General features: G+C 66.7%; 54 protein-coding genes, 1 tRNA gene and 1 pseudogene (1 of these 56 only partly in view). 30 read left to right on the forward strand and 26 right to left on the reverse strand.

The genetic code is table 11. The annotated features are described in order from the left end of the window. The first annotated feature begins 25 nt into the window (after positions 1 to 25). The 4 genes from ACAM49_RS06065 (at position 26) to ACAM49_RS06080 (ending at position 3375) form a co-directional block, all read left to right on the forward strand. Positions 26 to 110: transfer RNA gene (locus ACAM49_RS06065), tRNA-Leu, on the forward strand. 459 nt (positions 111 to 569) lie between these two features. Next, on the forward strand, positions 570 to 1244 hold the full coding sequence (locus ACAM49_RS06070; RefSeq protein WP_369634515.1) for a response regulator: 675 nt from the start codon (positions 570 to 572) through the stop codon (positions 1242 to 1244). Positions 1245 to 1424: 180 nt separating this feature from the next. After that, the gene (locus ACAM49_RS06075; protein ID WP_369634451.1) at positions 1425 to 1991 is read left to right on the forward strand and encodes a hypothetical protein; all 567 of its coding nucleotides are present in this window, start codon (positions 1425 to 1427) and stop codon (positions 1989 to 1991) included. Between the two features lie 193 nt (positions 1992 to 2184). Next, positions 2185 to 3375 carry a sensor histidine kinase gene (locus ACAM49_RS06080; protein ID WP_369634452.1) on the forward strand — a complete coding sequence of 397 codons (1191 nt, stop codon included), beginning with the start codon at positions 2185 to 2187 and terminating at the stop codon, positions 3373 to 3375. 238 nt (positions 3376 to 3613) lie between these two features. Here the strand turns inward: ACAM49_RS06080 and ACAM49_RS06085 are convergent, their stop codons facing one another. Continuing rightward, positions 3614 to 3877 carry a hypothetical protein gene (locus ACAM49_RS06085; protein WP_369634520.1) on the reverse strand — a complete coding sequence of 88 codons (264 nt, stop codon included), beginning with the start codon at positions 3875 to 3877 and terminating at the stop codon, positions 3614 to 3616. Between ACAM49_RS06085 and ACAM49_RS06090 the strand changes: the two genes are divergently transcribed. Further along, the gene (locus ACAM49_RS06090; protein WP_369634453.1) at positions 3834 to 4622 is read left to right on the forward strand and encodes a helix-turn-helix domain-containing protein; all 789 of its coding nucleotides are present in this window, start codon (positions 3834 to 3836) and stop codon (positions 4620 to 4622) included. The genes ACAM49_RS06085 and ACAM49_RS06090 overlap by 44 nt on opposite strands. 91 nt (positions 4623 to 4713) lie before the next feature. Here ACAM49_RS06090 and ACAM49_RS06095 read toward each other — a convergent pair whose 3' ends face one another. Next, on the reverse strand, positions 4714 to 5601 hold the full coding sequence (locus ACAM49_RS06095) for a winged helix-turn-helix transcriptional regulator (protein WP_369634454.1): 888 nt from the start codon (positions 5599 to 5601) through the stop codon (positions 4714 to 4716). Positions 5602 to 5692: 91 nt separating this feature from the next. On the opposite strand from ACAM49_RS06095, the gene ACAM49_RS06100 reads away from it, so the two are divergent. Together ACAM49_RS06100 and ACAM49_RS06105 are read left to right on the forward strand one after the other, a co-directional pair. Then, positions 5693 to 6493 (forward strand): enoyl-CoA hydratase/isomerase family protein, encoded by an 801-nt coding sequence (locus ACAM49_RS06100; protein WP_369634455.1) that lies wholly within the window; start codon positions 5693 to 5695, stop codon positions 6491 to 6493. A gap of 404 nt (positions 6494 to 6897) precedes the next feature. Next, positions 6898 to 7788 (forward strand): fatty acid desaturase, encoded by an 891-nt coding sequence (locus ACAM49_RS06105; protein ID WP_369634456.1) that lies wholly within the window; start codon positions 6898 to 6900, stop codon positions 7786 to 7788. Between the two features lie 41 nt (positions 7789 to 7829). Here the strand turns inward: ACAM49_RS06105 and ACAM49_RS06110 are convergent, their stop codons facing one another. The 6 genes from ACAM49_RS06110 to ACAM49_RS06135 all read right to left on the reverse strand — a co-directional run bounded on the left by ACAM49_RS06110 (position 7830) and on the right by ACAM49_RS06135 (position 13849). After that, on the reverse strand, positions 7830 to 8594 hold the full coding sequence (locus ACAM49_RS06110) for an SDR family NAD(P)-dependent oxidoreductase (RefSeq protein WP_369634457.1): 765 nt from the start codon (positions 8592 to 8594) through the stop codon (positions 7830 to 7832). After that, positions 8591 to 9334: a hypothetical protein gene (locus ACAM49_RS06115; protein ID WP_369634458.1), complete on the reverse strand. Its 744-nt coding sequence runs from the start codon at positions 9332 to 9334 to the stop codon at positions 8591 to 8593. The genes ACAM49_RS06110 and ACAM49_RS06115 overlap by 4 nt, the downstream gene beginning before the upstream one ends. 398 nt (positions 9335 to 9732) lie before the next feature. Then, positions 9733 to 10545 carry an alpha/beta fold hydrolase gene (locus ACAM49_RS06120; RefSeq protein WP_369634459.1) on the reverse strand — a complete coding sequence of 271 codons (813 nt, stop codon included), beginning with the start codon at positions 10543 to 10545 and terminating at the stop codon, positions 9733 to 9735. A gap of 65 nt (positions 10546 to 10610) precedes the next feature. After that, the gene (locus tag ACAM49_RS06125) at positions 10611 to 11738 is read right to left on the reverse strand and encodes a cytochrome P450 (RefSeq protein ID WP_369634460.1); all 1128 of its coding nucleotides are present in this window, start codon (positions 11736 to 11738) and stop codon (positions 10611 to 10613) included. Positions 11739 to 11783: 45 nt separating this feature from the next. Then, positions 11784 to 12686, reverse strand: coding sequence for an SMP-30/gluconolactonase/LRE family protein (locus tag ACAM49_RS06130; protein WP_369634461.1), 903 nt, complete (start codon positions 12684 to 12686; stop codon positions 11784 to 11786). Further along, positions 12680 to 13849, reverse strand: a complete 1170-nt coding sequence (locus ACAM49_RS06135) for a cytochrome P450 (RefSeq protein WP_369634462.1) — start codon at positions 13847 to 13849, stop codon at positions 12680 to 12682. The genes ACAM49_RS06130 and ACAM49_RS06135 overlap by 7 nt, the downstream gene beginning before the upstream one ends. A gap of 86 nt (positions 13850 to 13935) precedes the next feature. Between ACAM49_RS06135 and ACAM49_RS06140 the strand changes: the two genes are divergently transcribed. After that, positions 13936 to 14547, forward strand: a complete 612-nt coding sequence (locus ACAM49_RS06140) for a TetR/AcrR family transcriptional regulator (protein ID WP_369634463.1) — start codon at positions 13936 to 13938, stop codon at positions 14545 to 14547. A 5-nt stretch (positions 14548 to 14552) separates the two neighbouring features. Beyond that, on the forward strand, positions 14553 to 15308 hold the full coding sequence (locus tag ACAM49_RS06145) for a helix-turn-helix transcriptional regulator (protein ID WP_369634464.1): 756 nt from the start codon (positions 14553 to 14555) through the stop codon (positions 15306 to 15308). A gap of 573 nt (positions 15309 to 15881) precedes the next feature. Here the strand turns inward: ACAM49_RS06145 and ACAM49_RS06150 are convergent. Next, positions 15882 to 16262, reverse strand: a complete 381-nt coding sequence (locus ACAM49_RS06150) for a hypothetical protein (protein WP_369634465.1) — start codon at positions 16260 to 16262, stop codon at positions 15882 to 15884. A 359-nt stretch (positions 16263 to 16621) separates the two neighbouring features. On the opposite strand from ACAM49_RS06150, the gene ACAM49_RS06155 reads away from it, so the two are divergent. From ACAM49_RS06155 to ACAM49_RS06170, 4 genes are all read left to right on the forward strand, one after another. Next, the gene (locus ACAM49_RS06155; protein ID WP_369634466.1) at positions 16622 to 16783 is read left to right on the forward strand and encodes a hypothetical protein; all 162 of its coding nucleotides are present in this window, start codon (positions 16622 to 16624) and stop codon (positions 16781 to 16783) included. Between the two features lie 95 nt (positions 16784 to 16878). Further along, a complete protein-coding gene (locus tag ACAM49_RS06160; protein WP_369634467.1) occupies positions 16879 to 18177 on the forward strand; it encodes a PucR family transcriptional regulator in 1299 nt (432 codons plus the stop codon). 419 nt (positions 18178 to 18596) lie between these two features. Continuing rightward, the gene (locus ACAM49_RS06165; RefSeq protein WP_369634468.1) at positions 18597 to 19997 is read left to right on the forward strand and encodes an MFS transporter; all 1401 of its coding nucleotides are present in this window, start codon (positions 18597 to 18599) and stop codon (positions 19995 to 19997) included. A 31-nt stretch (positions 19998 to 20028) separates the two neighbouring features. Next, complete coding sequence (locus ACAM49_RS06170) at positions 20029 to 20295, forward strand: hypothetical protein (RefSeq protein WP_369634469.1); 267 nt, start codon at positions 20029 to 20031, stop codon at positions 20293 to 20295. On the opposite strand, the gene ACAM49_RS06175 is transcribed toward ACAM49_RS06170, so the two are convergent. Next, positions 20285 to 20869, reverse strand: a complete 585-nt coding sequence (locus tag ACAM49_RS06175) for a hypothetical protein (RefSeq protein ID WP_369634470.1) — start codon at positions 20867 to 20869, stop codon at positions 20285 to 20287. The two genes, ACAM49_RS06170 and ACAM49_RS06175, sit on opposite strands and share 11 nt — an antisense overlap. A gap of 188 nt (positions 20870 to 21057) precedes the next feature. Here ACAM49_RS06175 and ACAM49_RS06180 point away from each other — a divergent pair, with 188 nt between their 5' ends. The 4 genes from ACAM49_RS06180 to ACAM49_RS06195 all read left to right on the forward strand — a co-directional run bounded on the left by ACAM49_RS06180 (position 21058) and on the right by ACAM49_RS06195 (position 24620). After that, the gene (locus tag ACAM49_RS06180; RefSeq protein ID WP_369634471.1) at positions 21058 to 21705 is read left to right on the forward strand and encodes a TetR/AcrR family transcriptional regulator; all 648 of its coding nucleotides are present in this window, start codon (positions 21058 to 21060) and stop codon (positions 21703 to 21705) included. Positions 21706 to 21788: 83 nt separating this feature from the next. Then, positions 21789 to 22916: a phosphotransferase family protein gene (locus ACAM49_RS06185; RefSeq protein ID WP_369634472.1), complete on the forward strand. Its 1128-nt coding sequence runs from the start codon at positions 21789 to 21791 to the stop codon at positions 22914 to 22916. A 55-nt stretch (positions 22917 to 22971) separates the two neighbouring features. Beyond that, positions 22972 to 24057 carry a TIGR03857 family LLM class F420-dependent oxidoreductase gene (locus ACAM49_RS06190; protein ID WP_369634516.1) on the forward strand — a complete coding sequence of 362 codons (1086 nt, stop codon included), beginning with the start codon at positions 22972 to 22974 and terminating at the stop codon, positions 24055 to 24057. 71 nt (positions 24058 to 24128) lie between these two features. After that, a complete protein-coding gene (locus ACAM49_RS06195) occupies positions 24129 to 24620 on the forward strand; it encodes a nuclear transport factor 2 family protein (RefSeq protein ID WP_369634473.1) in 492 nt (163 codons plus the stop codon). A gap of 81 nt (positions 24621 to 24701) precedes the next feature. Here ACAM49_RS06195 and ACAM49_RS06200 read toward each other — a convergent pair whose 3' ends face one another. Beyond that, positions 24702 to 25232 carry a LysM peptidoglycan-binding domain-containing protein gene (locus ACAM49_RS06200; RefSeq protein ID WP_369634474.1) on the reverse strand — a complete coding sequence of 177 codons (531 nt, stop codon included), beginning with the start codon at positions 25230 to 25232 and terminating at the stop codon, positions 24702 to 24704. 252 nt (positions 25233 to 25484) lie between these two features. On the opposite strand from ACAM49_RS06200, the gene ACAM49_RS06205 reads away from it, so the two are divergent. After that, positions 25485 to 26276, forward strand: coding sequence for an SAM-dependent methyltransferase (locus ACAM49_RS06205; protein WP_369634475.1), 792 nt, complete (start codon positions 25485 to 25487; stop codon positions 26274 to 26276). Positions 26277 to 26289: 13 nt separating this feature from the next. Here ACAM49_RS06205 and ACAM49_RS06210 read toward each other — a convergent pair whose 3' ends face one another. From ACAM49_RS06210 to ACAM49_RS06220, 3 genes are all read right to left on the reverse strand, one after another. Further along, positions 26290 to 28389 (reverse strand): glycogen debranching N-terminal domain-containing protein, encoded by a 2100-nt coding sequence (locus tag ACAM49_RS06210; protein ID WP_369634476.1) that lies wholly within the window; start codon positions 28387 to 28389, stop codon positions 26290 to 26292. Next, positions 28386 to 29573 carry a glycosyltransferase family 4 protein gene (locus ACAM49_RS06215; protein WP_369634517.1) on the reverse strand — a complete coding sequence of 396 codons (1188 nt, stop codon included), beginning with the start codon at positions 29571 to 29573 and terminating at the stop codon, positions 28386 to 28388. Before ACAM49_RS06215 ends, ACAM49_RS06210 begins: the two co-directional genes overlap by 4 nt. 251 nt (positions 29574 to 29824) lie before the next feature. After that, the gene (locus ACAM49_RS06220) at positions 29825 to 30601 is read right to left on the reverse strand and encodes a helix-turn-helix transcriptional regulator (protein ID WP_369634477.1); all 777 of its coding nucleotides are present in this window, start codon (positions 30599 to 30601) and stop codon (positions 29825 to 29827) included. A gap of 105 nt (positions 30602 to 30706) precedes the next feature. Here ACAM49_RS06220 and ACAM49_RS06225 point away from each other — a divergent pair, with 105 nt between their 5' ends. After that, complete coding sequence (locus ACAM49_RS06225) at positions 30707 to 31666, forward strand: zinc-binding dehydrogenase (protein ID WP_369634478.1); 960 nt, start codon at positions 30707 to 30709, stop codon at positions 31664 to 31666. A gap of 24 nt (positions 31667 to 31690) precedes the next feature. Here ACAM49_RS06225 and ACAM49_RS06230 read toward each other — a convergent pair whose 3' ends face one another. Beyond that, the gene (locus ACAM49_RS06230) at positions 31691 to 32344 is read right to left on the reverse strand and encodes a hypothetical protein (RefSeq protein ID WP_369634479.1); all 654 of its coding nucleotides are present in this window, start codon (positions 32342 to 32344) and stop codon (positions 31691 to 31693) included. A gap of 178 nt (positions 32345 to 32522) precedes the next feature. On the opposite strand from ACAM49_RS06230, the gene ACAM49_RS06235 reads away from it, so the two are divergent. The 6 genes from ACAM49_RS06235 to ACAM49_RS06260 all read left to right on the forward strand — a co-directional run bounded on the left by ACAM49_RS06235 (position 32523) and on the right by ACAM49_RS06260 (position 39774). Further along, positions 32523 to 33815 carry a glycosyltransferase 87 family protein gene (locus tag ACAM49_RS06235; RefSeq protein WP_369634518.1) on the forward strand — a complete coding sequence of 431 codons (1293 nt, stop codon included), beginning with the start codon at positions 32523 to 32525 and terminating at the stop codon, positions 33813 to 33815. A 95-nt stretch (positions 33816 to 33910) separates the two neighbouring features. After that, complete coding sequence (locus tag ACAM49_RS06240; protein ID WP_369634480.1) at positions 33911 to 36886, forward strand: AAA family ATPase; 2976 nt, start codon at positions 33911 to 33913, stop codon at positions 36884 to 36886. A gap of 54 nt (positions 36887 to 36940) precedes the next feature. Next, a complete protein-coding gene (locus ACAM49_RS06245) occupies positions 36941 to 37321 on the forward strand; it encodes a cupin domain-containing protein (RefSeq protein WP_369634481.1) in 381 nt (126 codons plus the stop codon). Positions 37322 to 37334: 13 nt separating this feature from the next. Further along, complete coding sequence (locus tag ACAM49_RS06250; protein WP_369634482.1) at positions 37335 to 37619, forward strand: hypothetical protein; 285 nt, start codon at positions 37335 to 37337, stop codon at positions 37617 to 37619. After that, on the forward strand, positions 37616 to 39055 hold the full coding sequence (locus ACAM49_RS06255; protein WP_369634483.1) for an amidase: 1440 nt from the start codon (positions 37616 to 37618) through the stop codon (positions 39053 to 39055). The genes ACAM49_RS06250 and ACAM49_RS06255 overlap by 4 nt, the downstream gene beginning before the upstream one ends. Positions 39056 to 39093: 38 nt before the next feature. Beyond that, positions 39094 to 39774 carry a PAS and ANTAR domain-containing protein gene (locus ACAM49_RS06260; protein WP_369634484.1) on the forward strand — a complete coding sequence of 227 codons (681 nt, stop codon included), beginning with the start codon at positions 39094 to 39096 and terminating at the stop codon, positions 39772 to 39774. 17 nt (positions 39775 to 39791) lie between these two features. Here the strand turns inward: ACAM49_RS06260 and ACAM49_RS06265 are convergent, their stop codons facing one another. The 5 genes from ACAM49_RS06265 to ACAM49_RS06285 all read right to left on the reverse strand — a co-directional run bounded on the left by ACAM49_RS06265 (position 39792) and on the right by ACAM49_RS06285 (position 47093). Then, positions 39792 to 40793, reverse strand: coding sequence for an alpha/beta hydrolase (locus tag ACAM49_RS06265; protein WP_369634485.1), 1002 nt, complete (start codon positions 40791 to 40793; stop codon positions 39792 to 39794). A 74-nt stretch (positions 40794 to 40867) separates the two neighbouring features. Further along, positions 40868 to 41623 carry a fumarylacetoacetate hydrolase family protein gene (locus tag ACAM49_RS06270; protein WP_369634486.1) on the reverse strand — a complete coding sequence of 252 codons (756 nt, stop codon included), beginning with the start codon at positions 41621 to 41623 and terminating at the stop codon, positions 40868 to 40870. A gap of 4 nt (positions 41624 to 41627) precedes the next feature. After that, positions 41628 to 44543 carry an FAD-binding and (Fe-S)-binding domain-containing protein gene (locus ACAM49_RS06275; protein ID WP_369634487.1) on the reverse strand — a complete coding sequence of 972 codons (2916 nt, stop codon included), beginning with the start codon at positions 44541 to 44543 and terminating at the stop codon, positions 41628 to 41630. Then, positions 44540 to 45874, reverse strand: coding sequence for an MFS transporter (locus ACAM49_RS06280; protein WP_369634488.1), 1335 nt, complete (start codon positions 45872 to 45874; stop codon positions 44540 to 44542). The genes ACAM49_RS06275 and ACAM49_RS06280 overlap by 4 nt, the downstream gene beginning before the upstream one ends. A 52-nt stretch (positions 45875 to 45926) precedes the next feature. Next, positions 45927 to 47093, reverse strand: a complete 1167-nt coding sequence (locus ACAM49_RS06285) for an alanine--glyoxylate aminotransferase family protein (RefSeq protein WP_369634489.1) — start codon at positions 47091 to 47093, stop codon at positions 45927 to 45929. Between the two features lie 92 nt (positions 47094 to 47185). Between ACAM49_RS06285 and ACAM49_RS06290 the strand changes: the two genes are divergently transcribed. From ACAM49_RS06290 to ACAM49_RS06300, 3 genes and pseudogenes are all read left to right on the forward strand, one after another. Continuing rightward, positions 47186 to 47923 (forward strand): IclR family transcriptional regulator, encoded by a 738-nt coding sequence (locus ACAM49_RS06290; protein WP_369634490.1) that lies wholly within the window; start codon positions 47186 to 47188, stop codon positions 47921 to 47923. 209 nt (positions 47924 to 48132) lie between these two features. Beyond that, positions 48133 to 48663, forward strand: a pseudogene (locus tag ACAM49_RS06295) (DUF222 domain-containing protein); the annotation flags it as partial. A gap of 56 nt (positions 48664 to 48719) precedes the next feature. After that, positions 48720 to 49454 carry a DUF222 domain-containing protein gene (locus ACAM49_RS06300; protein ID WP_369634491.1) on the forward strand — a complete coding sequence of 245 codons (735 nt, stop codon included), beginning with the start codon at positions 48720 to 48722 and terminating at the stop codon, positions 49452 to 49454. 328 nt (positions 49455 to 49782) lie between these two features. Here the strand turns inward: ACAM49_RS06300 and ACAM49_RS06305 are convergent, their stop codons facing one another. Further along, on the reverse strand, positions 49783 to 50517 hold the full coding sequence (locus ACAM49_RS06305) for a glutamine amidotransferase (RefSeq protein WP_369634519.1): 735 nt from the start codon (positions 50515 to 50517) through the stop codon (positions 49783 to 49785). 86 nt (positions 50518 to 50603) lie between these two features. On the opposite strand from ACAM49_RS06305, the gene ACAM49_RS06310 reads away from it, so the two are divergent. After that, on the forward strand, positions 50604 to 51257 hold the full coding sequence (locus tag ACAM49_RS06310) for a class I SAM-dependent methyltransferase (RefSeq protein WP_369634492.1): 654 nt from the start codon (positions 50604 to 50606) through the stop codon (positions 51255 to 51257). 86 nt (positions 51258 to 51343) lie between these two features. Here ACAM49_RS06310 and ACAM49_RS06315 read toward each other — a convergent pair whose 3' ends face one another. The 5 genes from ACAM49_RS06315 to ACAM49_RS06335 all read right to left on the reverse strand — a co-directional run bounded on the left by ACAM49_RS06315 (position 51344) and on the right by ACAM49_RS06335 (position 55834). Continuing rightward, positions 51344 to 52477: a polyprenyl synthetase family protein gene (locus ACAM49_RS06315; RefSeq protein WP_369634493.1), complete on the reverse strand. Its 1134-nt coding sequence runs from the start codon at positions 52475 to 52477 to the stop codon at positions 51344 to 51346. A gap of 180 nt (positions 52478 to 52657) precedes the next feature. Next, positions 52658 to 53638, reverse strand: coding sequence for a terpene synthase family protein (locus tag ACAM49_RS06320; protein ID WP_369634494.1), 981 nt, complete (start codon positions 53636 to 53638; stop codon positions 52658 to 52660). Between the two features lie 186 nt (positions 53639 to 53824). Continuing rightward, positions 53825 to 54601, reverse strand: coding sequence for an iron export ABC transporter permease subunit FetB (gene fetB / locus ACAM49_RS06325; protein ID WP_369634495.1), 777 nt, complete (start codon positions 54599 to 54601; stop codon positions 53825 to 53827). Then, positions 54598 to 55248, reverse strand: a complete 651-nt coding sequence (locus ACAM49_RS06330; protein ID WP_369634496.1) for an ATP-binding cassette domain-containing protein — start codon at positions 55246 to 55248, stop codon at positions 54598 to 54600. Before ACAM49_RS06330 ends, fetB begins: the two co-directional genes overlap by 4 nt. A 10-nt stretch (positions 55249 to 55258) precedes the next feature. Next, positions 55259 to 55834: a TetR/AcrR family transcriptional regulator gene (locus tag ACAM49_RS06335; RefSeq protein WP_369634497.1), complete on the reverse strand. Its 576-nt coding sequence runs from the start codon at positions 55832 to 55834 to the stop codon at positions 55259 to 55261. A gap of 74 nt (positions 55835 to 55908) precedes the next feature. Between ACAM49_RS06335 and ACAM49_RS06340 the strand changes: the two genes are divergently transcribed. After that, positions 55909 to 56301, forward strand: partial view of an FAD-dependent monooxygenase gene (locus ACAM49_RS06340; RefSeq protein ID WP_369634498.1) — the start only. 828 nt of this gene lie beyond the right edge of the window; the window shows 393 of its 1221 coding nt (coding positions 1–393); its start codon is at positions 55909 to 55911; its stop codon lies beyond the right edge, outside the window.

A 56301-nucleotide genomic window follows, 5' to 3' on the forward strand; every position in this document is an offset into this window, starting at 1 on the left:
CCGCTAATCTTGTCCAGCATCACCGGTCCGGGTGGCGGAATGGCAGACGCGCTAGCTTGAGGTGCTAGTGCCCGTATTAGGGCGTGGGGGTTCAAGTCCCCCTCCGGACACAGCGACATGTGAATTCTTTTGTGGTCCAACGAAAGTCACACCATTCGTTTCTGAAGCCGTTTTGAACCCCCACCGGACTGTCCGGTAGCCCGACCTGTTCGTGCTGTCATCGCGTACGTCTGGACTTGCGGAAACGGCTTGCAGCGCTTGGGGATTAGCACTCGGGATGCGGGTGCATGGGCGTGGCACTCACGCCAGCCACGGGAGCCCGCCACAACGAAGCCGGCATGGCTAGCATCGACCGCTGACCGGTCACGTCCGCCCTTTCAACCGCCGCGATCCCCGGCGACATCCGGCCGGGGGAATGCTGCGGTCGGACGTGCGCCGAGGCGCCGGGCTGGACTCGTGGGACGAAGCAGTACCCTCCGATTCCAGTGCCGGGTGGCAAGATCAGTGCCGTGACTACTTCGGTCCCAGCGTCGGAGTCGAGTACCGAGTCTCTTGCCGAATCGTCGGCGGTGATCCGCGTCCTGATCGCCGATGACCAGGAAATGGTCCGGAGCGGGTTTCGGCTGATACTCGAGGCGCAGCCGGATATTCGGGTGATCGCCGAGGTCGGGGACGGTGTGGCGTGCGTGGAGGCGGCGCGACGGTTGCTGCCCGATGTCTGTCTGGTCGACGTGCGGATGCCGGGTCTGGATGGGTTGGGGGTGACCCGGCTACTTGCCGGTTCGGAGGTGACCGATCCGCTGCGAGTGGTTGTTGTGACCACGTTCGATCAGGACGACTACGTCTACGGGGCACTGCACGGCGGTGCTTGCGGCTTCCTGCTGAAAGATGCCGGCCCCGAGTTGCTGGTCGCCGCGGTGCGGGCGGCCTATCGCGGTGACGCCCTGGTGTCGCCGTCGATTACGGTGCGACTGCTGGAGAAACTCGGTCGCTTGCAGGAACCTGATGCCGCACTACCGCTGGACGCCGCCGCGCCGGGTGCTCATCAGCTGTCCGACCGGGAGCTGGATGTGGCCAGGCTGGTGGCTCGTGGGCTGACCAATCAGGAGATCTGCGAGCGGCTGTCGGTGTCGTTGGGGACGGTCAAGGCCCATTTGGGCAATATTCAAGCCAAGCTCGGTGTCCGCAATCGGGTGGAGATAGCGGCGTGGGCGTGGGAAACCGGTCAGGTCCGACCGAACTGAGGATTCGGCGGGGTAGGCCATCCGAACGGCCGAAGGGGTCGGCCGTTCGGCCGATCAGCCGAGCGCCGGAAATCGGCTATTCGGCCGAAGCGAGCCCCTGGATTCATTGAATAACCTTCTTCTTGTCCCGCTGCTGAAGGAATTGTCGAAGCAGTCCGAGAAATGGAGAAGGGTGGAGAGATGAAATTCAAGAAGGCCTTGATTTCGACCGCGCTGGTTGCATCGATTCCGCTCTCTGCGGCGATCGTCTCGGCGCCGGCTCAGGCAGCGCCGGTCACGGCGTCCGCAATGGAGGATGCCCCGGACCTCCCGGACTCCACGATTGCTTCGCCTGCCGAAGATATCGCGGACGGCATGGTCACAGACGTGGCGGGTGACGTGGTCGGAGGTCTGGCGGGCGGCGTGCTCGGCACCGGCCTGGGCGCGGCTGACGGCGCGGTGGTCGGCGGTGGGCTCGGCGCTGGTGTGGGCGCCGTCGGCACTTCCCTGGCTGCCGGCGTGGGGATGGGCCTGGCCGGCGCCGCTGTCGGGATGGCAGCGGGGTGTGTGATCGGGTTGCCCGCGTTGATCATCGGTTGTTTGCCGGGCGCGGTTATCGGTGGAGTCATCGGTGGTGGGCTCTTCGGTGTGACCGGGCTTGCCGCTGGCGCGGTCGCCGGTGGTTTGGGTGGCGCCGCTGCCGGCGCGGGTCTGGGCGCGTTGGCCGGTGGCGCGATCGGTGGCGCGACAGGCGCCGCGGTGGGTTAGGTCCGCACGAGTCGACCTGACACCTCGAACAATTCGGCTCCCCGCTCGCGGCTACCGCGGACGGGGAGCCGTTCGGGCACTCGGGGAAGGGTCGCCGATGGGTAAGGCCGTGAAATCATCCCGGACGACCGAAAAGCAAAATTTGTTTCCACGGAATGGTCGCTGGAATTTCTGCATATTATATTCTTGCGGTGTGACAGTTCACCTGCCAATTTCGCGTCACGCCTATTTGGCCGCCGTCGGCACAGCATGGGTGGCTCTTGTCCTGCTCTGGCTGGTTGACCTGTCCAGCGTCACATTGTTTCGCCATGGCCTGCACAATCCGGCGGCGGTCGTTCCCGTCGTGACCGGGCCAGCGTTCGCCACGCTGGTACTGGCCCCAGCCGGGCGGTTCTCGCTGTGGGCGAGGGTTGTTGTCGCAATAGCGGGATCCTGGGCCTTGACGCTGTTCTTCCTGTTGACGCACTATCGCCCCAATTGGTCGTGGGGCCTGCTGGAGACCGGAGCCCTGCTGACGTTGCTCATGCTCGCCGCACGACATATCACGCCCGTCACCACCGTCCTGGCGCAGTGTGTGGCGCTGGGTTCGGCGATCGTCATCGCCCCGCTGCGCACCGGTCACGGGGTCACCGCTCTCAGCGCGTGCTTGGTGCTGACGTTCTGCGCAGGCGCGATCCTGGTCCTCGGCTGCTATCTGCGCGCCCAGGATGCCCGCCGCAGGCGGACGGTCGCGGCCGTGCGGGAGCACGAACGTCTGGAACTCGCACGGGAACTGCACGATTTCGTCGCGCACCACGTGACCGGCATCGTCGTACAGGTCCAGGCCGCGAGGACCATCGGCCATAGCGCGCCGGAACAGGTCGACCAGATACTGCGGAACATCGAGAAGGGAAGCATCGAGACCCTCGATTCGATGCGACGCTTGGTCGGCATGCTCCGACAACCCGAAGAACCCGGTATCTGGCCTGACGACCTGTACACGGGGCTGGCCGACTTGGTGGCACGTTCGGCCGACCTGAACCCGACCCTCGACATCACCGACCGGGCGCGCCAAGCTCAGCTGGTGCCGGAGGTCGCGACCTCCATACAGCGGGTCGTCCAGGAGGCATTGACCAACGTGCGCAGACACGCGCCGGGCACAACGGTCGCGGTCCACATCGACACATGCGATGGTCAGCTACTAGTCCAGATACGGAACAGTCCGCCGCCCGGGCGGGCGAGTCCGTCCGGAGGTCGCGGCGGCTTCGGCCTCATGGGCATGCGAGAACGCGCCGAAGCCGTCGGCGGCGCACTCGCCGCCGGACCCACCGACGACGGCGGCTGGCAGGTCACCGCACGACTCCCTGTCCGCAACACCGAAGGCCAACACAACGAACCCGCTTGACTCCGTACAGGTTCCGCTGCGTCATCGCGCCCGGCTAGCCTTGGAAACAGCTTGCAGCGCTTGCGGATTGCCAACTTTTGCTGGCGCAGGGTTCCGTCATCGTCGGCGATCCCACCAGATTGTCGGCGCGGATAATCGATGTCGCGCACTCAACTGCCCAGCAAAGCGGTGAAGGCCGCGACGCTCGCGTCGATGTCGGTCACCGGATAGACGACGTTGGCGAGTCCTTCGAGTTGGCTCATGGTTCGCACGCTACGGGCGCGCTTTCGCGCGCGATCTCGGCGTCGCGCGCACGGGTTTTCGCTGATTCGCGAACAGCGCGCGATTCGGCGGCGGAGACCGCGTCTACTGCCGTCTCGGTGTGCGGACGTTCCAGGCAGACCGGATCGAGAACTGGTCGCAGGTTTGCAGCGACGCTTTCGTTCCGACGCGCGTGCACGCGGACGAGTCCTTCCAGGGTGAGATCACGCAGCGCACCTTCGCCGACATCGGTCTCTCGCATGTCGTTTCGACCCCGGTCGTGGTGCGTCGGGACGCGTTTCCTGTCGATCCACCTCACCGGTACCGGCTGGGTTGATCAAGCCGGTCGCACCGCGCGATTGACCGCGAACGCCGCCACCCTTCTCGATACCGCACGCCCCTACGAGCTGCGTTTGGACTCGGTGCAAAGCCAACTGGTGCTTCAGGTTCCACGTGTCAGGCTCCGCGGCGCGGTCATCCGAGATTCGACCGCGCGCCTGATCGACCTGGACGCCCCGACTCTGATAATCCTCAGACACGTCCTGACCGGGATCATGAAGGAAGGCTGCCCGACCGGCACCGCCAACCAGCTCGCGGACACCGTCGCCGACCTGCTCTCGGCCCTCCTGCGCCAGCACACCGACGGTCACGGCACCCCGCCACCACTGGCCGGCGAGGCGCTCCTGCACGCCGCGCGCACGTTCATGCGCCGCCACCTGACCGACCCGAACCTCGACGTCGACGCAATCGCCAGCGCTCACGGCGTTTCCCGCCGTTACCTCGAACTGCAGTTCGCGCGTACAGGAGACAGCCCGGCAACGCATTTGCGCGGACTTCGCCTCGCCGAAGCGCAGCGCCGCTTACACAAAACCTCCGCCACGGTGGCCGACATCGCCTATGGCGTCGGTTTCAACGACGTCAACACCTTCACCCGAGCGTTCCGCCGCACCCACAAGATCACCCCTCGCGAGTGGCGGGCCCACCAATCATCAAGCGGCCCACACTGATGAGTCCTGCCACCCGGGGCAACGGGCCGGACTGTCACACTCTGCACGGTATCCGCTCTGCGCCGTACACCCTTGCCGGTGCGGGCGGGCGTCACCGCGCGAGCGATGACGATAGTGCGATCGAGAGGTCTCCTCGGTCGACTTCTCGCCGGCATGCGGAACAGGTGAGCAGCGCGGCGAATGGTTGCCCGCACGGCACGTGGGACAGGGTGATCGGCGGCGCGCCGTCGCTGAGCCATCGGTCACCCCAGGTGAGCATGGCCAGCGGGACCGGGCAAAGGGCCAGGCCCTTCTCGGTGAGGTGGTATCCATCCGCTTGGGTCAGGATGCCCAGCTCGACGAGCCGACTCAGCCGGTGCGACAGGATATTTGTGGCGATGCCCAGCCTGCGATGGAAGTCGTCGAATCGGTGCGTGCCGAAGAAACTCTCCTGGATGATCAGCGAACTCCACATATCGCCGACGACCTGCATGGTGCGGGCGATCGAATCCGGGCCGTTGCGTTCGAGCAGGTCCAGACCTGGCATCCGTTGCCGGCCGACCGAGCCCTGCGGACGACGCACCGGCTCGGGCCGGCGATCGAAGCGCACCTCGCGCGCCAGCACCGCGCGGTGGCAGCTGTCGCAGGCGAGTACCGCATGCATCCGCTGACCGCACTCGCGATGGATGACCTCGACGGGGGGTGGCCCTCCATCTTCCGTGCACCAGGTGTCGCCGAAGTGCAGGGCGGCGAGCAGGCAACCGAGGAAGTCCGCACCACGCCGGGTCGGCAGGTATTCCGGGCCTTGCCGTTCCAGGATGTGCGCCGCGACAAGCCGTTCCAGCCGCAGGGTCAGCGTCGATCGGGCGATGCCCAGGCGTTGCTGGAAGCCGTCGAAGCGCCGCACATCGTGAATCAGTGCCTCGCGCAACACCATCCACGACCACGCGTCGCCGATCACGGTAACCGCGCGAAACACCGAACAGTCCCGTTGCAGCATGGACCGAGTCTACCGACAACCCTTGCATAACGAGACTTCCGCACCCTAGTCTCGTTATGCAAGTCATCGCCGAAACCGGAAGCCGGAAGCCATGAGCGAGCACTACCAGCACCTGATCCTCACCCGCTCCGAGACAGTCACCACAATCACGCTGAACCGCCCACACGTGCACAACGCCCTCGACCGGGCGATGTCGGATGAACTGAACCGGGCCGTACGCGAGGTCCGCGACGACCGCGACTGCCGCATCCTCGTACTACGCGGCGCGGGTGACACGTTCTGCAGCGGTGACGACGTTGCCGAATTCGGCACCTGGACGCCGGAGGACCCGTACTGGCAGGTGCGCAAATATCAAGAGACAGTGCAGATCATCGAGGACCTGACACCGATCACGATCGCAGCCGTCGACGGGGCGTGCACCGGCGGCGGACTCGAACTGACACTCGTCTGCGACTTCGTCATCGCCACCGACCGCACCCGCTGGGGCATGCCGGAAATCGACTGGGACATCACGCCCGGATGGGGCGGCACCTCCCGCCTCGCCCGCGCCGTCGGCACCCGAAAAGCCAAGGAGTGGAACCTGACCGGCGCGCTCTTCGCCGCCGACAAGGCCGAGCGCCACGGCCTCGTCAACCGTATCTGCGCCCCCGATGACCTCGACACCGAAGTTGCGGCGCTCACCGACGTCATGCTTGCCAAACACCCAACCACGGTGCGCCGCACAAAATTCATCATGAACAAGGGCGCCGACCTACCCATCTCCGGCGCACTGGCCTTTGAGGTGCCGATCCAGCCCTTCGCACTCGAAGCGGCAGGCATCCGCGACTTCACCGACCGCAAGGCCCGCGCCACCCGCCGCGAACTCTCCCAGCACTTCTGGCAGAACAGCTGAGATCAGCCCGCACTCACCACCCGCGCCGGTGCCGGAAACGGCACCGGCGCGGGTGGTACGGCCCCGACGCGCGCGAGGTCGGGGAGCGCGATCGTGCACTCGCCTCACGCCACGGTGCTATTCCGTGCCATACCGAGGTATTACATCGAACGAGAATCCTGTCGATAGCGTCGAATCGTCCTTCCCCGCACCGATTTCCGTGCGACGGTGGCCTCGCCGATTCAGCTCTCAGGAAAGATCTCATGAAGACCTCTGCCTTGGTTCCCGAACCCGCTCCGCCGTCATCGCGAAACGGAGCCGGCCGTGATTACGCTCGTCTCCTGCGCCGGGTCTCCGAGGCGGGATTGATGGAGCGGCGTCCACGCTATTACGTAATCCGGCTGAGCCTGGTCGGGTTCGCGTTCGTGGCCGGCTGCGCGGCGTTCGTCCTGGTCGGTGACTCGTGGTGGACGCTCGCGGTCGCGGCGTTCATGGCGGTGACTTTCGCGCAGGTCGCGCTCGTCATGCATGATGTGGCGCACCGTCAGGTGTTTCGGACGCGCCGCTCGACGGAAATCGTCGGCCGGATAGTCGGCAACGCGGGTATCGGTTTGGGGTACGGCTGGTGGCAGGACAAGCACACGCGCCATCACGCCAACCCGAACCACGAGGAACTCGACCCTGATGTCGCGCCCGACATTCTGGTCTGGTCGCAACGGCAGGCGCGGGCCAGCCGTGGTCTGGCTCGAATCATCGGGCGGTCGCAGGCTTTTCTGTTCTTTCCCCTGCTGTTGCTGGAGGGCCTCAACCTGCATGTGGCCGGCATCCGTGCGCTCGGAAAGCGGTCTCTCAAGCACCGCGCGCTGGAGGGCGCGCTGCTCTTTCTTCACGTCACCGCCTATCTGGCCGCGCTGTTTCTGGTGCTGCCCGCTGACAAGGCCGTCGCCTTCTTCGTTGTTCACCAAGCGCTGTTCGGCCTGTACATGGGATGCATCTTCGCCCCGAACCACAAGGGCATGCCGACCCTGACCGGCGACGACCGCCCCGACTACCTGCGCCGGCAGGTGCTGACCTCCCGCAATGTGCGCGGCGGGGTCTTGACCGATCTCGCCCTCGGTGGGCTCAATTATCAGATCGAGCACCACTTGTTCCCGAGCATGCCGACCCCGAACCTGCGCCACGCCCAGGTGATCGTCCGCGCCTACTGCGCCGACATCGGCGTCGACTACTACGAAACAAGCCTGATCTCCTCCTACCGCGAGGCGCTGAAACACCTCCACCACGTCGGTGAACCCCTCCGCGCCACCGACCACTGACCGACGGAGTCTCTTGCAGCGCAATGGAATGCGCTCACACCTCAGATGTGTGCTCCCCCGTCGACCTGAATCACCGTCCCGGTGATGAATTCGGCGTCCGGGGAGGCGAGCATGGCGACCACACCGGCCACCATGTCCGGTGAACCGAGCAGAGGGCCGATGGCGGGGGCCATCTTGGACAGTAGTGACGGATCGATGTCCATGGGTGGGGTGAGGCTGTAGGTCATGGCGGTTTCGATGCCGCCGGGGGCGACACATACGGCGCGCAAGCCCTGTTTGCTGTATTCGAGAGCCAAAGCGCGCGTGAAGGATTCGAGGCCGCCCTTGCTGGCGGCGTAGGCCGCGCGGTAGGGGGCGGCGTAGGCGGCGGCGTTCGAGCTGATGTTCACCACGACCGGGCGGGGAGACTCCAGGAGGGCCGGTAGTGCGCTGCGGGTTACCAGGAACGCGCCGGTGAGATTGGTGCCCAGCACTTCGTTCCACAGCGCGCTGCTGGTCTCGTGCACATGCGACATCCGGACTATCCCGGCCGCGTTGATCAGCACGTCGAGTCCACCGAGCTCGGCGACGACCTTGGGCACCACCCGTTCCACGGCGGATTCGTCCGCGATATCGAGGGTTTCGATACGCAGCCGCTCGTGCACTGCCCGTTCCCGGGCCAGTTCGACCGTCCGCTCCAGGGCGGCGGGCGTGCGGGCGACCCCGCAGACTGTCGCCCCTTCGGCGAGTAGGCGGAGTGTGATCGATTGTCCGATACCGGAACTCGCACCGGTGACGAGTACCCGGCGATCGGTGAAGCGCGTCATGCCACCTCCGCCGACAGTCCGGACAGCCGCCGTGCGATGGCCGGCAGCCGGTCCAGATCGGCCGGTTCGGCGATCACCTCGACCGGGAACGGTTGCACCGCGGGCGCGGGCAATCCCGGGCCGAGTACCAAGCCACCGGTCATGCCGAGCAGATCCATCTCCGCGATGAGCGGTTCGTAGCGTGCGGGGAGCAGATTGTGTGTGAGCACGAAATGCTTGACCTCCTCGGCCGATCGGAGCGCCCGCTGCCGCGCCGGTGAGCACACCGGAATACGCGGATCGCGAAATATCATGCCTTCCACGAATTCCCGCATGAAGTCGACCGCGTGCTGTTGCAGCGGCGAATGAAACGCACCCTGATAGGCATCGAGAATGTACATCTGCCGGGACCGCGAATCGGCTTCCACCTCGGCGAGTATTTCCCGCAGCGCCGCCAGATGGCCGGAGAGCACGAAGGAACGCATGACCGCGTCGACCGGCCCGGTATCGACCGCGAGATACACCCCCGGCCGTCGCTTGCCGTAATAGTTCTTCGGCGCATCGGAGACCGGTGTGTACATCAGTGCCATGCCCTGTGCCGCAACATCCTCCGGCAGCGGCACCAATCGCCGCCGGTGCAGCAGCCCGAACAGCTCGTCCCGGGCCACGGATCCAGCCACACAGGTGGCGATGAGCGCGCCGAGGCTCAGACCGCCCGCGGCCTCCGGCCGCAACCCGCGCCCGGCCAGTTCCTCCGCCACCCGAGCGCGAAGGCGGCCTGCCGGAGCGCGCCGATACTGTGGCCGTCCTCGCCCGAATCGTTCGATGTCTCCGGGTATTCGGATTCGGGAATGCGCGCCCGCAAGTTATCGAGGGGAATTCCGGTCGCGATCGCGGCCTGTTCGTACGCGATACCCACGGCCGGGCAGGCTCGCGCGAATTCGTCGATAGTCTCGGCCGTCAGGCTTACCTGGCCACCGAACAAAAAGGAAATCGACATGGTTCTACCCCACTACCTGTACTCGAGGTGAAGAAGTGGCGACGGTGCCGAGAAAAATACAACAGGCGCGCGGGTTGTCCGGGCAATAGTCTCACCGGCCCGGGTACTGCCCACCCCCTGGCCAGGGGTACCCCTCGCGCGGGGGCACCCCGAACGGGATCAGAGCCGCAGTGAATCGAGGAAACGCAGGATGAGCGCGTTCACCTCGGGGCCGTGCGTGAGCATGACGGTGTGCGCGGCCCCCTCGATGGTGCGGAATTCGGTGGGCCCGCCGAGACCGGCCTCCAGGACGCGCATGGTCTGCTGGCTGAACGCGGGATCCGCCGCGCCGCGCACAAGCAAAGCGGGACAGTCGATATCGCCCAACAGCTCGACGATGGAATCCACATTGATCAGGCTGTCGACGGCCTTCGACACTCGCCGCCGGTCGCCATCGAGCCACTTCTGCAGCCAGCGCGCATAATCGTCACGGTTGGCGCTGATCGTCAGCCCCGCAACCATTTTCGCGATCGCCTCGAGCGGCGCGGTCCCGGTCCACGCGTCCAGGACCTGCCGATAGCCCTCCCGCTGCGCCGGGGTGTATGACTCGGCGGAGGTGCCGATGAGTATCAGCCCGGCGCAGCGTGGCGGGGCCAGCAGCGCCATCCGCAGGGCGATGAATCCACCCAGGTCGAGGCCACCGGCCACCACGCGGTCGATACCCAGGTGATCCACCACCGCCCAGGCGTCACGGGCCAGATCCCACGAGCTGAAAGGCGTATCGCCGCTGCGGGTTTCACCGTGCCCCCGCGCATCGATGGCGACCACCCGGTAGCGGGTGCCGAGTTCCTCGGTGTGCCGCCGGAAGGACGAGGCCGCCTGGTCGAACACCTCATGATCCATCAGGAACGGATGCCCGAGGACCACCGCCGGACCCTCGCCCCCGCTGTCGGTGAAGAACACCTGCGCCCCCGCGGAGATGGCATAGGGCATGAACAATCGGCTCCTGTCAGACGAACGACCGGCAGCAGCCTAACAAGCCCGTACCCCAACGGTTTTCACCACATGACGGGCAGCTCCTCCACGCCGCCGGTGAAGGTGCTGGTGCGCATCCGGATCTCCTCCGGCGCGACCGCCAGCCGCAGCGTCGGGAACCGGATCGCCAGCTGCTGGAACACAGATTGCAGCTCCACCCGGGCCAGGGGTGCGCCGATGCAGTGCCGCAGGCCATACCCGAAGGTGACATGCGTTGCGCCCGAACGGGTCAGATCGACGCTGTCGGGATTGGGGAAGACGTCCGGGTCGTGATTGGCGGCGGTGATGTCGAGCAGCACGAGCTCACCGGCCCCCACCGCCACGCCCTCGATCTCCACACCCGCACGGGCGTAGCGCGGGATGCGGATGGCGTCGTTCACCCGCAGCAGCTCCTCGACGCCTGACTGCACCAGCCCCGGATCATCCACCAGTCGTCGCCACTGATCCTGATTGCGCAGCAGATTCAACGCACCCAAACCGATTTCGACGACGGTCGATTCGTGCCCGCCGAACAGCAACCCCATGCCCAGGGTGGCGACGCCGTTGTCGCTGACATCGCCCCGCTCGATCAGGTGGGTGATGATGTCGTCCCCGGGCTCACGGTGCTTGCGCGCCACCAGTTCGCCGAAGTAGCCGAAGAGGCCGGCGATGCCCGCACCCACCTTCTCGTTGTCGTGCTTGTCAGCGACCCCTTCGGTCCAGGAACGGAATTGCTCGCGATCGGCGTAGGGCACCCCGAGCAGTTCGCACATGACCAGCATGGGCAGCGGCGATGCCACCAGGGCGCGCAGGTCGGCCGGGGAGCCGTGCGCCTCGAGGTCGTCGAGCAGCCCCTTGGTGAGCTCGTCGATGTGCGGGCGCATATCGCGCATGCGGCGCGGTGAGAAGTAGGGCACGACCAGCTCACGCAGCCGGGCCTGGTCGTGTGGTTCGGTGTCGAAATCGCCGGTGGGGCCGCCGAAGAACATCGATTCCGAATCGCGCGAGGCGGTCTCGGGCGTGGGGTGCGAGCGGCCGAAGCCGGGATCGCTGAAGAGTGTGCGGACCTGGGTGTAGCCGGATGCCAGCCAGGCATCGTGGCCGAGGGATGTGGTGGTGCGCTGGATGGCAGCGGTGACGGGACAGGTCTGGGGCAGCGGTTCCGCGGTCATCACGGACTCCTTCAAAAGATGAAAACTTGCTGTGGGGTCGTCGGTTCACGAATCGAGATGGACATGCAGCAGGTCGCCGCGCGTGGTGGCGACCAGCAGGTCGTGGTAGGAGCCCGGTGGCACGGCGACCGCTGTCATGCCGCCACCGGTCAGCACGGTGCAGGCGGCATGGGTGGCGGGGTCGATGCGCACCAGGTGGCCGGTGGTCGTGGCGTCGTAGAGCGAGCCATCCCCCGTGCGCGCCAAATCATCGGGCAGGGAGGGCAATCCGATCGTGGCAGCCAGGTCCGCCACGATCGCAGGGTGGGCGGGGTCGGCGATCGGCACGCGCAGTACGCGTCCGGTGGGGCTGAGGTACAGGGTGACGTAGAGCGCGTCGCCGTCGCTCGCGAGCCCGTCCGCGCCGAAATTCCTGGCGAGTGAAGACCATTCGCGGTCCACGGAACCGTCGGGGCGGATGCGGATGATCCCGGCCGAGGTATCGGCGACATAGAGTTCGCCGCCGGGGCCGAAGGCCAGGCCATTGGCCATGCCGAGGCCGTCGGCGAAGGGTTCGGCGGTCGGTGCGGCCGCATCCGGGTCAATGCGCACGACACCGCCACCGCTCGAGCCCGGCGTCAGATTGGACAGCGAATTGCCGTAGGTGACATACATTCTCCCGTCCGGGCCGAGCTTGATCGCACCCGGCGAAGGCACGGCGACCGTCGCGGTGATTCGCCCAGTAGCGTCGTAGCGCTGCACCTCGTTGCGCCGGACGCGGGTGACCCACAGGTCGCCGTTCCCGTCGTAGCCCAGGCCCTCGGCCCAGTCGAGGTCCGGCGTTTCGGCCGCCGACATCACCTCCGAGCGCGCGGGCGCACACGAAACCGGCTCGGCCACCGCCGAACCCGCGTGCAGCAGCCCGGCCGCCAGGCCCAATGTCACCCCCGCCGCCGCGAATCTCACCATGCGACCGGCAGTTCGGTCACGCCATTGGTCGCGACGTCGGTGCGGAAGTTCAGCTCGGCCGGGTCGACGGCGAGGTGCAGGTTCGGGAACCGCGCAATGAGCTGTTCGAAGACGACTTCGAGTTCGACCCGGGCGAGCGGCGCTCCCAGGCAGTAGCGCGGGCCGTAGCCGAAGCCCAGATGCTGCGCCTCGCCGCGGGTGATGTTCAGGCTGCGCGGATCGGTGAAGACCGTCGGATCGTGATTGGCCGAATCCACATCCAGCAGGAGGAGTTCGCCTTTCGCGATGGGCACGCCCTCGACCTCGAAATCGGTGCGGGCATACCGGGCGAACCCGGTGGATTTGTGCAACCGCAGCAGTTCGTCCACGGTGTCGGGCACCAGTTCGGGACGCGAGACCAGCAATTCCCACTGTTCGGGGTTCTGCAGCAAAGCCAGTGCACCCAAACCGATTTCGACGACCGAGGTCTCGTGACCGGCGAGCAGCAGCGACAGGGTGAGCGTGGCGATCACATCATCGCTGAGACCCTCGACCTCGCACAGGCTCGGCAGCACGCCCGTACCGCCGGGCGTGCGCCGCTGCTGCTCCACCAGCGATTTGCTGTAGGCGAACCATTCCGCCCCGGCCTGGGCCGATTTGGCGGCGTCGTACTTGTCGAAGAGCGCGGCGGTCCACTCTCGCACCATTTCCCGGTCCGAGTACGGGACGCCGATCAATTCGGTGATGACCAGCAGCGGGAGCGGGACGGCGAGGGCGGCGTGCAGGTCGGCGGGACCACCCGCGGCGGCCATGTCGTCGAGCAGCCGGCTGGTGAATTTCTCTACGCGAGGCCGTAATTCGCGCATTCGGCGGGGCGAGAAGAAGGGGTTGAGCAGCTGTCGCATGCGGGCGTTGTCCTCGGGCTCGGTCTCGAAGTTGCCCAGCGGCGAGCCGAAGAAGACCGAGTACGAGGAGCGCGGAGCGGTGGCCGGCGTCGGATGCGCGCGGCCCAGCCGGGCATCGGTGAACAGGTCCTTGACCAGGTGGTAGCCGCACACCTGCCAGGCCGGATCGCCGGTGGGCGTCGCGACTCGTCGAATCGGCTCCGCGGCAGCGCTTTCCGACATCGGACAGCGCGGCACCTGGGCCGCGGAGGGAGTGGTGGTCTCGGTTTCGGTGGTCATGAACGCTCCTACCTTTACACGCACTTGTACAATCTCACTTAAACATAAGCGGTTGTACCATTCCACCCGAACAAGGAGGTGAATCCGTGCCACCCAATCGAACTCGGCCCCCGACGGCACCCGAGCCCACCCGCCGCATGCCCCGCGCCGAGCGCCGCGAGCAGCTGCTCGATGCGGCGACGCGGGCGGTGGCGGCCAATGGATTCGCGGGTACCGGACTCGATCAGATCGCGGCCGAGGCCGGGGTCTCGCACGTGATCCTCTACCGGCACTTCGACTCCAAGGCGGACCTCTACCGAGCCGCCCTCGAACGCGCCTACACCCGGCTCGGCGACGCGGTCGGCACCGACACCCCTGACGGCACCAGCATCCCCGCGCTACTCGCCGCCGCGGCCGCCGATCCGGACGCCTTCCGCCTGCTCTTCCGACATGCCGTGCGGGAACCCGATTTTCACGATGTGAGCGACATGGTGCGCGGCTACTCCGTCCTGATCGCCCAGCGCTACCTGACCCAGGCCGTCCCGGCCGGACCCTGGCAGGACTGGGCCGCCGCCGTCATCCCCGCCTACATTCTCGACGCGGTGATCGCCTGGCTCGATATCGGCCAACCCGCCCTCGCCGACGCCGCCGCCCGCATCGCGCGCGGGGCGGCCGCTCTGGTCGAAGTGGCGAAAGGCGAAACGACTCAGCAGGATTGAACACGATGGACGATCTACAGCCCCCCAGCCTTGCCGAGTTCGTTCGCGCCCGCCGCCTGCGCCCCACCCCCGACGACTCCTCCGGCCTGAGTCGCCAGCAACTCGCGGCCGCCATCCACTCCAGCGTGGGCTACTTGGCGAAGATCGAACAGGGTGAAGCCCGCAACCCCAGCCCCTCGGTGCTGGATGCCCTGGCCGAGGCATTGACCCTGACCCCCGACGAGCGTCGCCACCTCTATCACCTTGCCCAGCAACATATCCCGGACGCCTCGTCGTCCTGTGACGTCGACGACGCCCTGCTGGAGACCGACCTCGATGCCCTGACGCCCCACCCGGCGGCCGTCCTGGACCGCGGCTGGCAAATCCTGGCCAGCAACACCGCGTTCGAAGCGGCCTTCCCCGGCCTGCCTGCCAAGGGCAATGCACTGACCTGGATGTTCACCGACCCGCGAGCACGTCTGGTCATGGAGGAATGGGAACGCGAAGCCGACCAGATGGTCGGCCGGTTCCGAGCCTGCGCCGCCCGCTCCGTCACCAACGACCTGACGTCACCCCTGCTGCGGGCGCTGGCTCCTAATCCCGATTTCCACCGCCTGTGGACCACCGGCCACGTCTACCAATCCCGGCCCTCCCCCGCGCTCCATCTCCGGAACCGAAAAACGGGCCACCCCTACACAATCCACCTGCAGCGCCTACGCACACGCACGCACAAACTCCTGCTGGGCCTTCCCGTCGGAAGAGAAGAACCTCAGCGGGAGTAGGCAAGGGCCCGGGTGCTACTTCCCGCCGCGGTATTCAGAGATCTCGCGTGCGCGGAAGTCCATATTGTTGCGGTCGTGGAAGAACGCGAACACTCCTGCTGTCGCAATGCCCGCGAGGATGAGCGTGACCATGATGAACCGCCCTTCGTCGTTCGGAGGAAACAGTGGACCAATCGCGAGCGTAAGATTCCGCACCGCTGGTCGGCAATGGGATGGGATGGACGGCACAGTCGCCCGTGAGATGGTCACATCGGCGTTCGAATGTGATCTACAGACCGCGCGTCATTGGTTCATAGGGCGTGGCAGACAAGGATCATCAGCACACACAGTGGCGCGGCGAGACTCACCGCGAGTGACAGCCATGTTCCCCCGCGCGCGATGGGCCTGCGTGTGAGGTCGGGTTCGAACATGGATGTTCCCTCAGCTGGCGAGTAATGCGATGGAAGGTGCAAATGTAATCGCCATCACATGTCGTTCGAAGACGCATAACCTCCAAGACCGTCCAGGGACCCGACGGCGGCGGTTGGACGAACCTCCAGCCGCGCGAGTGACAGATTCATCGAACAGCGCCACTCATTGGCGGCAGATATCTGTATGGGCCTTGAAGATCGTCAGGGCGTTGACAGTTTGGCCGGAAGCCTGCTGGGCCGAGATCCCGCCGATGCCGTACTTGAAGGCGGGGTTGCCCGGCACGCGTACGGAGCTGGTGTCGATTCCGATGTACAGGTCGGGGTAGGCGGCACGGACCTGATCCCGCGTGGAACCCACCGTGATGCCTTCCGGCGTGCTGGCCGCGGCAGGCAACGAGATCTCCACGATCTCACCGTGATTGAAACTGCCGGAGGTACCGAAGCGGGTCCTGAAGGAGTGACACGCGAACGGATCGAGTTTGGCGTTATCGAACCAAGCGACGTCGGTGATATCTCCGGTCAGCACAGCTTCCGCAATGCCCATGCCGACTCGGAGATTCCCGGATCCGGTCGGCCCGAACGTCTCCGGAGCCGGAGCGGCATGGCCGATCGCACTGGGCCCCAGGACGGCCAACGCGGCGCCGAAAACTACTGTGGGGACTAGAAATCGCATGTCGAATCCTCCCGATGTTATAGCTGACAGGCGAATATCCACGACCACTTTGTCGTGTATTCGAATGGCGTCAGTCGCCGACCCGGTGCACCACTACGGTATGGCCCGGCCACACCTTCGGCGTTGTCCGCGCACACAAGAAATGGCGCCAGCTATGTGACCGGCCACTGACATTTCTGCCGGGAGATGACCCACGATGGACGCACTGCAACCTGCATGGAGGTTTCTCTATGGCTTACATCGCCACTGTTCTCGGGTATCTCATCATCTTCGCCCTGACGCCGGCCTGCTGGCTGATTTTGCGATCGGTGGGCAAAGGGGCAATTCAGATCGACATCGAGCCCATATCTCCCCCGCACAAACAAGATTCAACAAACAAAACCGGAGCGTAGCCAATGTGCAGGATCCTGGGCATTATCGCGAGAATTATCGGTACATTCCTCATGGTCTTCGGCGTCGGATAGACCGTTCGCTAGTCTGAATCACTGTGGTCCGCGAGTCGCAGCCCTCACCGGCAACGGTGCTGGAAACCAAGTGGGTCCGGCTAGCCGATCGGCTAGCCCAGGGGACCAATGCGCTGGTGTCGGCGACTCTCGATGAGGCCAGGCGGCAACTCGCGACCTACCGGGCCTTGCCCGAAGAGGCGATGGCCGGTGACATCAAGCGCGTGACCCGCAAGAACATCGAGTTGTTGATCGTCATGATCCGATCCGGCGAACTGCCCGAGCCGGCGGCGTTCGCGGAGATCGAGGAGTCGGCGCGCAACCGCGCTGAGGAGCGGCTCCCGCTGGCCGACATCGTCGCCGCCTATCACGTCGCCGGGCAGGTGTGGTGGCAGGCGATCACCGACGCCGCGGCCGCCACCGGAGACGAGGCCTCTCTGGTGCAGATCGGTGTCCTCGTGCACCGCTACCTACGCGAGGCCGTCGCCGCCGTGCTGCGCGGTTACGGCGCGGACGAGGCGCCGCTGCCGGCCGCCGATCACGACCGGAAGATGCTGTACCAGGCCCTGGTCGCGGGTACCGATCCGGCCGCCACCGCGCAGCGCTTCGGTCTGGCACTCGCAACGACGTACTGGGTGATAGCGATTCGCGTCCAGGCGGAGCTCGCGGCATCCGGCGAGGTCGCCACCACCGTGGCGGCTCGCCGGGCCGCCCGGCGGCTGGAACGCGAACTCGACCGGGCGGGCCGCGGCACCACCTTGCGCACCGTCATCCACTCGGGCGGTGTCGCGCTGATTCCGATCACCGATCCGTTCGAGGACGGCCGCGAGCTACCGATCGAGGAATGCTTCGCCAAACTGGAGCGTGAACTTCTGGCCGTCCAGCGCGGTGTAGGTGCACCGGTGTTGTTCGCGGTCGATCGCGCCGCCGTCGAGGACATTCCGGTCGCCGTCGTGGAGGTGCAGGACCTGCTGAGCGTGGCGCAGTACGGGCAACGCAGCTCCGGGGTCCTGCGATTCCGCGATCTGGCCGTCGAATACCAGCTCAGCCGACCGACGCGGGTGACACGGCTACAGCGAAACCTTTTGTCCCCGTTGGATATCGACCCGGTGCTGCGCGAGACGCTGGAGGCCTACATCTGGCACCAGTGCAATGCCAACGCGGCCGCCGCGGTCTTGCACGTCCACTCCAACACGGTGCTCAACCGCCTCCGCAAAATAGCCGACCTACTCGACCTCGACCTCAACCGCCCGCGCGACCTCATGCGCATCTTCGCCGCCATCATGGCCGCCAATTTCGGCCCCGACCCCGCCGCTTCCCAACGCGACATCTATTTCGACTGAGGCGTTGTGGGTCAAGGGGATGGTTATGTCGCGGGGTGGCCCGGTGTGATCCACCCAACAGTCGCCCCGAGAGGTTGCTGTGAGCTTCTCGTAATTTGCTGGTAACTAAGCAGCCAATTGATTAGGCTAAGGAAAGTGTTGGGCTTCCCGGCCACGCCGACGACGTCGTAGGGCCTGTCCCGCAACCCGAGCGTTCGCGCTCTCGTTCAACGATCCGATCGCCGACCTTCCTGCGGCGGCTGGTGCGGGATCTCCGCCTGCCGGGCCGCATACGCGCCGCTGTCGATGCTCTCGCGGAGCTGGCGATTTCCGAGTCCGAACGTCTGCCAGACGTCGGCTGTTTCACCTCCGTCGGGCGGTAGCGGTTCAGGACGCGTGCCCACGCACCTGTAGTTCGTCGAACCGTAGGAGGCAGACCTGTGAGGCCGGGAGTTGTAGCGCCCCAGTCCGATATCCGATACGAACCCGGCGACACTCCCCCGCGCAGCACCTTCGGTTCCCTGCGAAATCGCAACTACCGCTTGTTCTTCACCGGTCAGGTGGTTTCCAATATCGGCACCTGGATGCAGCGGATCGCGCAGGACTGGCTGGTGCTCAGCCTTACCGGATCCGCGGCCGCGGTTGGTATCACGACGGCGCTGCAGTTCCTGCCCATGCTCCTGTTCGGGCTCTACGGCGGCGTGCTGGTGGACCGGTTGCCCAAGCGGCCGCTGCTGGTGTTCACCCAATCCGCGATGGGCGCAACCGGACTCGCGCTGGGCGTGCTCACCCTCACCGGTCACGTGCACGTATGGCATGTCTACGCAACGGCTTTCGTGCTCGGCCTGGTCACCGTCGTCGACAACCCGGCCCGCCAGGCCTTCGTCTCCGAGATGGTCGGCCCGGATCAGCTGGCGAACGCGGTCAGCCTGAATTCCGCCAACTTCCAGTCCGCCCGGCTCGTCGGCCCCGCGGTCGCGGGCGTGCTGATCGGGGCGGTCGGCAGCGGATACGCCTTCGTGTTCAACGGGCTGTCCTTCCTGGCCCCGATCGCGGCACTGTTGCTGATGTGCACGGCCGATTTGCGCGAGGTCGAGCGCACGCCGCGCGGCAAGGGCCAGTTGCGCGAAGGACTGCGCTATGTCGCGGGCCGCCCCGAACTGCTCTGGCCGATCGTGCTGGTCGGCTTCGTCGGCACCTTCGGATTCAACTTCGCGATCTGGCTCACGGCCTTCACCCACACCGTCTTCCATTCCGGCGCACAGACATACGGCCTGCTCAACTCGCTGATGGCGGCCGGTTCGCTGGCCGGTGCCCTGCTCGCGGCCCGCCGCGCCACGTCCCGCCTGCGCATGCTGGTCGCCGCCGCGCTGATCTTCGGCCTGCTCGAGGTCGTGGCCGCGATGACCCCGTCCTTCTGGCTGTTCGCGCTCCTGCTCATCCCGATCGGCATGGCCGGCCTGACCGTGAACGTGACCGCCAATTCCTCGATCCAGATGGCCACCGATCCCGCCATGCGCGGCCGTGTCATGGCACTGTTCATGATGGTCTTCACCGGCGGCACCCCGATCGGCGCACCCTTGGTCGGCTGGCTCACCGACACCTACGGCGCCCGCATCGGCTTCGCCGCCGGCGGCGCGATCTCGGCCCTCGCCGCCCTGGCCATCGGCCTGATCCTCACCCGCATCGCGGGCCTGCGCCTCCGCGAACTCCACGCTCCGTCCATCTGGCGCGCAGTGGTGAATCCCGAACCCCCGCATCGCGATAGCGAAACCGACCGACCGCACGCTGATCGCCCGCCAACGGCGCGCCCCCGACCGCGCCCGCAGGTCGCGGCATAGGCTCTGACGGAATGGAACTGGATGCGATCATGTGGCCCGATTCGCCGTGGCCGATCATGCGTGCGGAGTGGCAGCGGGCCGAAGAACTGGGCCCAGGCGCCGGCTGGATTTACTACCACTGTGTGTACTCGGCTACGGCGACGAGCGCCCGCTGGCCTCGGTCGAGGCATTCCGCGACGCCGTCGGCCGCTACGCACAACTCGGGATATCCAGACTGGCCATCCTGTGGCCGCGCGGCGACGGCGCGGCAGCGGCCATGGGAGTACTGGAGCAGGCCGCGGCCGAGGTCAGCGGTTGATCGGGAGCCAGCCGGGCCAGGGGCGGGGGCCGATGTCGCCGCGGATGCAGGCGAGTCGGCGGGTGGCTTGGGTTGGATGGCGGGTGGCGGGTTGGATGGCGGCGATGGTCATGGCGAATTCTTGGATGTCGCGAAGGAGATAGAAGCGGCCGCAGCGGGCGACGTCTTGGCCGTAGGTCTGGCAGAAGGTCACGTATTGGGTTGTGTTCAGCCAGCCGAAAGACCAGTACGCCATCGCAATCGGGACCAGATCCCATTCCGGGGGGCCGAGCGTGGTGGGTTCGGAATTCAGCGGGGTCGCGCAGTCGTCCTCGCCGGTGAGGACGCCATCGATGCGGGTCGCCCCGCGGATGACGCACGAGGATCTGCCTTCGGGCAGGCCGCTCCAGCGGCCCTGCAGCTCCGCGAGATAGCCGTGCAGCCATCGTCGATCCTCGATATCGAGATCGGGTGCGGCGGCGATTCCGCGGGCGAGTCCGGTGAACGGATCGAATTCGGCCGACTCGATACCGCGGGGCGGTGGCAGTTGGTGGACGTGTTTCAAGGTATCGGCCAGGCGGATGAGTTCGAGCATCGCGTGCACCTTCGCTGAACACCAAGCGGCATGGGTGTTTTCATTGTGTTCGCAGCCGCGCCGGATGTGGATCGCGCCTTGACCCGAGACGCGTGTTGCTGGTCCGCGCACGGACCGGCCGGCAACTCACCGCTATCGTCGACAGGCGAGACGACTGTCGGAGGTTCCGGGATCTCGAGGCTCGCGGGATGGAAGTGGCGGTGGCCGAAGTGGGGTCGACAATGCAGTCCGCGGCGGGGACTCGCCTCAATCGGAAGGGGCGCGAGACCCGGCAGCGGCTGCTCGAGGTCGCCATCGGGTGTCTCGCCGACGGATCGGGTGAACCCCTGTCGGCGAACCGGGTGGCCAAGGAGGCCGGGGTCAGCTGGGGCACCTTGAAGCATCAGTTCGGGGATATCGATGGGCTCTGGGCCGGGGTGCTGGTCGAGTTGACCGATCGCACCGGCGCGAGCAGTCCCGAGGTGTGGCCGCAGATCACGGGCTCGATCCGAGAGCGCGTGTGGCAGATGGTCGATGCCATCTGGACCATCCTGGACACCCCCATCGGGCGGGCGGTCGAGGCGCTGCGCGCGGGACTGCCCAACGATCAGGCCGAGCGTCTCGCCGCCTTCCCGCTGACCGCGGCGGCCATGGCCGCGTACGAGGACGCCTGGCTGAAGGCCTTCGAATATTCGCTGGCAGACCTGGCTTTGGACCCGCACAAGGTGGCCAGCGTCCGGTCCCTGATCCCAATGGCCATGCGCGGCATCAATAACGAGCGCCGCCTGTCCTCGAGCGCAGAGCTGACCGACGCACGCCACTGCCTGGTCGACGCGATAGCGGTCTACCTGCAATAACCAATATTCTTTGAGAACCCTCGTTGACAATTGCGAGTGGGAGGTCCAGGGTTACCCCCAGCTTTCGCAGTCAGGAGTGATCCATGTCTCCGTCGCCCGACGACAAGGGCATGCGGCTGCAGCGCAGCAGCCGCGACACCGCAACCCTGATCCCCCGCCTCACCGCCTGGGTGGCCGAGCAATTGCCCGCCGACGCGGACCCTGACCTCACGCTCGGTTCGGGCATCGACAGCAACGGCATGTCGGCGGAAACCCTGACCCTGACCCTGAATTGGCGCGAAGCCGGTGCCCCGCAGTCGGTCGAGTTGATCGCGCGCATGGCACCCGCGCCCGGCGACTTCCCGGTCTACGAGCACTACGACCTGCAGGGTCAGTTCGACGTGATGCGCATTGTCGCCGAGGCCGGTGAGGTCAGCGTCCCGCGGGTGCGATTCCTCGAGCCCACCGGCGGCGTGCTGGGCACCCCGTTCCTGCTGATGGACCGCATCGAGGGCCTGGTGCCGCCCGATGTCATGCCCTACACATTCGGCGACAACTGGCTCTTCGACGCCACCCCGGAGCAGCAGCGCCGGGTACAGGACGCCACCCTGGAAGCGCTCGCCAAACTGCACGCGATACCGGACGCCGCAACCACTTTCGCATTCCTCGACCCGCCCCACCCCGGCGCGACCCTGCTCGAACGGAACCTGAACCGCGCCCGCGCGTGGTACGAATTCGCCGTCCGCGACACCGGTCCCTCGCCGCTGGTGGAGCGAATCCTGAAGTGGCTCACCGCGAATCTCCCGGACACCGGCGAGACCGTGCTGTCCTGGGGTGACGCCCGGCTCGGCAACGTCATGTACCGCGACTTCACGCCGGTCGCCGTGCTCGACTGGGAGATGGCGACCATCGGTCCCCGCGAGCTCGACGTGGCCTGGCTGTTGTTCGGCCACCGCACTTTCCAGACGATCGCCACCAACTTCGGCTTCCCGGGCATGCCCGACTTCATGCGCGAGGACGACGTGAAGGCCGCCTACTCCGAATACTCGGGCGTCCAGATCGGCGACCTCACCTGGTACACGATGTTCGCCGCCCTGAACTACTGCGTCGTCCTCATGCGCGCGGGCGGCCGCCAGGTCCACTTCGGCGAGATGGAGCGCCCCGACGACGTCGAGGTGTTCCTGCATCACAAATCGCTCGTCGAACAGCTGCTCGCCGAGCTCGGCGCCTGATCGCCCGCAACGTCACCACCCTTCCGAAAATCTCTGGGGAAGAACAACTCTCGTGATCGAACAACTGAACGAACTCGCCTACTACTGCATCACCCGCCACCCCGCCGACGCCCGGGTCCTGTTCCCGGAGGCCCGCACCGCGGAGGAGATCGGCCTCGGCTCCTGCATGATCGGCGAGCGCATGACGGTCAAAGACTCCGCGGTCCTGTCCGGCGGTCTCGCCGGCTGCACCACCGATCTCGGAATCGCCGCTGCCGCAACGAATCACCACACCCGCCACCCGATGGTGACGGCCACCATGGGCTCGACCATGCAGGCGCTCACCGAGGGCCGCTTCGCCATGGCCTTCGGCCGCGGTATGGCGGCCAACTGGAAGGCGATCGGCCTGCCCGCCGTCACCGAGGCCCAGCTCCGGGATTTCGTGGACATCCTGCGCCGCCTCTGGGCGGGCGAGACCATCGTCAACCATGACGGTCCCGCCGGTTCCTGGCCGGTCCTCTACCACCAGAACGGACTGGACGACGCGCCCCCGATCGGCTTCGTCGCGGTCGGGCCCAAGACCATGGAATTGGCCGGCGCCATCGGTGATTTCGTCGTCCTGCACACCTTCTTCTCCGACGAGGCGACCGCGAATTCCGTGGCGGCCGTGCGCCGTGGCGCCGAACGCGCGGGCAAGGACCCCGACAGCGTCCGTATCTGGTCCTGCCTGGCCACCGCGAGCGATGCGCTCTCCCCCGAGGATCAGCTGCGCCGCCGCACCGGCCGCCTGGTCACCTACCTGCAGGCCTACGCCGACATCCTGATCGCCGCCAATGGCTGGGATCCGGCGGTCTGGGAGCGCATCCGCTCGACCCAGCTCTACCAGGACGCCGCGGCCGCGGGCCCGATCGACGCCTCCGCCTCGGTCGAAACCCTCGAGCAGCTCGACGCCATGATCCCCGACGAATGGCTGGCCTCCGCCGCCTACGGAACGCCGAAGCAGTGCGTGGAGAAGATCTCTCGCGAATTCGACCTCGGCTGCCATTCGGTGATCATGCACGGCGCCAGCCCGCACGAGCTGGTCTCGGTCGTCGACCACTATCGCGCCAACCGGCCCACGCTGCGCCGCGCGGTGGCGGCGAATCCGGGCAAATTCGCCTGAGTGCCGGATCGGCGGGCCGCCGCCGATTACCGTGCTTAAGCGATAGTGATTAACGCGAAAGGAATTGCGCCATGGGTAAATTCAGTCGAGCGGAGCTCGAAGAGGCGCTGCACCACTACAGCCGGGTCGTCGACCGCTGTTCCGAGACCGGCGACTGGAGTCCGTTCGCGGATCTGTTCGTGGAGAACGTCGAGTACATCGAGCACGCCTACGGCACCTTCCATCATCGCGAGGATGTGCGCGCGTGGATCGTCGATGTCATGAAACCGTTCCCGCACATGCGTTTTCCGCACGAGTGGATCGCCTACGACGAGGACAACGACGCCATCGTGGTCGGCATCAAGAACCTGCTGGACCATCCCAGCGAGCCCGGCGTCGAATTCTGGTTCCCCAACACCACGCGCCTGGTCTACGCGGGTGACGGCCTGTTCGCCAGCGAGGAGGACATCTACAACCCCGCCCGCGACGCGGCCCGCGTCATCGGCGAGTGGATCAAGGCGGGCGGCGTCATGCGCAGCGCCCCGCAGGTCGAAATGAAGTACATCGTCAAGCCCTCGGTATAGCTTCCCGACAAGCCAGTGCGCCGGGCCCGACCGTAGCGCTACCGGGCCCGGCGCACTGCCGGATTCGCAGGACGCCTCCTGTCAGGGGATGGTGAGCACCTGCCCGACGCTGATCATGTCGGGATTGTCGAGTCCGTTGGCGCGGACGATATCCATGAACCGGTCGCGACTTCCGAGCTCGCGCTCGGCGATCGCCTCCAACGTGTCACCGGCGGCGACGGTGTAGGGATGCGGCCTGGCCGCGCCCACCGGCATCGATACCTCGGCGGCCGAGGTGGGTATGTCGGTGGCCGTCCGGCTGGCCCACACCACCTTGTCACCGGCGTACATCACCAGATTGCGGTCCGGCAGCAGCGCGAGCCGGTCGCCTCCCTTACCGTTCGTACCGGTCGACCAGGCGGCACTGCCGTCGGACTTGTAGAGCACGAAATTGCCGTCGTCCTGCATGACACCGCGCTGAACATCCTGCCCGTGCGTCCCCGAGGCCCACACCTCGCCACCGGGTTCGGTCAATGTCAGATTTCCGTCGTTCTGCAAGGTCAGGGAGTAGTCCCCATTCTGCAGGGACTGCCCCAACCCGAGCTCATCACCGATCCGCAACATATCGCTCACGACTGTTCCTTTCGAAGAAGGTTCACTCGCTCTCGACCAATGACTTACCGACCACGATCCATGCGGTGATCAACGGTACGCCTGCCCAGAACACGCCTGTTTCGAGCACCGCCACGGCGTGGGTCGGGCGGGGTGGACGCGCTGCGATTCGCGCTGACTTTTCGTGCCGCGTATCCGACCGAGCGGGCCGTCCGCGCGGACTAGTCTGTCGAATAATCAAGTGGCGGGTCCGGCGGTCGAAGCGGTGATTGGATGAACGGAGAGCTCCCCCTGGACGGCCCGCACACCTCGCGGATCTACGACTACTTCCTCGGCGGCAAGGACAATTACGAGGTCGACCGGCAGGCCGCGCAGGAAATCCTGCAGGCCTGGCCCGATATTCGCACCGCGGCCCGGGTCAACCGCCAGTTCATGCACCGCAGTACGCGATTCCTGGCCGAGGCCGGGATCCGCCAGTTCCTCGATATCGGCACCGGCATTCCCACCGAACCCAACCTGCACCAGATCGCTCAGCAGACCGCACCGGACTGCCGCGTCGTCTACGTCGACAACGACCCGCTGGTGCTGGCCTACGCCCGCGCGATGATGATGGGCGGCGAACAGGGCGCCACCACTTACATCCACGGCGACGTCACCGACCCGGCCGCCATCCTGCGCAATCCCGACCTCACCAAGGTCCTCGACCTGACCGAGCCGGTAGGTCTGAGCCTGATCGCCCTCCTGCATTTCGTCGAGGCCGACGTCAACGCCATCCTCACCACCTTCCTCGACGCCCTGGCCCCCGGCTCGTACCTCGTGATCTGTACCATCACAGCCGATTTCGCGCCCGTTCAGGTAGCGGCCGCCCAGGATGTCTACCGCATCCGCAAGATGCCCGCCCAGGTCCGCACCTTCGATGAGGTCACCGCCTGGTTCAAGGGTCTCGACCTGATCGAACCGGGCATCGTTCCCCCACATCGCTGGGGTCTCGCCGAGACCATCGAGATCCCCCACGCCTTCGACGCCAAGATCTCCTGCTACTGCGGCGTGGCACGCAAACCCTGATCGAGTGGTTGTCCTACAGCTGATTCAATCGCCAGTCCGGCGGTAGCCCTTCGACTTTGGCGTCGGTGCCGCGGGCCTCGATGGTCACGGTCGCCGGGCCCAGCCGCAGATCGGTCAGCCGAATCGTGCCCGCGCGCTCCGGCAGGCGGGGCGCGATGGTGAGGGTGCGGGCGGGGACGTCGGGGGTCAATCCCAGGAACGAGCGCATCAAGAGCAGCGGTGCGGCGCTGGCCCAGGCCTGGGGTGAACAGGAGGTGGGATACGGTACGGGGGAACGGAATTCGGCTCGGGGGAAGCCGCAGAAGAGTTCTGGTGGGCGGGCTCCGAATTCCAGGATCGCCTCCAGTAGGCCGGTGGCCAGCCGGACGCTCAGTTCGAGGGCGCCGGGGATGTGGGCGTAGCGGAGCAGACCGGCGACGGCGATGGCGGTGTCGTGGGGCCAGACGGAACCGGTGTGATAGCCCATCGGGTTGAACCGGCGCGCGGTCGATGACAGTGTGCACAAACCGAATCCGCTGTCGAGGTCCGCGGCGCCGAGGCGCTCGATCAGCTCGGCGGCGCGCTCGTCGGGGACGATGCCGGTCCACAGGCAGTGGCCGGGGTTGCTGGATACGACATCAACGGGGTGCTTCGTACCGTCGAGTGCCATGGCGTAGCAGCCCTGGTCGGGCATCCAGAACGCTTCGTCGAAGCGGGTTTTCAGCTCGGCGGCCTGTGCGCGCAGACGTTCGGCGGCATGGTGGTCGCCCGCCGCCTCGGCCAGTTCGGCGCGCCCGAGCCGGGCCGCGTACACATAACCCTGCACCTCGCACAGCGCGATGGGCGGTTCGGCGAGGTGGCCGTCGGCGAAGCTGATCGCGTCCCAGCTGTCCTTCCACCCCTGGTTGGCCAGACCGCGATCGGTCTTGCGCCGGTACTCGACGAAACCGTCGCCGTCGAGGTCACCGTCGGAGTCGATCCAGGCCAACGCCGCGTCCGCCGCCGGAAGCAGCTGTGCGAGGGCCGCGCCGTCGACACCCCAGCGCCGGCATTCGGCCAGCAGCATCACGAACAGCGGTGTGGCGTCGGCGGTGCCGTAATACACGGTGCCACCGAGCACCCGATCACTGCCGGGACCGTGACGGCGCTCGTGCATGATGCGGCCCGGCTGTTCCTCGGTGATCGGATTCGATTCGACCCCTTGCAGTTTCGCCAGCTGCCGCAGGGTGCCCAGGGCCAGATCGGAATCCAGCACCAATGCCATCCACGAGGTGAGCAGGCTGTCGCGACCGAACAGCGCCATGAACCAGGGCGCGCCCGCCGCCACATAGGAGGTGCCATCCGACGGATCGTCGAGCCGCAGCACCCCGAGATCGGTTTCGGTGCGCTGCAGGATGGTGTTGAGCCCGGCCCCGCTGGCGGTGAGCGTCGTGGTGCTGGCGCGCCAGCGGCGAATCTTGTGCGCCGGGCTCTCCTCGTCGCCGTCGTCGAAATTCATGGGGGCGGCGCGATGGTCGAGGATCGGCTGGCAGTGCACCACCGTGCACCAGCTGCCGTGTGCCAGGACCACCACCCGCCAGGCCAGGGAACCGGGCTGGATCTCCGGATTACCGGTGGCGGTCAGCACGACACCGCGACCGTGGCGGGTGCGGTCGGTCAATCGCAATCCGTCCTCGGTGGCGGCGGTTTCGCCGCTGCCGCCGCCGGCCCGCCCCTCCTTGACCGCGAACAGATCCGCGAAATCGGCGTCCACGCCCAGTGTCACGTGCACGGCCGTGTCCTCATCGCCGAGGTTGCGCACGGTGATGATCTCGCGCATTCCCTCGCCGATCATCCGGCGCCGCTGCACCAGCACGGTGGCGTCGGCGATACCGTGCGGCGGCGGTTTGCGCGCGACGAACCGCGCCCGGAACGGCTCCCGCAGCACCACCGAAAGCTGTTCCGGCGGTTGACCGTCCACGCGCAGCTCCCACCGCGACAGGATGCGCGCGTCTCGGTAGAACAAGCCGTGCGCGGTGCCCGAATGCATATCCCCGAGCTGATCGGACAGGCAGAAGGCGCCGCCCTCGACCAGCGTGACCACGCCGGCGCCACCCTCGATGAGGACGGGTGGGCCGGCGTTGAAAACACTCACGCGCGTCCGCTCGGCAACTGGTGCGTCCGGACCGAGGTCGATACCCGCCGTCGGGTGCGCCGGACGGCCGGCCGGAGCGCGGGTTCGGTCGCCGTCTCGATCACCCGGCGATAGGCCGCCTCGTACCCGTCCGCGAATCGGTCCGTGGCGAACAGCCTTTCGACGCGTTCCCGGCAGGCGTACGGGTCGATCTCGTCGACGCGGGCAATGGCGTCGGGCAACTCCTCCGGGTCGTCGCAGATGAACCCGGTGACGCCGTGCTCGATCACCTCCTCCACCGCGCCGCCGCGCAGCGCGACGACAGGCGTGCCGCAGACCATGGCCTCGATCATCACGATGCCGAACGGCTCCTCCCACTGGATCGGGAACAGCAGACACCGTGCGCCGGCCAGCAATTGGCGTTTGGCCACCGCGTCGGCCTCACCGAACACGTCGTCGCCGTCGGCCAGCAGCGGGGCCACGAACTTGCTGAAGAAGGTGCGTTCGGGCAATTCATTGCATTTGCCCGCCAGCACCAGTCGCAATCCGGCGGTATGCGCGGCCTCCAGGGCCAGATGCGGTCCCTTGTAGGGCGCGTACCGTCCCAGGAACAGGGCGTAGTCGAGCTTCTCGGTGCGGAAGGGCCATTCCTCCGGCCGAATCGCATTGTGCACCCGCGCGACCCAATTCAGATCCGGCGCCAGGGACCGCTGCCGGTCGCTGATCGCCACCAGCCGCACGCTGCGATCGAAAGACCGGTAATACTCGTGCATTTCGGGATCGACCGGCCCGTGCACCGTGACGACGGTGGGAATGCCGAGCATTCGATACGCGGCCGCATTGCCCGGACCGGCGAAGGTGTGATCGTGCACGATGTCGATCGGATCCCGGGCATGCAATTCCTCGATGATGCGCCAGGCCTTCATGGCATTGACGATCTCCGGATACGGCTCGCCCAGGCGCCGGGTCTGCACCTTGTCCCAGACGCGGATGAACGTGGCCTTCGTCCCGGCCCGACCCGCGCCGAGCAGGGTGACGCGATGGCCGTGCGCGACCAGTTCGTCGGCCAGCGCGGCCACGACGGCCTCGACGCCGCCGTAACCCACCGGCGGGATATCGAAATACGGTGGAGCCACGAGCACGATATGCAAGGACCGGTCAGCGGCGGATACCCGCTGTGGTGAATTTTCAGGTCGAATCTTCAGTAAATCGAGAGCACTCGCGATTGAATCCTCGGACGGTAGTTCGCTACTCATTTCAAGACTCCTCGTAGTGAGTTGAATTGAGCCAAACCCTCGTCTACCGTGGCACGGAGACGCCGCGTCGGCAAGGATTCCATGTCCGATTCGAACTGCCGTAATTCAAAAGTTATGCGAATGTTTATGCCGGATAATTTCGGGGTATGACGAATGACTCCAGGAAATTTGAAATGCGTTTTCCAGCGTGCCGGAATGCTCTAGGCGCTGCGGTAGCGGCCCGGGGTGGTGCCGACGAGTTTGGTGAAGGCGGCGATGAAGTGGCTGGGGTTCGACCAGCCGCAGGCGTGGGCGGTGTGGGTGGCGTCATGACCCTCGGCCAGCAGGATCAGGGCGTGGTAGACGCGGAGCTGAGTTCGCCACTCGTAGAAGGTCATTCCCAGTTCGGTCTGGAATAGGCGGCTCAAGGTTCGAGAGCTCGCGCCGATCGCACGGCCGAGGTCGGCCAGGGAGGTGTTGTCGGCGGGGTGGTCGTAGAGGCGCTGCGCGAGTGCGCGCAGGCGGTCGTCGCGGGGTTCGGGCAATTGCAGCGGCTGTTCGCGCGCATCCTGGAACTCATCGACGAGGACCCGGCGCAGGCGGGCCTGTGCGGCGCTGTCGTACCTGCGCTCGGTGTCCTCGCCGGTGAGGGTCAGTACCAGTTCGCGCGCCAGATCGGAGACCGCGAGGATGGCGGGCCGGGCGGGGATCGTCCGGGCCAGTGCCGGCGGCAGGAACAGGATTCGCATGTCGGTGTCGCCGTGGGCGCGGTGGTAGTGCGCGAATCCTCCTGGGGTCCAGGCGATTCGGTTGGCGGGCACGATCGAGGTCCCGGCCTCGGTGTGCACCGACAGCACGCCGCGCGCCGCGTACACCAGATGCCCGCGCGGATGGGTATGCGCCGCGCTGGTACCGCCGGACGGCCACAGGTGCGCGCCACCGGTGGACCACAACCGCGAGGTCGGACCGGTCGCGGGGGTTTGGCGGCGAGCGGGCATAGGTTGGCATTCTATCGGTAGCCCGCCGTTCCGCCGCGCGGCCAGAGTGGGGGCATGCGCGAAAACATAAGCACGACCGAAAACATCGGCACGACAATGCGAGCCGTGGTTTGCACCGGTCCCGGTGATCCCGAGGTGCTCAAGCTCCGCGAACTCCCGATGCCACAGGTCCGGGAGGGCTGGAGCCTGGTGCGGGTCACGGGCGCCGGCCTGAATCGATCGGAATTGCGCACCCGCCAAGGGCATTCGCCGACCGTGCGATTCCCGCGCGTGCTCGGCATCGAATGCGTGGGCGTCCTGGCGGTCTCGACCGAGCCGGGGCTGCCCGAGGGAACGACCGTCGCCGCCGTCATGGGTGATATGGGCCGCGAGTTCGACGGTGGCTACGCCGAATTCGCACTGCTGCCCAACGCCCTGCTGATGCCCCTCGAAACCAACCTGCCCTGGGAGGTGCTGGCCGCGCTGCCCGAGTCTTATCTGACCGCGCAGGGCGCCTTGGACGCCCTGGGCATCAGGCCCGGTGACCGAGCGCGGCTGCTGATTCGCGGCGGAACCTCCTCGGTGGGCATGGCCGCGCTGTCCATCGCCACCGGCTACGGCCTCGCAATCGCGGCCACCACCCGCAGCCGGGACAAGGCCGCCGCGCTGACCGTGGCGGGCGTCGACCATGTCGTCATCGACGACGGGGCCGTCTCGACGCGAGTGCGTGAATTCTGGCCCGACGGACCGGATTACATCCTCGATCTCGTCGGCACCGCCACCGCCGCCGATTCACTCCGCCTGGTCCGCCGCGGCGGAACGGTCTGCATGTCAGGCAGCCTCAGCGGCTGGCTGATCCCCGACTTCGAGCCGATCGCCCTGATCCCGCCCGGCACCAAGCTCACCGCCTTCCACAGCGACGCCTACAAGGGCGCGACCTCGCTGCTGCAGCGCGTCGTCGATCAGGTCGAAGCCGGTGTCTACCACCCCAATATCGACCGTGTCTTCCGCCTCGACGAGCTCGTGAAGGCCCACCACTACATGGAGGACAACCAGGCCACCGGCAAGCTGGTCATGATCCCGTGACCGCATCATGGGCAGCGGGTTCGGTCAGTGTCCGATCTTGTTGCCCCAGGTGTAGGTGTGCTTGTCGTTCGGGGAGGTGGCCTGGAACAGCGTGAAGGTGGTGTCCATCGCGGGGAGCACGCTCATGGTGCACTCGAACATCTTCGCGCCCGTGGGATCGACCGGGGTGGCGACCTCGGAGACCTTGAAGTCGAGGTGTCCGGCGGTGCGGTTGATCCGGCCGTGTAGTGCCCCCGGCGTTCCGTGCGCCGCGCCGATCGGATACGCGGCCTCGTACCAGGTTCCGGGCTTCCCGGATTGCGCGGGGTACTCGTAGCCGATCACCCAGAACTTGAGGTCAGTGACCGCGACCTGGTTGGCGTTGCGCAGCACACTGTGCAGTTGCTGCTGATTGGCCTGGCTCACGTAATAGCTCAATTGGATCGGAGCCTGCGGATCGCCGTCCCAGTGCAGGCTTTCGATGATTCCGCAGGTGCGCATCTGTTTCGTGGCGGGCTCGTAGGCGATCCCGATGCCGGGGTACTGCGGAACGCCGGTGTAGGTCGCCGGTGTGATGATGTCCGGCGCGAGTTTGGTGGTGGCGTCGACGTGTAATCCGATCAGATAGCCGCACGGTTGTGGCCGCGGGTGCTTATCGGGCGCCGCGGCGTATTTCCAATCCAGGCTGTAGTCGTACATTGTCGTCATTGTCCGCGCAGCAATGATCGAATACTTGAAAACCATTGCGCGACAGCATGATCGAATGCCATACGACCGGGACCGGTTGGTATTTCGAATTCCCGCCGGGTGGCGATCCGCCGCCGAGGTTACTACGGTGGGCCGGGCAATCGGGAAGGCCCAGACAATGGGGGTGAGCATGCCGGTATCGGCGTTCGACCAGGTGGCAGTCGCAAAGGAGGCTGCGCCGCAGCGGCGCTCGATACCACTGCCGGTGGTGTGGGTGGTGGCGGCGCTGGGCGCGCTGGCCGGGTGGTACTACCTCGGACAGGTGGCCGCCGCGCCCCGCACCATGCTGCATCTGGTCGATCTCGGCGCCTACCAGGTCGCGGCCGAACGCGTGGTGGACGGTATTTCGGTCTACGACAACCCGTTGCGCGGCCACACCCGCGGGGTGTTCGAATTCGTCTACACCCCGTTCGCCGCGCTGATGTTCGCGCCGCTGGCGTTCCTGCACGGATCGGTGTTCACCTGGGTCGGCGCGCTCGGCAATTTCGCCCTGCTCATCGGATCGGTGTGGGCGGCACTGTCGGTGCTGGGCTACCGGTGGGATCGGCGGATGCTGATCGTGGGCCCGTCGGTCGCCGCAATGCTGACCCTGTGCGAGCCGATTCGCGAGACCATCGCCTTCGGCCAAGTCAATATCCTGCTACTGCTGCTCGTGCTCGCCGATATGGCGCTGCCCGATTCCTCCCGCTGGAAGGGCGCGCTCACCGGTATCGCGGCCGGAATCAAGCTCACCCCGGTGTTTTTCGTGCTCTACCTGCTGGTGACCCGCCGATTCCGGGCCGCCGCCACCGCGATCGGCGCGCTCGCGGTCACCATGGTCGTGGGTGTGGCCGTGCTGCCGAAGGATTCGCTGACCTTCTGGAGCGGCGCCTTCGCCGACCCGGCCCGCGTCGGCGTGCCGGAGAATCCGCAGAACGAATCACTGCGCGGCATGATCGCCCGGTCCCTCGGCGCGGGCGGCGCGGATCAGCTGCTGTGGTTCGCCGCCGCGCTGGCCATCGCCGCGATCTGCCTGCTGCTGGCCCGGCGGCTGTGGGCCAGCGGCCGCGAACTCCCGGCCGTCACCCTGTGCGGGCTCACCAGCACCGTCGTCTCCCCCTACAGCTGGATTCACCACTGGGTCTGGCTGGCTCCGCTGCTGATCTATCTGGCCCACTTGGCGATTCGCTACCACAACCTGCCCACCGTGGCGGGCCTGCTGGTGACCTTCGTGGTCTGCTCGGGCGGCCTCTTCGATCTCGTCGATCTGCACTACGGCAGCGTCTTCGATGTCCCGAGCCGCGGTTTCCTCGGCGTGCTCGACCACAACGCCTACATCTGGCTGACCATGGTCCTGTTCGCGGCGACCGCCCAGTGGCTGTACCGCACACAGGTTCCCACCCGCTCGGATCGGGCCGAGTCGGTGCGAATCGGGGCCACATAATGCCCTGACCGGTTTTCCGGTTGAAGATCTTCCGCCGCGCCCCGGACGTACAATTCGGCCAGATTCTCTGCTCGACCCGCTGAGCTGGAGGTGAGTTGTCCGCAACCGCCGCTCCGGGCACGACGGCCACGGTCGTCGCGCGGCTCGAAGCGGTGCGCGGCGGCAACGGCGGGCTGGTCCTGGTGACCGGTGCGGCCGGAATCGGCAAGACCTACCGGGCCCGCGAATGGGCCGAGCTGGCCGAAGCGGCCGGATTCACTGCGGTCTGGGCGGTGGCCCAGCCCGGCGCACCCGCCTACTGGCCGTGGATTCAGGTGTTGCGGGCGCTGTCCGCGTCCCGGGTGCTGCGCGATGTCGACGAAACTCTGGACCCGCGAGCACGATTCGAGCTGTTCGAGCAGGTGACGGTCGAATTGGCGGCCGCCGCGGAGCGGTCCCCGCTGCTGATCGTGCTCGACGATATGCACCGGGCCGATATCGCCTCGGTGCGATTGCTGCACTATCTGGCCGAATCGCTGCGGCGCACCCGGGTGCTCGTCGTGGCGACGCTGCGGCCCGTGCCGGGAGACGACGGCTGGGCCGAAGTGCTCGCCGCCGCCGAGGCGCAGCCCGTGCCGCCGCTGACCGAGACCCGGGTGGCCGAACTGCTCTCGGCCGCGACCGGTGCGTCAGCGGATCATCGTGCCGTGCAACGCATTCTGCTTCGCACCGGAGGCAATGCCTTCTTCGTCCGAGAGCTCGTCGGGTTGGTCGCCCACGATCCACGTGCCCTGGAGCAACTCCCCGAGACGGTCCGCGCGGTGGTCGCGGCGCGCGTCGCCGACCGGTCGGCGGCCTGCCGCCAACTCCTGGCGGTGGCATCGGTGCTCGGCACATCCTCGCCGCTGCGGCGCGTGCTCGAGGTCCTCGCCGAGCCCCCGGCCGAGATTGGCGACCTGCTCGACGAAGCCGCCGCCGCGGGCCTGCTCGCCCTGGTCGAGGGCGAGACGGTGCGCTTCGTCCACGAGATCGTGCGCGATGCGGTGTACGGGAATCTGCCGACCGCGCATCGCCAGTACTGGCACGCCGAGGTGGCCGCGCGCATGTCCGCCGAGCCGCATCCCGAACCGGTCGCCATCGCCGAGCACTGGCGTCGCGCCGGACCCGAGCATGCCGCCGAGGCCGGGCGATGGTGGCAACGCGCCGGGGAGCAACGACTGGCCGCCCTCGCGTACGAGGATGCCGCGCAATGCTTCGACCGGGCGCTGGAATCCGCCGCCGACACCGGCACCTGCCAATTGCGCCTGGGCGACGCCTGTCTGGCCACCGGAGACGTCGAGCGCGCCCGGGCGGCCTACCTGGCGGCCGTGGCCACCGGACGCCGCGACGGCCATGCGGATCTGGTCGCCGCGGGCGCGCTCGGCCTCGGATCCGGTCCGGCCGGATTCGAAGTGGCACTCCATGACCGGGAACAGATCTCCGCGCTCGAGGACGCTCTCGCCCTGCTGCCCGCGGAATCCGGTGCGACCCGCGCGACGGTATTGGCCAGATTGTCTGTGGCGCTGACATATTCGAGCGACGGCGCGCGGCGTGCCGAGCTGGCCGAGTCGGCCCTGCGGACCGCGCGAGAAGCTGATGATGAAGCCGCACTCGCCGCGGCACTGGCAGCCCGATGCGATATCCGTTCGAGCCCTGAGCATGTGGCCGAACGCCTGGCCGACACCGAGCGCATCATCGACATTGCCCGGCGTCAGCGCGACGCGTCCCTGGAGCTGGTCGGCCGCCGCATGCGCATCGTGGCCCGCCTGGAGCTCGGCGATATGGCCGGATTCGGCGAGGACGCAAGACAATTCGAGATTCTCGCCCGGTCCCTGCGGCAGCCGCTCTACCTCTGGTACGGCCCCTTGTGGCGGGCGATGACCGCCTTGGCCGCGGGCCGGTTCCCCGCCTGCGCCGAGGCACTCGCGGAAGCCGCGCGCCTGGGCGAGATCGCGGGCAGCGCCAACGCCTTCGTACTGACCTCGACCCTGCGCTGGTGCCTGGCCGCCGACACTTCCGACCGCGCCGAACTCCTCGAGCTCGGCCGCCTTCTCGACGACATCGACGCGGTCTGGGTGTCGTTCACCAAGGCACTGGTCCACGCGCAACTGGGCGATATCGGCGACGCCCGGACCCAGCTCGATATCGCGGCACGCGAACGCGAAGCGCTGCCCCGAGACGGCAACTGGCTCGCCACCGTCGCCCAGGTCGCCGAAACACTGGGCATCGTCGGCCCGCATCCCATCGCCGAATGGGTCTACGAACAGCTACTCCCCCACGCGGGACTGTTCGTCGTGGAGGGCATCGGTGCGGCCCTGCGCGGATCCGTCGAGCGGCATCTGGGTCTGGCGGCCGCGGCACTGGGCCGAAACGATCTCGCCGCAGCGCATTTCGACCGGGCCTTGGCCGCGAACCGCAGGCTGGGAGCGCCGCTGCTGGTGGACAAGACGCTCGCCGACGCCCGGCGCTCACCCGGCAGCCCGCTGACCACCACGGACGCGCACTTCACACGCACGGGTGAGCTGTGGGAGTTCACCTTCGGCGGGCGTGCCGCGACCGTCCGCGACTGCAAAGGGCTGCACGACATCGCGCGATTGCTCTCGCGCCCCGGAGTCCCGATACCGGCGCTCGACCTGGTCGCCATGCCCGGCCGTACCGACGGCCAGTCCGAAACCCTTTACGAGCCAGGTGATCTCGGCGAACTGATCGACGACCGGGCGCGCCGCGACTACCGCCGCCGACTCACCGAACTGGAAGCCGAGGCCGACGCCGCGGACGCGGCCGGAGACACCGAGCGCTCGGCTCGCATCGCCACCGAACGCGAGGCCCTGGTGGCACAACTCAGCGCCGCCTTCGGACTCGGCGGCCGCCCCCGCCGCACCGGCAGCCCCGTCGAACGCGCCCGGACCACGGTCACCGCCCGCATCCGCGACGCCATCCGCCGCGTCACCGCGGTCCACCCCGAACTCGGCCGCCACCTGCGGCTCTCGATCAAAACCGGCACGGTCTGCAGCTACGAACCCGACGGTGAGATCCGCTGGCTCACATCGTGAGGCCGTTTCTCACGCCTCCCGAGTAGTACCCGCTACTCACCGAGGAGGCATCCGATGCCGCGCACCACTAAATCCGAAGCGCCCATCGCGGTCGACGAGGACGTCATCGAGGCCCGCTACGTCGAACTCGACGGCTACACCGTCGGATTCGAGACCTTCAAGCAGGATTTCGATCCCGCCCCGCTGTTCGCCGGGCTGCCCGGCGACCGCTGCCAGTGCGCGCACTGGGGCGTCGTGGTCAGCGGCCGCCTCGTGTTGCGCTACGCCGACCACGAGGAGACCTTCACCGCCGGCGACGCGTATTACGCCGCGCCCGGCCATCTTCCGCTGGTCTTCGCCGGTTCTGAGGTCATCGAGTTCAGCCCGACCGACGCGTTCGGGCAGACCATGAGCGTGCTGGAGCGGAACATGCAATCCGCAGCCGCCGGATCGTGACGGGAGACGGATCATGTATCTCGCGGCCTACCATTTCGACGGCGATCCGAGCGAGCTCGTCGCCGCCTATCACCGGCTGATGGCAGATTTTCCGGAGGAATCGATCCTGCTGCACGCGGCCGTCCGCCGCGCCGACGGTCTCACCGTCTTTGACGCCTGCCCCGATATCGAGACCTTCCGAGCCTTCAGTGCCGGTCCCGAATTCCGTGAAACACTCACCGCCGCAGGGCTTCCCGCGCCACGCATCGAGCCGCTGGGTGAGGTCGAATCGAGTCGTGTCCGGGAGGTGACGATATGAGCACCCCGGTCGTCCACGACCCGCTCGCCGCCCTGGACGCCACCGCGCAGGCCGCGCTCGTCCGGTCCGGCGAGATCGGGCCCGAGGAGCTGGTGCGTTCGGCGATCGACCGCATCGAACGACTGAATCCGACGCTGAACGCCGTGGTCGACACCTGCTACGAACAGGCGTTGGCCGCGGCGGCCACGGCGAGCGGCCCGTTCGCGGGCGTGCCGTACCTGGTGAAGGATCTCGTCGCCGAAATGGCGGGCAGCCCGCTGACCGAAGGCTCGCGGTATCTGCGCGGGCACGTGTCAGCACTGGATTCGGCGTTGGTCACCCGGCTGCGGGCGGCCGGATTGGCGATCGTGGGGCGCTCGAACGCACCCGAGTTCGGAATGACCCCGACGGTCGAGTCCGAACTGCACGGCCCCTGCCGAAACCCTTGGGACATCACGAGATCCACCAGCGGATCCAGCGGCGGTTCGGCCGCCGCGGTGGCCGCCGGACTGGTACCGATGGCACACGGGAACGACCTCGGCGGTTCCCTGCGCTACCCCGCCTCGGCGTGCGGCGTGTTCGGATTCAAACCCACCCGGGCGCGAGTCTCGCTGGCTCCGCTGTACGGGGACGTGATCAACGGCTTGGCCGTCGAACACGCGATCACCCGCTCGGTGCGCGACAGCGCCGCGCTGCTCGACGCCACCGCGGGCGCGGAGCCCGGCGACCCGTACCTCGCACCCGCTCCGACCCGCCTCTTCGCCGAGGAGGTCCGCATCGACCCCGGCCGCCTGCGCATCGCGTACACCCCGCGCACCGCCGACGGCACACCCGGCCATCCCGATTGCGTGGCCGCACTGAATGACGCTGTGGCGCTACTGGTCTCGCTCGGCCACGAGGTGGTCGAAGCCGATCTGCCCGGGCTCGACGACCAGATCGGCGCGGCCATCGGCACCATGTATCAGGCGGCGGTCGCCTGGATCGTCGCGCACTGGACCCGCCGCCTCGGGCACGCACCCGCCGACGGCGAACTGGAACCGCTCACCGCCGCGTTCTGGGCTGGCGGACAAGCGGTTTCGGCGGCCCAGTACCTGCTGGCCATGGAGGACCTGCAACGCTTCGCCCGGCTTGTGGCCGCATTCCTCGGACCATACGATGCCTGGCTCACCCCCACCCTCTCGACTCCGCCGCTGCCGCTCGGTGAGATCACCTCGACCCCGGACGAACCCATGCGCGCACTGCAGAACGGCGGCCGCACAGTCGGATACCCGGGCGTCGTCGCCAACATCACCGGCAACCCCGCCATGTCGATACCGCTCTGGTGGAACCCCGACGGCCTCCCGATCGGCGTCCACTTCCTCGGCCGCTACGCCGACGAGGCCACCCTGTTCCGTCTCGCCGCCCAGCTCGAAACCGCCCGGCCCTGGTCGAGCCGCGTCCCGCCCGTCAGCGCGTAAAACCACGGTCCCGTCGATGTCCAGGCCATACTGTGCGGATGGTGTCACCTCAGGAATTCTCGGCCGTGCCGTCCTCGTTCCCGCCGCCCGGCGGGCAGTCGGCGCAGCCGGCGGCCGGGAGCTTCCGGTTCTGGTTCGCGAGCCAACGCTGGGAGTGGTCGCCCGAGGTCTATTCGATGCACGGCTATCAGCCCGGCGAGGTCGAACCCACCACCGACCTGCTGCTCGCGCACAAACACCCCGATGATCGCGAACATGTCGCGGAGACCATCGCCCGCTCGGTGCACGAGGGCAAGCCGTTCTCGAGCCGGCACCGCTTCATCGACACCCTGGGCAAAGAACACCAGGTGATCGTGGTCGCCGACCGGATCGCCGACAGTTCGGGAAAACCGGTCGGCACGGCGGGCTTCTATATCGACCTCTCCGACACCCTCGCCGAGGCCGAACGCGAAGCCCTGGACCAGCGATTGCCGGAGCTCGTCGAGGCCCGCGCCGTCATCGAACAGGCCAAGGCCGTGCTGATGCGCATCTACGGCATCAGCGCCGAACAGGCGTTCAAGATCCTGGTCTGGCGTTCCCAGGAGACCAATATCAAACTGCGGGTGCTGGCCGCCCAGTTGATCGCCGAACTACCCACGCTCCCGCCGCCGTCACCCGCCATCGTGTCCGCCTTCGACCATCTCCTGCTGACGCTGCATCACCGTATTCCCGAACTCTGAGTGCCGAGCGATGGCGCTCAGGCGCCGATGGATGCGGCCATGATGGGCCAGAATTCGTGGAGATCGTCCTGCCAGTAGCCCCAGGAGTGTGTGCCCGGGTGTGAGCGGTAGATGGCGGGGATGCCGAGAGACGACAGCCGCGCCGCCAGCCGACGCGTGCACTGACTGGTCGCGGCCTCGATCGCGCCGCCCTCGATGATCTGGTTCAGCAGGGTCTGTGTGTTGCCGTCGACTCGGTAGTCGCCGAGATTGTCGTGGCTGCCGGGAATCCCGGTGCCGCTGGAGAGATAGATCGTGTGACCGCGCAGCAGGTCCGCGTGCAGTAGCGGGTCGTTGTCGGCCCAGGCGGGGCTGTTCAGTGGGCCCCACATGTTTTCGATATCGCCGCCGCCGTGCACGTGGGTGACCAGATAGACATAGGCCTGCCCGAGTGGGGTGCTGGTCTCGGCGCACCCGCTGAAGGCCCCGACCGTCTCGTACAACTGCGGGGCGGCTTCGGCGAGGGCGAGCGCCGCGGTGCTCGACATCGACAGTCCGACAAGGGCATTGCGGCCGGACGACTTCAGCACCGCGTCCATGATGGGCGGCAGCTCGGCGGTCAGGTACGTGCGCCATTTATTGCGGCCGAGGACGGGATCGTCACGCTGCCAATCGGTGTAATAGGTCGAGCCGCCGCCTTTGGGAATGACCACGGTGACACCGGTGGCCGGGGCGAAGTCCCGCAGGTCGGTCATCTGCGGCCAATCGACCTCCTCGCCGGCGAGGACCGCGCCGATGAGCAGGTACGCCGTCGGGCGGCCCGCACTACCGCCGTCGGGCACCAGGACATCCTGTTCGATGACCCGGTCCATGGCCGCCGAATAGACGAATACCGCGAGTTCGTTCGGGCCGCGCTGTTCGATGTGATCGAGATAGGCGCAGTCGCCCTGCGCATTCGAGACGGCCATGGGGACCAGCGCGAAGAGGACGGCCAGGACTACCGTGTGAACCGTATTCCGCAGCGTACGAGAATGTCTCATCGGCCCGGCAACCTTTGTATCGGCATATTCGGTTGCTTCTCAGGTTAGGAAGTTCAGCACCCTTGCGTCGTGGGTCACGGTATTGATTCGGTCACGGTATTGCGCAGGGTGCCGATTTCGGAGATCTCGACTTCGGCAGTGTCGCCGGGGACCAATGCACCGACTCCGGCGGGACTGCCGGTGAGCAGGAGGTCGCCGGGCCGCAGTGTGATCCATCGGGTCACGTAAGCAAGTAGCTCCGGGACTCCAAAAATCATGTCCGAAGTCGATTCCGATTGCACCACACGGCCTTCGACGCTGGTAGTGATGCGCAGGTCCGACGGGTCGTCGATATCGGTCTCGATCCATGGGCCGAGTGGGCAGAAGGTATCGGCGCTTTTGGCGCGCGCCCACTGACCGTCGGCTCGCCAATCGTGGGCGGTGACATCATTGGCGCAGGTATAGCCGAGGATGAAATCTGCTGCCCGCGTCGCCGGAATCTGCCGGGCGGTGCGCCCGATGACCACGGCCAGCTCGCCCTCGTACTCGAGCCGCCGTAGCTCGACCGGCCGCCGGATCTGGGTGTCGGGGCCGGTGATCGCGTTGGGCGCCTTGAGAAACAGGGACGGATGCTGCGGTAGTGCCCGTCCCTGCGCGACGAGGTGCCCGGAGTAGTTGCTGCCCGCGCACACGATGGTGGCGGGTTCGCACGGCGCGAGCAGTTTCAGCTCCGGCAATCGCGCCACCACCGCGCCGGGCTCCGCTGCGCCCCAGGGGAACTCGTGCACCTGATCGCCCTGGAGGACACCGCGACCAACCCTTCCGTCGAGCGCGTATCGAACGATCCGCATCCTGTTACCTGTTCTCCGCCAGTGCTTCTCGCACCAGCTCGACCGGATGCCACGCGGTCCTTCCTGCACCGTGGAAGATCTGCTGCCGGCACGAGACTCCGGTCGCGGCGACAATGGTGTCGTCCGGTTCGGCGGCCAGGGCCGGGAACAGCCGGTCCCCACCTACCGTCAAAGATGTCTCGTAGTGCTCGGATTCGAAGCCGAAGGACCCGGCCATCCCACAGCACCCGGAATCGATCTCCTCGACCACGGCACCCGGGATCCGCCGCAGCAGCGCCATGGTGGCGGCGGTGCCGACCTCCGCCTTCTGATGGCAGTGCCCGTGGAACACGATCCGCCGACCGGCGAATCGCGAATCCTCGCGCAGCCGCAGACGTCCCGAATCGATGGCCTCGACCAGCAGTTCCTCCACCTGCCGCACGCGAGCGGCGACCGCGCGCACCGATTCCTGATACGGGAGCAGCGCACGATGCTCGTCACGGAGCATGAACACGCACGACGGCTCACAGCCCACGATCGGCGATCCCGGAATCGTCGTGGCGGTGAGCGAATCGACCAGTGCCGCGGCCTTTTTCTTGGCATCGTCGAGCAGGCCCTTGGACATGCTCGAACGTCCACAGCAGCCCCCGCTCGCCAGCTCCACCTGCCAGCCTGCGCGTTCCAGCAGTTCGATCGCCGCATGCCCGATATGCGGTTCGGTGAAGGTGGTGAACGAATCGGCCAGCCAGTTCACCGTTCCCATGGGCGCGGGCGTGGCGGCCACCTCGCGCCGACCGAACCATCGAATCAGGTTGGTGCGCTGGAACACCGGCAGCGGACGGGCGGCCGTGATGCCGAGTGTGCGGTCGAGCAGCAGTCGGAGCGGCCGAATCCGGCCCGGGAGGTTCGACACCGGCGCGGTCGCCGACCCGAGCCGATTGAGTGCCCGGATCGACCCGAAGATCCGTGAGCGCAGCGGTGTCCCGTGGATCTCGTGATGATGCGCGAGCGTCTCCGCCTTGAGCGAGGCCATATCCACGCTCATCGGGCATTCGGTCTTGCACGCCTTGCACATCAGGCACAGATCGAGGATCTCGTGCAGTCGCTCATCACCGAGCGCGGCGTGCGGATCGGGTTCCGACAGTGCCTTGACCAGCGCGTTGGCCCGGCCCCGGGTGGCGTGCTCCTCGTTCTTGGTCGCGATGTAGGACGGGCACATGACGCCGGGCCCGGCCTTGCGGCACAGGCCGATATTCATGCACCGATCCGCCGCGCCCCGCATGCCGCCGACGACCTCGAATCGCAGCTTGGTCGTGATCGGCGGCGCGGGCGGCAGCGCGTCGCGGTCGCGCAGGTTGTCGGTCATGGGCGGCGCGTCCACGATCTTGCCCGGATTCAGGATGCCGCCGGGGTCGAAGAGCCGCTTGACCTTTCGCATCACCTCGTACAGCTCGTCGCCGAAGATCTCACGGTTGAACTCGCTGCGTGCCAGCCCGTCCCCGTGCTCGCTGGAGTTGACCCCGCCGTACTCGGCGACGAGATCCTTCACCGCCTCGGCCACCGCCCGCATCCGCACCACCTGCTCGGGGTCGGTGAGATCCACGAACGGGCGGATGTGCAGGCAGCCGACCGAGCAGTGCCCATAGAAGCCCGCGTCCATGTGGTGCTCGTCGAGAATCTCCTTGAACCGCTTGGTGTATTCGGCGAGATGCACCGGGTCGACCGCCGTGTCCTCCACGAACGCCAGCGGCCGTCGCGTGCCCTGCCCGGCCGCCATGAGCAGTCCGAGGCTGGACTTGCGGACCTTGAGCAGCGCCTTCTGATCGGCGGGCGTGACCGCGCGCAGCGTGTGATAGCCGTGCCCGTTCTTGCGCCAGAGTGCTTCCAGCTCATCGAGTTTCGCGATCAGTGCCGCCTCGTCGTCGCCGCTGAAGGAGACGAACAGTAGCGCACCCGGATCCCCGACCAGGATGGTGCCCAGGTCCGCGTACTCGATCTTCTGGCGTGAGAGCTCGAGGATCGTGCGATCCATCAGCTCCACTTGATGGGGGTCGCAACTGAGCGCGTCAGTGGTGGCCGCGATCGCGCCGGGAGTGTCATCGAAATGCCCGACCGCATAGACGGTATGCGCGGGCTTGGGCACCAGATCCACCAGCGCGTGGGTCGCGATCACCAGTGTGCCCTCGGCCCCGACCACGAACTTGGCCAGATCGAACGGCGTGCCGTGCCCGAATCCAACCAGGCGATCGAGCCGATATCCGCCCGCGCGCCGCCAGAACAGCGGCATCCCGGATCGAATGGCCTGCTCATTGGCGATGACCAGCTCGGGGAGCTCCCGATAGATCCGGCCCTCCAGCGTGTCCGCCATGGCCCGCAGCTGCCGCTCGGTCTCCTCGACCGGCTCCAGCCGCGCCCGTGACCCGTCGGCGAGCACCACATCCAAGGCCCGGACGTGATCGATGGTCATGCCGTAGGTCAGCGAACCGCTTCCGGCGGAATTGTTTCCGATCATCCCGCCGATGGTGGCGCGATTGCTGGTCGAGGTGTCGGGCCCGAACATCAGCCCGTGCGCGGCCGCGGCCCGATTGAGCTGGTCCTGCACCACACCCACCTCGACCAGGGCGGTCCGGCTCTCGGCGTCGATGATGAGCCGATTCATGTGTCGTGACATGTCCAGCACGAGGCCGGGTCCCACGGTTTGACCCGCGAGGCTGGTCCCGGCGCCGCGGGCCACGATCGGCACGCCGTGCTCGGCGGCCACTCGCACCGCGGCCGCGACATCCTCGGCGTGCCGTGGAAAGGCAACGCCCAGCGGGGTGATCGCGTACATGCTGGCATCGCGGGAGAACAAGTGCCGGCTGTAATCGTCGAAGGCGACCTCACCGTCCATGACGGCGCGCAATGCCTGCTCGAATATCGTCGCCTGCTCGAGTGTCGTCATTGAAATTCCTTGTTGTCCAGGGTCAGCGGCTCTCTGGGCGCCGGCGCGGTCGCGGGGACACCCTGTGTCGCGGCTCGCAGGTGCTTGCGCAGGGTGAGCACCAGCAGCGCCGCGATCCCGAACACGACCCCGAAGAACACCTGTGTGAGTGCGTATCCCCCGCCGCTGAGGTCACTGAGCCAGCCGCCGATATACGGTCCGAAGAAGCTCCCCAGATTCCCGACCCCATTGATCAACCCCATGCCCGCGCCGGCCGCGGCGACCGGCGTGAGTTTGGTGACCGTCGCCCAGAACGGCCCGTACCAGGCGATGGAGGCCGCGGTGCCGAAGATCATGGCCAGCAGCACGATCCACTTCTGTTCCGCCGAAACGAAACTCGCGCCCGCCAGGATCAAGGCTGCCGCACCGAGCACCACCGACATGTGCGCGATGTGCCCGCCCCGGCGATCGGCGGAGCGGCCGACCAGGATGATGGCCGCACCCGCCGCGAGCTGCGGCAGGATCGCCACCAGGCCCACCTTCATATCGGTGTGGAAGGCCTTCTTCAGCACGCTCGGCATCCAGAGCGTCAGCCCGAGCAGGCCCATCTGGGTCATGGTGTAGATGAGCGCGAACCGCCACACGATCCGAGAACTGAAGGCCGCCTTGAATGTTCCCTTCGGCTGCAGCTGCTCGCCCTCCTGCATGCGCGCGTTCTCGATGTACTCCCGCTCGGCCTGGGACAGCCAGCCCGCCTTGGCCGGGGTGTCACGCACGATGGCCAGCCAGGCGATGAGACCGACGATCAGTGGCGCGCCGCCCTGGATGATGAACATCCATCGCCAGTCCATGTAGGTGAGGATGACGCCGGAGAACGGTGCTGCGACGATGGCCGCTATCGGGGTGTAGAGCTTGAAAATCGCGAAGGCCCGGCTTCTTTCGGCGAACGGGAACCAGGAGCGAATGGTGGTCATCAACGCGGGCTGCACACCGCCCTCGGCGACCCCGAGAAGAAAACGAGCGAGCAGCAACTGCCCTACCGAATGCGTCAGGCCCGAAGCCATGGCCGCCACACTCCAAAGGACCATGAGAATGGCGATCCACTGCCGGGCGCTCCAGCGCTCGGCCATATAGCCGCCGGGAATCTGTAGGAGCAGATATCCCCAGAAGAAGATGCCGCTGGCCAATCCCTGCTGCGCACCGGTGAGGTGCATATCCGTTTTCAGGTGCGGCAGCGCGAAACTGATATTGGTGCGGTCGATGTAACAGATGACGTAGATGAAGACGACGACCGGCAGAATATAGGTCCATCGCTTCATGTGGGACAGTCGCCGGACAGGGGAAGTCCGCATGACGACTACCTCCTCGGAGTCGAGAAAGAAAAGAATTGGTGCGAACGGGAATTCACTCCCCGCGTAGCACCTCGAGGGCGTCCTGCAGACCACCCGGATCGACGCTGACGCCAGCCAATTCCAGGCCCATCTGCACCCCGGCCAGGGTTCCGGCCAGCGTGAGATCATTGAGATCGCCCAGATGTCCGATCCGGAACACCCGACCCGCCAGCTTGCCGAGCCCGGTACCCAGCGACATGTCGAAGCGGTCCAGGATGATTCGCCGCACCTTGTCGGCATCGTGCGCACCGCCGACCAGGACGGCGGTCAGGGAACTGGAGTATTCGCGCTCATCGGCGCACAGCACCTCCAGTCCCCAGCCGCGCACGGCGGCCCGGGTGGCGGCGGCATGGCGATCGTGACGCGCGAAAACGTTGGCCAGGCCTTCCTCTTCGAGCATCAGGCAGGCTTCACGCAGGCCGTAGAGCAGGTTCGTGGCCGGGGTATAGGGGTAGAAGCCCTGCTCGTTGGCATCGAGGATGGCCGACCACTCGAAGTAGGAGCGCGGCAGTTTCGCCGTGCGGGAGGCGGCGAGCGCCTTCTCACTGACGGCATTGAAGCCGAGGCCCGGCGGCAGCATCAGCCCCTTCTGCGAGCAGCCGACGGTCACGTCGACACCCCAGGCCTCGTGCCGGTATTCGATGGAGCCGAGGGAGGAAATCGTGTCGACCAGCAGCAGGGCGGGATGGTCGGCCTCGTCGATGGCCGCGCGGATCTCCGGAATCCGACTGGTGACGCCGGTCGAGGTCTCGTTGTGCACCACCATGACCGCCGAAATGCGGTGCGCGGTATCGGCGGACAGGATCTCGGCGACGGCGGCCGGATCCGCACCGTGCCGCCAATCCCCCTGCACGAATTCCACCTCGAGTCCCAGTCGTTCGGCCATCTCCCGCCACAGGGTGGCGAAATGGCCGGTCTCGAAGCCGAGTACGCGATCGCCGGGCGACAACGTATTCACCAGCGCCGCTTCCCAAGCGGCGGTGCCGGAGGACGGATAAATGATCACCGGCCCGGTGGTTCCGAACACCGGCCGTAGTCGCTGCAGCAAATCTTTTGCGAGATCGGCGAATTCAGGCCCGCGATGATCAATGGTCGGTTGTGCGATGGCCCGCAGTATCCGATCGGGGACATTGGTGGGGCCGGGAATTTGCAGGAAATGGCGTCCACTATGGGCTGTCATAGCGGGAACTTCCGTCCTGTGCCGTGATATGGCACACTGTGCCGTGAAAAGGTGCAGCAAGGGTAGGGATGCGTGATGAAGGAGTCAATACCTTGCGAAATGTCTTGAACACCTTGCGAGTTCTCGAGGAAGTAGCCGCGCGTCAGCCCATCGGAGTGGGCGAGCTGGCCCGAGTCCTCGACCTGCCCAAGAGCACGGTGCAGCGCGCCCTCGTCACCCTCGACACCGCCGGCTGGATCCGCCCGGCGGCCGGGGAGGTCACCCGCTGGGTCATCACGACGAAAGCGCTTGCGGTGGGCGGCAGTGCGGGCGGCGACCGGGGCCTGCGCGGCACCGCCCTCCCGATCCTGGAGGATCTGCGTCGCCACACCGGCGAGACCGTCCACTTGACGATCCCGGAAAACGGCAAGATGGTCCTCATCGAACGCCTGGAGACCGACAAACCGGTCCGCACCTCCATGGCCCTGGGGCACGCCCTCCCTATGCACGCCTCCGCCAACGGCAAAGCGGTCCTGGCCTTCTCGCCTGCCGAAGCCCTCCGGCCGCTGCTCCGCGACGACCTTCCCCGCTACACCGACACCACCATCACCGACCCTGAAGAACTCCGCGCCGAGCTGAATCGCATTCGAGCCCAAGGCTTTGCGGTCAACCGCGGCGAATGGCGCTCGGACGTAGGCGCCGTAGCCGCAGCGGTCCTCACTTCCGATGGACACCCGATCGCGAGCCTCAGTGTCAACCTCCCCATTGCCCGGCTTACTTCGGACTCCGAACCGACCTTCGGTGCGGCCGTAACAGCCGCCGCGACAACCCTTTCCGCCCGGCTTATCTGACCCATGATCAAGTCTGAAAGACGTTGTATCACAATGGAATTCGGCTTCCTTGGTGATCGTTTGAGGCGTAGAATTAGCACATGGGTTCGAAAGGGGAGATACTCGAGGACTGCGGACTGACCGAACTGGAAGCCGCGGTACGCAACTGCACCGACCGCGTGCAGTACGGCGACCTGACCTCACTGTCCGGCGACGACGTGGTGGCGGTGATGCAGCGCGTGGAAACCTGCCAGCGCCAGCTCTCGGCGCTGGGGTCGAAGCTGATCATCGAGGCCACTGATCGTGGCCTGCCCGAATCCAGCGGTGCGGGTTCGCCGGTGGCGTTCCTGCGTCACACCCTGCATTTGACCCGTCACGACGCGTCGACCCGCATCAAGATCGCATCGCAGGTGGGGGAATTCCACCAGGCCGACGGGCAACTCGCACCCCCGGTGCTGGAGGTCACCGCCGAAGCGTATGAGGCGGGCGACATCTCGCGGGATCATGTCCGCAACATCGTCGAGGTGATGAATCATCTGCCCGCTGATGTGCCGGTGGAAACCCGTGCCGAGACCGAGCAGATTCTGGTGAACTACTGCTGCGAGGGCTGGCCCGATGACCTGCCGCGCATGGGCCGCGAAATCCTGGCCCGTCTGGATCCGGAAGGCACGGTGGTCAGCGACGCGGACCGTCACCGCCGTCGCGGGATCAAGGTCGGCCGTCCCGGGATCGATGGAATGTCGTGGATCGAGGGCTGGCTCACTCCGCAGCTGCGCGCTCTGTTGGATGCGTTCCTGGCCAAGTACGCGCGCCCGGGATGTGCAACCACGAGGACGCCGACAGCCCGCAGGTCTCCGACGCCCTCATCGACTCCACGGTGTTGGAGGCGGCCGCGCGCCGCGATCGTCGTGATGCCGGGCAGCGGGTGCACGACGCGTTCATCGCCTTGTTGCAGCCCGATTTGGATTTGCGCAAGCTCGGCTCGCATCGCGGTATGCCGGTGCAGGTGACCCTGCAGATGAACCTGGCGGATTTGGAGCGGGGTTCGGGTCTTGCGACGACCGCCTCCGGCGTCCAGATGTCGATCAACGAAGCCCTCAAGATGGCGGGCGGTACCCGTCCGGTGCTGATCGTGAACGACGACAAGGGGATTCCGCTCTACCTCGCCTACGGGCAGCGCATCGCCTCCTCGGGGCAGCGGTGGGGATTGCTCGCGCGTGATCGGGGCTGCACCTTCCCGGGCTGTGATGCTCCGGCGGATATGTGTGCCGCGCATCATGTGACCGATTGGGTGAAGGGTGGCCCGACGGATCTGGACAACCTGGCCCTGGTCTGCGATCACCACCACGCACTCGTGAACGACAGCGTGAACGGCTGGAAGACGAAGATGTTGGGCAAGGATTCCCCGCATCGCGGGCGGGTCGGCTGGATCGCTCCGAAGGCGTTGGACCCCAGTGGTATTGCTCGAGTTAACGAGAAGCATCACGCCGGGCAGCGGGTCGCCTCTGCGGTGGAAGCCAGTTGCCGGGAGTGGGGTTCAACGGCTGCGTGAGGCCCGGCTGCCCGTCTACGTCTGGTGTGCGCAGGGACGGGGAAGTGTGGTTGCTTCGCCTGCCCTACCGCACTTGGGCTGACGCCGAGCCGGGAGCCGCACCCGCCGATCCCGGCCCACGGACTGCACGGATCACCTTCTCGAGACAACAGAACAAGGCCTTTGACAACTCCACAGGGTTTCTTTTCTTCTCCCGCGCCGGGCCGCTGCGCGGCCGAGCCGTGAGGTGGCTGGTACCGCAGCCGAGGCCGCGAACCCAGCCACCTCCTCTCCCTTCTCCAGGCGTCTTTTGTCTTTGTTCCTTTTCTTCTTTTGTCTCTTGTTCTTTCTAACTCTGGTACCGAGTGACGAAGCGACGCAGGATCTCCTGCGGCACAGTGATGTGCTCCCGATGCCCGAGCTCGGTCAGTGAATCGGCCTCACTGGGATCGAAATACCCTTCGTGCCTGTAGATTTCGATACGCAGAGCCAGCCCGTGGCCATCGAGCTCCGGGTGGAACTGGGTCCCGTACACGTTCTCCCCAACCCGGATCCCTTGAACCGGACAACCTTCGGACCGGGCCAGCAGAACAGCCCCCGGTGGCACATCCTGACAGGACTCCTTGTGCCCCACGAACGCTCGGAACGTTTCCGGAAGGCCATGCAGCAGAGGATCTTTCACGGCATTCTCGGTGAGCTCGATCGTCGTCGCGCCAGCGGTCTCGGCGTAACGCTCGGTACTGACCCGCCCACCCAACGCATCGGAAAGCATGCTCAGCCCGTAGCACGCGCCAAGGTACGGAAAGTCCCGCCGCACGACCTCGAGCAGCAGCTTCTTCAGCTTCGGCTCGAACACCTTCTGATAGTCGTACTTCTTGGATTCGGGATAGCTGAGGTTGCTGGGTCCGCCGCCGACGATGACTCCCCAGTAATCGTCGAGTTCCACATCCGGCATCCCATGATTCATCTCGACGCGCTCCACGTCCGCGGCCGCGAGCCCGCCCGCGTCGAGGATGGCTTCATACTCCTGATCGGAGGCCGCTTGCTCGGGTCGCAGCTGCAACAGCAGACAAGGCTTGGGCATGCCCACATTGTCAATGCTGCGCCTGCCGGGGTTGACACCTATCGAGGGATTGACCTCGAGTGGGCTCGAGGTTGCACGGTGGAATCATGACAAGACCGGCAGAATTCTGGAACACCGTCTACGACGAAGACACCGCGCCCTGGGTGATCGGCGAACCCCAGCCCGCGATCGTGGCACTCGAACGCGCGGGCGAGATCCAGGGACGCGTCCTGGAACCGGGCTGTGGCGCAGGCGAACACACCATCCTGCTGACCAGTCTCGGCTACGACATCCTCGGCATCGACTTCTCCCCCAGCGCCATCGAATATGCCAGGGCCAATGCCGAAGCTCACGGCGTTCCGGACGTTCGCCTCCAGGTCGAGGACGCCCTGACCCTCGCCGACAACCCGGACTTCGTGGCCGCCTACGACACCGTCGTCGACAGCGCCCTCTTCCACGTGTTCGGCACCGAACCCGAGGCCCGAGCCGCCTACGTCCGCAGCCTGCACGCGGTCTGCAAGCCCGGCGGCGTGCTCCACCTCCTGGCCCTCTCCGATGTCGAACCCGGCTTCGGTCCTCGCATCAGCGACACGGTGATCCGCGAATCCTTCGGCGGTGGTTGGGAATTGGAGCGCCTCGACGCCACTCGGTACCGAGGCCGTGAGACCGCTCTGGTCGGCGGTCAACCACCGGTCCGAGGCGCCACTCCCCCGGATCTCGTGGATGTTCCCGCCTGGATGGCACGCATCAGGAGGCTTTGATAGAGTCTGGCTACCTCACCAGGATATTTCCGAAAAGCCAAAGTACCTGTAACCGCCGGTTACAGGTACTTTGCTTTTAGGTCCTCTCAGTGATCGCGATAGGCGACGAGCTGCGCCAAAGCCGTCAGATCCGCGGAGGCGTAATCGTCCGGCAGTGCCGCGAACGCCGCGTCCAAGGCGGTCGAGGCACGACGCAGCGTTCGCTGTCGGCCCCCGGCCTGTTCGATCATGTCCGCCGCACGGGCCGCCCGGGACGGCGTCATGGGATGGCGGGAGTGATAGAGCCGGGCGAGATCGCGCCCCGCGGCCGTCTCGGATTCGAGCGCGCAGACCACCGGGAAGGACTGCTTGCGGTGAATCAGGTCGCTGTGGGCCGGTTTTCCGGTGATCGCCGGATCGCCCCAGATGTCGATGAAGTCATCGACCAGCTGGAAGACCAGACCTAGTTCGGTGCCGAAGGTGTGCATGGCGGACACGACCTGATGATCGGCTCCAGCGCACAGGGCGCCCAGGGCGCAGGCGCAACCCAGCAGGGCGCCGGTCTTTCCGGCGGCCATGGTCAGGTATTCGTCGACGGTCACGGTCGGCCGGGTCTCGAACGAGCAGTCCTCGTACTGCCCGCGGCAGAGCGTGACCGTGGCACGGGAGAGCCGGATGACCGCTTCGGAGGTCACCGTTTCGGGGGCGCCATCGCACATCACTCCGAGCGCGAGCGCCTGCAGCGCATCGCCGAGCAGAGTCGCGCTGGTTTCGCCCCAGATCCGCCAGACCGTCGGCCGACCGTGGCGGAACGGATCGGTATCCATGACATCGTCGTGCACGAGCGAGAAGTTGTGCAGCAGTTCGACGGCCGCGGCGGCATACACCGCCTCCTCGATACCGCCCCCGCAAGCCCGGGCCGCGGCGAAGGTCAGCGCGGGCCGCAATGCCTTGCCCTGCACGCCTTGCACATCGACACCGTCGGGATCACACCATCCGAAGTGGTACCCGGCCATCCGGTCCAGCGGCTCGGCCAGGGAACCGACCGCGGACCGCAGCACCGGATCGATCGCGACCCGGGCCTCGGTCAAACGTCTCCGGGCTCTTCGTTCGGTCGGCCCGTCGAGCGGGCGGGATAGGGATTCGGCGGCGCGCACACGGATTTCGTCATGACCGGCGAGGGCGGTCGCGGCCGGGCGGGACAATCCCCACCGGCGCTTGCCCTCGAGGTGCTGTCCCATGGTGAATTTGATCGGTTTCGACGCTCGCATAATCGGCCCCGCTCTCTCGGACACGGATACCGCAGCCACCCGGAAGGCAGCTGGGCAGCCATGCTTAGAAGAAGCTCATAGTCCCATCACAACCCGAAACCTGGGGGTTGCCTGCGGATTCCAGTTCGGCAACGGCGGCGGGTCTCGTAGTCAGGTCAACGGCAGACCGTGTTCGAGCGCTTCCGCTGGTGCGCTCATGTAGCGGGCCGCCTGATAGTGGTAATCGTGGTTGGCGCGCACGTAGACGGTGTAATTCCGGGCCATGGCCAGGGTGTCCGCGCGCTCGCCGCCGGTGATGCCGGCATCGCGCAACTCGGTCGGCAGCCGCTCGACCGCATCGAGCATGCGCTGCACACAGTCGGAAAGCATCTCATTGACCAGTTGCTGAGCCTGAACTCGACTGTGCCCGTAGTGATACTGAGCCAACAGCACCGAATTGTACAGATAGCCGGAGGCCTCGTCCGAGGCGACGGAGAGCACATCGTTGAACAGACCCATATGCTCGACGGCCGCCTCGCGCAGACCGCGCATAGCGGGCAGATGCCGGGCCGCCGCGGTCAGATCGACGCCCTCGGCCCGCTCACTGATATCCAGAAATACGAACAGCGCCACCCCGTCTCGTCGATGCGCGCGGTAGGTCTCGAGATCGGGCAGATTGCCCGAGAGCCGTCCCACGCTCTCCGCGTAGTAGGTCCACAGCCACGCGCGGATCTCACCGCGCACACTTTCGCGCCACGTCGTCGAACGGCCGTGGCACAGCCGCTCCCAAAGGTCGGCGAACGCCACCGACAGCACCCCGGAAGGTGTTGCGGTACCGTCCAGTACGGATTCAATGGCGGTAATCGCGTCCAAACACCGCCGGGGATCGGGTATCTCGATATCGAACTGGTCATCCACAATGAAAGCCCAGGCGGTGTACTGGCTCAACAATGTGAGCTCCTCGACCTCGGCGCGCGGGCACCACAGCGCGTACATGCGGGCCGGTCGGGTACGCTGCATCCGGCGGCGGGTGAGCTCGGTGGGCACCAGATCGTAGGCCTCCAGCCAGGACCACATGCCGGCTTCGGCTTGGGATTCCGCCGGGTTGACTCCGGCGGCGTCGAACGGCATGAAGAATTCGAGTGCTTCCATACGAAACTACCTATCCCCCAACCATTTTATCGAGACATCGTAACGATAACGGCATTTCGGACGCTTGCACTCGCATCTGAAATCCCACTCATTAGGATTCTGCGGGCTGGGCGGGCGGCAATCGAGCAACGACACAGGGGTAATCTCGAACCGGCACACACTGTCAGCCCGCTGGCACCCGGGGGATCAATCAGCCAGTGCCACAAGCCGTTGCGCGTCATCGAAGAGGGTCCGTTCGGCCACGCGGGTCGCGGCCAGCGCCGCCAGGGTGGTCGCGGCGAGCAGCATGTACATCACCACGATCTGATAGCGGATGGCCGTGAGCGGATCCACGCCCGCCAGAATCAAACCCGTCATCGCACCCGGCAGACTGATCAGGCCGACCACCTTGGTCGAATCGATGGCCGGAATGAGCGCGGTCCGCAGCGCCGAGCGCTGGTTCGGCAGGAATGCCCGATGCGCCGAAAGCCCCAGCGCCAGCCGCGCTTCCACGGCGTCGCGGGCGCGCCGGGCATCCTCGACCAAGCGTCGCAAGGCGATTCCGGTCGCCTGCATGGCGGAGGACACGATCATGCCGCCCACCGGTACGACCACGCGTGCCTGCGTGGAGATGATGCCCAGCACGATCAGTGACCCCAGGGTGATCGACGAGCCGAACGCCACGCCGATGGTCGCCGAACGGACCGCGTGCGGCAGTCCCGAACCCCGTCGTCCCGCCACCTGTCCGGCGATGACGATCATGAGGACCACCCAGCCCAGCGCGCCGGGTAACCCGGTGTGGCGGAACAGGATCAGCAGGATCGCGCCGACGGCGATGAGCTGCACCCCGGCCCGCGCGGCCGCGATCAGCAACTCCCGCGTCAGATTCAGCCGCTGCCGATAGGCGATCGCCGCCGCCAGGGCGACCAGCAGCAGCGATGCGCCGACACCGGTCCAGTCCGGCACCGAAAGGCCCTCGGTCATGACTGGTTCCCCGCTTCCGCGCCGCGTGTCAGCCTGCCGTCGGTCAGCGTCCACACCTCATCGGATACCTCGGCCACGAATCCGGGGTCATGGCTGACCAGCACCACACTGCCGCCCGATCCCACATGCGCGCGAATCAGCTCCGCGATCGCGAGTGCCGAGGCCCCGTCCAGTGCGGAGGTCGGCTCGTCGAGCAGCAGTACCTCGGGCTGCACGGCCAGCGCCCGCGCCAGGCAAACCCGTTGCGCCTCACCGCCGGACAACTCGGCGCACCGCCGTGCCGCGAACCCGCCTGGCAATCCGACCGCCGCGAGCAATTCCTCGACCCGATCCGCGCTCAGGTCGCGCCCGACCCGGACGTCCTCGCCCACCGTGTCGGTGAGCAGTACCGGCCGTTGCGGCACCAGCCCCACCCGCCGCCGCAACTCCAGCACATCCAACTCGACCAGCGGCGTGTCATCCAGCAGCACTCGCCCGGAGTCCGGCTCCCCGAACCGATTCAGCAGTCGCAGCAAGGTCGTCTTGCCCGCCCCGCTCGGACCCACCACGGCCGTGCACCGCCCCGCGGCGAAGGTCGCGTCGACCTCGCTCAATATCGAGGCGGACCCGTGTCCGAGGCTCACCCGATCCAAGACGATGCTGGGCACGACCCCAACCTTAAGCCGGAGTCGCTCCTCGAGCCGGAGTCGAGGCGGTGATCCGCCGCAGTCCCTCCGCGAGATCGGCACCGGTGGGCGCGGTGTCGGGATCGATCAGCGATTGCGCCGCAACACCGATGAGCAGCGCCTGGTAGAGCGCGCCGACCGTCCGGCCCGCATCCTCGTCCTCGGTCCCGGCGAACAACCGGGCCAGCCCCGTGCGGGATTCGTCGGTGGTCGCGGCGAGCTGTGCGCGCGTCTCCGGATGCGAGAGCGCGTCGAAGGTGGCCGCCCAGAGCCCGCGGTGGGTGGTGACCGACTCGCGCACCGCGTCCCAGTGGGAGGCGAAGCGCCGCAATGGATCCGGATCCGCGTCCGCGGCATCGCCCAGCGCACTGCCGAGTTCATCGCCCCACTCCCGGGTGGCCTCGGCGAGGGCGGCGGTGAGCAGCGCCTCCTTGGACCCGAAGTGATAGCCGATGGCCGCCATGCTCACCCCGGACGCGGTGGCGATATCGCGCACGGTGGTGCGGGCATAGCCCTTGTCGAACAGGCACTCTCGGGCGCCGGCGAGCAGATCCTCTCGATTTCCCATGGCTCACACTCTAGCGCATTCGCCTAAGACAAATGTCTTGCGCATTTGCCCAACACGGTTCTATGGTTTGGGACATGCAGCAGATGAGCTCCAAGAACGTCCTGATCTCCGGCGCGAGCATCGCGGGTCCCGCCCTCGCCTTCTGGCTGAAGCGCTATGGCTTCAACCCGACGATCGTCGAGAAGTCCCCCACCCTGCGGCCCGGCGGCCAGGCCATCGACGTGCTCGGCACGGCCACCGAGGTGGTGCGGCGCATGGGCCTACTCGACGCGGTGCACGCCCGTAGCACCGGCAAGCGCGGCACCTCCTACGTCGACGCGAACGGCAAGGCCCGCGCCACCATCTCCAGCGAGGAGTTCAATGGCGTCGGGGCCAACGGCGACACCGAGATTCAGCGCGGCGACTTGGCCGAGGTGCTCTACGAGGCCACCCGCGAAGACGTCGAGTACCTGTTCGGCGACTCCATC

The sequence above is a fragment of the Nocardia sp. JMUB6875 genome (assembly GCF_041154655.1).
Lineage (GTDB): Bacteria > Actinomycetota > Actinomycetes > Mycobacteriales > Mycobacteriaceae > Nocardia.

What these genes read in the sequence shown, in the direction of transcription:
- ACAM49_RS06250 (WP_369634482.1), top strand. Translation starts at nt 37,335, where the DNA reads ATGTATCTCGCGGCCTACCATTTCGACGGCGATCCGAGCGAGCTCGTC.
- ACAM49_RS06195 (WP_369634473.1), top strand. Translation starts at nt 24,129, where the DNA reads ATGGGTAAATTCAGTCGAGCGGAGCTCGAAGAGGCGCTGCACCACTAC.
- ACAM49_RS06230 (WP_369634479.1), bottom strand. Translation starts at nt 32,344, where the DNA reads ATGTACGACTACAGCCTGGATTGGAAATACGCCGCGGCGCCCGATAAG.
- ACAM49_RS06155 (WP_369634466.1), top strand. Translation starts at nt 16,622, where the DNA reads ATGGCTTACATCGCCACTGTTCTCGGGTATCTCATCATCTTCGCCCTG.
- ACAM49_RS06135 (WP_369634462.1), bottom strand. Translation starts at nt 13,849, where the DNA reads ATGACCACCGAAACCGAGACCACCACTCCCTCCGCGGCCCAGGTGCCG.
- ACAM49_RS06095 (WP_369634454.1), bottom strand. Translation starts at nt 5,601, where the DNA reads ATGCTGCAACGGGACTGTTCGGTGTTTCGCGCGGTTACCGTGATCGGC.
- ACAM49_RS06260 (WP_369634484.1), top strand. Translation starts at nt 39,094, where the DNA reads ATGGTGTCACCTCAGGAATTCTCGGCCGTGCCGTCCTCGTTCCCGCCG.
- ACAM49_RS06255 (WP_369634483.1), top strand. Translation starts at nt 37,616, where the DNA reads ATGAGCACCCCGGTCGTCCACGACCCGCTCGCCGCCCTGGACGCCACC.
- ACAM49_RS06245 (WP_369634481.1), top strand. Translation starts at nt 36,941, where the DNA reads ATGCCGCGCACCACTAAATCCGAAGCGCCCATCGCGGTCGACGAGGAC.
- ACAM49_RS06120 (WP_369634459.1), bottom strand. Translation starts at nt 10,545, where the DNA reads ATGCCCTATGCCATCTCCGCGGGGGCGCAGGTGTTCTTCACCGACAGC.
- ACAM49_RS06280 (WP_369634488.1), bottom strand. Translation starts at nt 45,874, where the DNA reads ATGCGGACTTCCCCTGTCCGGCGACTGTCCCACATGAAGCGATGGACC.
- ACAM49_RS06275 (WP_369634487.1), bottom strand. Translation starts at nt 44,543, where the DNA reads ATGACGACACTCGAGCAGGCGACGATATTCGAGCAGGCATTGCGCGCC.
- ACAM49_RS06265 (WP_369634485.1), bottom strand. Translation starts at nt 40,793, where the DNA reads ATGAGACATTCTCGTACGCTGCGGAATACGGTTCACACGGTAGTCCTG.
- ACAM49_RS06180 (WP_369634471.1), top strand. Translation starts at nt 21,058, where the DNA reads ATGGAAGTGGCGGTGGCCGAAGTGGGGTCGACAATGCAGTCCGCGGCG.
- ACAM49_RS06175 (WP_369634470.1), bottom strand. Translation starts at nt 20,869, where the DNA reads ATGCTCGAACTCATCCGCCTGGCCGATACCTTGAAACACGTCCACCAA.
- ACAM49_RS06110 (WP_369634457.1), bottom strand. Translation starts at nt 8,594, where the DNA reads ATGACGCGCTTCACCGATCGCCGGGTACTCGTCACCGGTGCGAGTTCC.
- ACAM49_RS06300 (WP_369634491.1), top strand. Translation starts at nt 48,720, where the DNA reads ATGTGCAACCACGAGGACGCCGACAGCCCGCAGGTCTCCGACGCCCTC.
- ACAM49_RS06320 (WP_369634494.1), bottom strand. Translation starts at nt 53,638, where the DNA reads ATGGAAGCACTCGAATTCTTCATGCCGTTCGACGCCGCCGGAGTCAAC.
- ACAM49_RS06310 (WP_369634492.1), top strand. Translation starts at nt 50,604, where the DNA reads ATGACAAGACCGGCAGAATTCTGGAACACCGTCTACGACGAAGACACC.
- ACAM49_RS06130 (WP_369634461.1), bottom strand. Translation starts at nt 12,686, where the DNA reads ATGGTGAGATTCGCGGCGGCGGGGGTGACATTGGGCCTGGCGGCCGGG.
- ACAM49_RS06150 (WP_369634465.1), bottom strand. Translation starts at nt 16,262, where the DNA reads ATGGGCATTGCGGAAGCTGTGCTGACCGGAGATATCACCGACGTCGCT.
- ACAM49_RS06075 (WP_369634451.1), top strand. Translation starts at nt 1,425, where the DNA reads ATGAAATTCAAGAAGGCCTTGATTTCGACCGCGCTGGTTGCATCGATT.
- ACAM49_RS06335 (WP_369634497.1), bottom strand. Translation starts at nt 55,834, where the DNA reads ATGGGAAATCGAGAGGATCTGCTCGCCGGCGCCCGAGAGTGCCTGTTC.
- ACAM49_RS06315 (WP_369634493.1), bottom strand. Translation starts at nt 52,477, where the DNA reads ATGGGACAGCACCTCGAGGGCAAGCGCCGGTGGGGATTGTCCCGCCCG.
- ACAM49_RS06145 (WP_369634464.1), top strand. Translation starts at nt 14,553, where the DNA reads ATGGACGATCTACAGCCCCCCAGCCTTGCCGAGTTCGTTCGCGCCCGC.
- ACAM49_RS06270 (WP_369634486.1), bottom strand. Translation starts at nt 41,623, where the DNA reads ATGCGGATCGTTCGATACGCGCTCGACGGAAGGGTTGGTCGCGGTGTC.
- ACAM49_RS06205 (WP_369634475.1), top strand. Translation starts at nt 25,485, where the DNA reads ATGAACGGAGAGCTCCCCCTGGACGGCCCGCACACCTCGCGGATCTAC.
- ACAM49_RS06305 (WP_369634519.1), bottom strand. Translation starts at nt 50,517, where the DNA reads ATGCCCAAGCCTTGTCTGCTGTTGCAGCTGCGACCCGAGCAAGCGGCC.
- ACAM49_RS06235 (WP_369634518.1), top strand. Translation starts at nt 32,523, where the DNA reads ATGCCGGTATCGGCGTTCGACCAGGTGGCAGTCGCAAAGGAGGCTGCG.
- ACAM49_RS06100 (WP_369634455.1), top strand. Translation starts at nt 5,693, where the DNA reads ATGAGCGAGCACTACCAGCACCTGATCCTCACCCGCTCCGAGACAGTC.
- fetB (WP_369634495.1), bottom strand. Translation starts at nt 54,601, where the DNA reads ATGACCGAGGGCCTTTCGGTGCCGGACTGGACCGGTGTCGGCGCATCG.
- ACAM49_RS06125 (WP_369634460.1), bottom strand. Translation starts at nt 11,738, where the DNA reads ATGACCGCGGAACCGCTGCCCCAGACCTGTCCCGTCACCGCTGCCATC.
- ACAM49_RS06185 (WP_369634472.1), top strand. Translation starts at nt 21,789, where the DNA reads ATGTCTCCGTCGCCCGACGACAAGGGCATGCGGCTGCAGCGCAGCAGC.
- ACAM49_RS06085 (WP_369634520.1), bottom strand. Translation starts at nt 3,877, where the DNA reads ATGCGAGAGACCGATGTCGGCGAAGGTGCGCTGCGTGATCTCACCCTG.
- ACAM49_RS06285 (WP_369634489.1), bottom strand. Translation starts at nt 47,093, where the DNA reads ATGACAGCCCATAGTGGACGCCATTTCCTGCAAATTCCCGGCCCCACC.
- ACAM49_RS06220 (WP_369634477.1), bottom strand. Translation starts at nt 30,601, where the DNA reads ATGCCCGCTCGCCGCCAAACCCCCGCGACCGGTCCGACCTCGCGGTTG.